General features: G+C 64.5%; 54 protein-coding genes and 1 tRNA gene (1 of these 55 running past the window's edge). 15 read left to right on the top strand and 40 right to left on the bottom strand.

What is annotated here, in order from left to right:
- Positions 1-429 carry the 3' portion of a 16S rRNA (uracil(1498)-N(3))-methyltransferase gene (locus HHA01_RS01580; RefSeq protein ID WP_141317350.1) on the top strand. It extends 285 nt beyond the left edge of the window, so 429 of the gene's 714 nt are visible here — the last part of the coding sequence; its start codon lies off the left edge, out of view; its stop codon occupies positions 427-429.
- A gap of 22 nt (positions 430-451) precedes the next feature.
- Here HHA01_RS01580 and HHA01_RS01575 read toward each other — a convergent pair whose 3' ends face one another.
- The 8 genes from HHA01_RS01575 to HHA01_RS01540 form a co-directional block, all read right to left on the bottom strand.
- Positions 452-1,717: a lytic murein transglycosylase gene (locus HHA01_RS01575; protein WP_141317349.1), complete on the bottom strand. Its 1,266-nt coding sequence runs from the start codon at positions 1,715-1,717 to the stop codon at positions 452-454.
- 62 nt (positions 1,718-1,779) lie between these two features.
- Complete coding sequence (mnhG, locus tag HHA01_RS01570) at positions 1,780-2,214, bottom strand: monovalent cation/H(+) antiporter subunit G (protein WP_141317348.1); 435 nt, start codon at positions 2,212-2,214, stop codon at positions 1,780-1,782.
- Complete coding sequence (locus tag HHA01_RS01565; protein ID WP_373862922.1) at positions 2,207-2,464, bottom strand: cation:proton antiporter; 258 nt, start codon at positions 2,462-2,464, stop codon at positions 2,207-2,209. Before HHA01_RS01565 ends, mnhG begins: the two co-directional genes overlap by 8 nt.
- A 61-nt stretch (positions 2,465-2,525) precedes the next feature.
- On the bottom strand, positions 2,526-2,999 hold the full coding sequence (locus tag HHA01_RS01560; RefSeq protein WP_141317346.1) for a Na+/H+ antiporter subunit E: 474 nt from the start codon (positions 2,997-2,999) through the stop codon (positions 2,526-2,528).
- On the bottom strand, positions 2,996-4,510 hold the full coding sequence (locus tag HHA01_RS01555; RefSeq protein ID WP_141317345.1) for a Na+/H+ antiporter subunit D: 1,515 nt from the start codon (positions 4,508-4,510) through the stop codon (positions 2,996-2,998). The genes HHA01_RS01560 and HHA01_RS01555 overlap by 4 nt, the downstream gene beginning before the upstream one ends.
- A complete protein-coding gene (locus HHA01_RS01550) occupies positions 4,507-4,854 on the bottom strand; it encodes a Na+/H+ antiporter subunit C (protein ID WP_141317344.1) in 348 nt (115 codons plus the stop codon). The genes HHA01_RS01555 and HHA01_RS01550 overlap by 4 nt, the downstream gene beginning before the upstream one ends.
- 9 nt (positions 4,855-4,863) lie before the next feature.
- Positions 4,864-5,301: a Na+/H+ antiporter subunit B gene (locus tag HHA01_RS01545; RefSeq protein ID WP_141317343.1), complete on the bottom strand. Its 438-nt coding sequence runs from the start codon at positions 5,299-5,301 to the stop codon at positions 4,864-4,866.
- Positions 5,294-7,627: a putative monovalent cation/H+ antiporter subunit A gene (locus HHA01_RS01540; protein ID WP_141317342.1), complete on the bottom strand. Its 2,334-nt coding sequence runs from the start codon at positions 7,625-7,627 to the stop codon at positions 5,294-5,296. The genes HHA01_RS01545 and HHA01_RS01540 overlap by 8 nt, the downstream gene beginning before the upstream one ends.
- A gap of 236 nt (positions 7,628-7,863) precedes the next feature.
- Here HHA01_RS01540 and HHA01_RS01535 point away from each other — a divergent pair, with 236 nt between their 5' ends.
- Genes HHA01_RS01535 through HHA01_RS01510 form a run of 6 tightly spaced genes read left to right on the top strand, consistent with a single transcriptional unit; the run spans position 7,864 to position 13,702 of the window.
- On the top strand, positions 7,864-10,680 hold the full coding sequence (locus tag HHA01_RS01535; protein WP_141317341.1) for a monovalent cation/H+ antiporter subunit A: 2,817 nt from the start codon (positions 7,864-7,866) through the stop codon (positions 10,678-10,680).
- The gene (locus tag HHA01_RS01530) at positions 10,680-11,027 is read left to right on the top strand and encodes a Na+/H+ antiporter subunit C (RefSeq protein WP_141317340.1); all 348 of its coding nucleotides are present in this window, start codon (positions 10,680-10,682) and stop codon (positions 11,025-11,027) included. The genes HHA01_RS01535 and HHA01_RS01530 overlap by 1 nt, the downstream gene beginning before the upstream one ends.
- The gene (locus tag HHA01_RS01525; RefSeq protein WP_141317339.1) at positions 11,024-12,535 is read left to right on the top strand and encodes a monovalent cation/H+ antiporter subunit D; all 1,512 of its coding nucleotides are present in this window, start codon (positions 11,024-11,026) and stop codon (positions 12,533-12,535) included. The genes HHA01_RS01530 and HHA01_RS01525 overlap by 4 nt, the downstream gene beginning before the upstream one ends.
- Positions 12,532-13,041, top strand: coding sequence for a Na+/H+ antiporter subunit E (locus tag HHA01_RS01520; protein ID WP_141317338.1), 510 nt, complete (start codon positions 12,532-12,534; stop codon positions 13,039-13,041). The genes HHA01_RS01525 and HHA01_RS01520 overlap by 4 nt, the downstream gene beginning before the upstream one ends.
- On the top strand, positions 13,023-13,292 hold the full coding sequence (locus HHA01_RS01515) for a K+/H+ antiporter subunit F (RefSeq protein WP_141317337.1): 270 nt from the start codon (positions 13,023-13,025) through the stop codon (positions 13,290-13,292). Before HHA01_RS01520 ends, HHA01_RS01515 begins: the two co-directional genes overlap by 19 nt.
- Before the next feature lie 14 nt (positions 13,293-13,306).
- The gene (locus HHA01_RS01510; protein ID WP_174787702.1) at positions 13,307-13,702 is read left to right on the top strand and encodes a Na+/H+ antiporter subunit G; all 396 of its coding nucleotides are present in this window, start codon (positions 13,307-13,309) and stop codon (positions 13,700-13,702) included.
- 99 nt (positions 13,703-13,801) lie between these two features.
- Here the strand turns inward: HHA01_RS01510 and hemH are convergent, their stop codons facing one another.
- The 14 genes from hemH to pgi form a co-directional block, all read right to left on the bottom strand.
- On the bottom strand, positions 13,802-14,872 hold the full coding sequence (hemH, locus tag HHA01_RS01505) for a ferrochelatase (protein WP_246053774.1): 1,071 nt from the start codon (positions 14,870-14,872) through the stop codon (positions 13,802-13,804).
- A 322-nt stretch (positions 14,873-15,194) separates the two neighbouring features.
- Positions 15,195-15,497 (bottom strand): DUF6482 family protein, encoded by a 303-nt coding sequence (locus HHA01_RS01500; protein ID WP_141317336.1) that lies wholly within the window; start codon positions 15,495-15,497, stop codon positions 15,195-15,197.
- A 117-nt stretch (positions 15,498-15,614) separates the two neighbouring features.
- Positions 15,615-15,908, bottom strand: a complete 294-nt coding sequence (locus HHA01_RS01495) for a hypothetical protein (protein WP_141317335.1) — start codon at positions 15,906-15,908, stop codon at positions 15,615-15,617.
- Positions 15,909-15,978: 70 nt separating this feature from the next.
- Positions 15,979-17,367, bottom strand: coding sequence for a replicative DNA helicase (gene dnaB / locus HHA01_RS01490; RefSeq protein ID WP_141317334.1), 1,389 nt, complete (start codon positions 17,365-17,367; stop codon positions 15,979-15,981).
- 177 nt (positions 17,368-17,544) lie between these two features.
- A complete protein-coding gene (rplI, locus tag HHA01_RS01485; RefSeq protein WP_141317333.1) occupies positions 17,545-17,991 on the bottom strand; it encodes a 50S ribosomal protein L9 in 447 nt (148 codons plus the stop codon).
- Between the two features lie 15 nt (positions 17,992-18,006).
- Positions 18,007-18,858 carry a hypothetical protein gene (locus tag HHA01_RS01480; RefSeq protein WP_141317332.1) on the bottom strand — a complete coding sequence of 284 codons (852 nt, stop codon included), beginning with the start codon at positions 18,856-18,858 and terminating at the stop codon, positions 18,007-18,009.
- A 12-nt stretch (positions 18,859-18,870) separates the two neighbouring features.
- Positions 18,871-19,098, bottom strand: coding sequence for a 30S ribosomal protein S18 (rpsR, locus tag HHA01_RS01475; RefSeq protein WP_141317331.1), 228 nt, complete (start codon positions 19,096-19,098; stop codon positions 18,871-18,873).
- A 33-nt stretch (positions 19,099-19,131) separates the two neighbouring features.
- On the bottom strand, positions 19,132-19,503 hold the full coding sequence (gene rpsF, locus HHA01_RS01470; RefSeq protein WP_141317330.1) for a 30S ribosomal protein S6: 372 nt from the start codon (positions 19,501-19,503) through the stop codon (positions 19,132-19,134).
- A 182-nt stretch (positions 19,504-19,685) separates the two neighbouring features.
- Positions 19,686-20,540, bottom strand: a complete 855-nt coding sequence (locus HHA01_RS01465) for an ion transporter (protein ID WP_141317329.1) — start codon at positions 20,538-20,540, stop codon at positions 19,686-19,688.
- The gene (gene serB / locus HHA01_RS01460) at positions 20,540-21,745 is read right to left on the bottom strand and encodes a phosphoserine phosphatase SerB (protein ID WP_141317328.1); all 1,206 of its coding nucleotides are present in this window, start codon (positions 21,743-21,745) and stop codon (positions 20,540-20,542) included. The genes HHA01_RS01465 and serB overlap by 1 nt, the downstream gene beginning before the upstream one ends.
- Positions 21,746-21,833: 88 nt before the next feature.
- Positions 21,834-24,092, bottom strand: coding sequence for a DNA topoisomerase IV subunit A (gene parC, locus HHA01_RS01455; protein ID WP_141317327.1), 2,259 nt, complete (start codon positions 24,090-24,092; stop codon positions 21,834-21,836).
- A gap of 125 nt (positions 24,093-24,217) precedes the next feature.
- The gene (gene parE / locus HHA01_RS01450) at positions 24,218-26,098 is read right to left on the bottom strand and encodes a DNA topoisomerase IV subunit B (RefSeq protein WP_141317326.1); all 1,881 of its coding nucleotides are present in this window, start codon (positions 26,096-26,098) and stop codon (positions 24,218-24,220) included.
- Between the two features lie 3 nt (positions 26,099-26,101).
- Positions 26,102-26,746 carry a YqiA/YcfP family alpha/beta fold hydrolase gene (locus tag HHA01_RS01445; RefSeq protein WP_246053773.1) on the bottom strand — a complete coding sequence of 215 codons (645 nt, stop codon included), beginning with the start codon at positions 26,744-26,746 and terminating at the stop codon, positions 26,102-26,104.
- A gap of 76 nt (positions 26,747-26,822) precedes the next feature.
- Positions 26,823-28,496: a glucose-6-phosphate isomerase gene (gene pgi / locus HHA01_RS01440; protein WP_141317324.1), complete on the bottom strand. Its 1,674-nt coding sequence runs from the start codon at positions 28,494-28,496 to the stop codon at positions 26,823-26,825.
- A gap of 85 nt (positions 28,497-28,581) precedes the next feature.
- On the opposite strand from pgi, the gene cmoA reads away from it, so the two are divergent.
- Both cmoA and cmoB read left to right on the top strand, forming a co-directional pair.
- Positions 28,582-29,325, top strand: a complete 744-nt coding sequence (gene cmoA / locus HHA01_RS01435) for a carboxy-S-adenosyl-L-methionine synthase CmoA (RefSeq protein ID WP_141317323.1) — start codon at positions 28,582-28,584, stop codon at positions 29,323-29,325.
- Positions 29,325-30,320: a tRNA 5-methoxyuridine(34)/uridine 5-oxyacetic acid(34) synthase CmoB gene (gene cmoB, locus HHA01_RS01430; RefSeq protein ID WP_141317322.1), complete on the top strand. Its 996-nt coding sequence runs from the start codon at positions 29,325-29,327 to the stop codon at positions 30,318-30,320. Before cmoA ends, cmoB begins: the two co-directional genes overlap by 1 nt.
- A gap of 16 nt (positions 30,321-30,336) precedes the next feature.
- Here cmoB and HHA01_RS01425 read toward each other — a convergent pair whose 3' ends face one another.
- The 4 genes from HHA01_RS01425 to HHA01_RS01410 all read right to left on the bottom strand — a co-directional run bounded on the left by HHA01_RS01425 (position 30,337) and on the right by HHA01_RS01410 (position 32,884).
- Complete coding sequence (locus HHA01_RS01425; protein ID WP_170214815.1) at positions 30,337-31,086, bottom strand: metallophosphoesterase; 750 nt, start codon at positions 31,084-31,086, stop codon at positions 30,337-30,339.
- The gene (locus HHA01_RS01420) at positions 31,086-31,532 is read right to left on the bottom strand and encodes a DUF1249 domain-containing protein (protein ID WP_141317320.1); all 447 of its coding nucleotides are present in this window, start codon (positions 31,530-31,532) and stop codon (positions 31,086-31,088) included. Before HHA01_RS01420 ends, HHA01_RS01425 begins: the two co-directional genes overlap by 1 nt.
- Position 31,533: 1 nt before the next feature.
- On the bottom strand, positions 31,534-32,172 hold the full coding sequence (locus HHA01_RS01415) for an NUDIX domain-containing protein (RefSeq protein ID WP_141317319.1): 639 nt from the start codon (positions 32,170-32,172) through the stop codon (positions 31,534-31,536).
- A gap of 79 nt (positions 32,173-32,251) precedes the next feature.
- Entirely contained in the window at positions 32,252-32,884 is a 633-nt protein-coding gene (locus HHA01_RS01410; protein ID WP_141317318.1) for a TRAP transporter TatT component family protein, read from the bottom strand.
- A 201-nt stretch (positions 32,885-33,085) separates the two neighbouring features.
- On the opposite strand from HHA01_RS01410, the gene greB reads away from it, so the two are divergent.
- Positions 33,086-33,631, top strand: coding sequence for a transcription elongation factor GreB (gene greB / locus HHA01_RS01405; RefSeq protein ID WP_141317317.1), 546 nt, complete (start codon positions 33,086-33,088; stop codon positions 33,629-33,631).
- Between the two features lie 71 nt (positions 33,632-33,702).
- Here the strand turns inward: greB and HHA01_RS01400 are convergent, their stop codons facing one another.
- Together HHA01_RS01400 and HHA01_RS01395 are read right to left on the bottom strand one after the other, a co-directional pair.
- Complete coding sequence (locus HHA01_RS01400; protein ID WP_141317316.1) at positions 33,703-34,701, bottom strand: methyltransferase; 999 nt, start codon at positions 34,699-34,701, stop codon at positions 33,703-33,705.
- Positions 34,698-35,501, bottom strand: a complete 804-nt coding sequence (locus HHA01_RS01395; protein ID WP_141317315.1) for a methyltransferase domain-containing protein — start codon at positions 35,499-35,501, stop codon at positions 34,698-34,700. Before HHA01_RS01395 ends, HHA01_RS01400 begins: the two co-directional genes overlap by 4 nt.
- Positions 35,502-35,647: 146 nt before the next feature.
- On the opposite strand from HHA01_RS01395, the gene HHA01_RS01390 reads away from it, so the two are divergent.
- Positions 35,648-35,724: transfer RNA gene (locus HHA01_RS01390), tRNA-Arg, on the top strand.
- Positions 35,725-35,734: 10 nt separating this feature from the next.
- On the opposite strand, the gene HHA01_RS01385 is transcribed toward HHA01_RS01390, so the two are convergent.
- The 9 genes from HHA01_RS01385 to HHA01_RS01345 form a co-directional block, all read right to left on the bottom strand.
- Positions 35,735-37,711, bottom strand: coding sequence for a sensor domain-containing diguanylate cyclase (locus HHA01_RS01385; RefSeq protein ID WP_141317314.1), 1,977 nt, complete (start codon positions 37,709-37,711; stop codon positions 35,735-35,737).
- Between the two features lie 153 nt (positions 37,712-37,864).
- Positions 37,865-38,890: a hypothetical protein gene (locus tag HHA01_RS01380; protein WP_246053772.1), complete on the bottom strand. Its 1,026-nt coding sequence runs from the start codon at positions 38,888-38,890 to the stop codon at positions 37,865-37,867.
- A gap of 102 nt (positions 38,891-38,992) precedes the next feature.
- Positions 38,993-40,093, bottom strand: a complete 1,101-nt coding sequence (locus HHA01_RS01375) for a porin (protein ID WP_141317313.1) — start codon at positions 40,091-40,093, stop codon at positions 38,993-38,995.
- A 389-nt stretch (positions 40,094-40,482) separates the two neighbouring features.
- On the bottom strand, positions 40,483-41,667 hold the full coding sequence (locus HHA01_RS01370) for a ProQ/FINO family protein (protein ID WP_246053771.1): 1,185 nt from the start codon (positions 41,665-41,667) through the stop codon (positions 40,483-40,485).
- A 63-nt stretch (positions 41,668-41,730) separates the two neighbouring features.
- Positions 41,731-42,270 (bottom strand): dihydrofolate reductase, encoded by a 540-nt coding sequence (locus HHA01_RS01365; protein WP_141317312.1) that lies wholly within the window; start codon positions 42,268-42,270, stop codon positions 41,731-41,733.
- A complete protein-coding gene (locus HHA01_RS01360) occupies positions 42,267-43,040 on the bottom strand; it encodes a thymidylate synthase (protein WP_246053775.1) in 774 nt (257 codons plus the stop codon). Before HHA01_RS01360 ends, HHA01_RS01365 begins: the two co-directional genes overlap by 4 nt.
- Before the next feature lie 235 nt (positions 43,041-43,275).
- Positions 43,276-44,055, bottom strand: coding sequence for a prolipoprotein diacylglyceryl transferase (gene lgt, locus HHA01_RS01355; RefSeq protein ID WP_141317310.1), 780 nt, complete (start codon positions 44,053-44,055; stop codon positions 43,276-43,278).
- 167 nt (positions 44,056-44,222) lie between these two features.
- Positions 44,223-45,017 (bottom strand): sulfite exporter TauE/SafE family protein, encoded by a 795-nt coding sequence (locus HHA01_RS01350; protein ID WP_141317309.1) that lies wholly within the window; start codon positions 45,015-45,017, stop codon positions 44,223-44,225.
- Positions 45,014-46,075, bottom strand: coding sequence for a response regulator (locus HHA01_RS01345; protein ID WP_170214814.1), 1,062 nt, complete (start codon positions 46,073-46,075; stop codon positions 45,014-45,016). Before HHA01_RS01345 ends, HHA01_RS01350 begins: the two co-directional genes overlap by 4 nt.
- Positions 46,076-46,276: 201 nt before the next feature.
- On the opposite strand from HHA01_RS01345, the gene HHA01_RS01340 reads away from it, so the two are divergent.
- The gene (locus HHA01_RS01340; RefSeq protein ID WP_141317307.1) at positions 46,277-47,044 is read left to right on the top strand and encodes an NRDE family protein; all 768 of its coding nucleotides are present in this window, start codon (positions 46,277-46,279) and stop codon (positions 47,042-47,044) included.
- Between the two features lie 23 nt (positions 47,045-47,067).
- Here HHA01_RS01340 and ptsP read toward each other — a convergent pair whose 3' ends face one another.
- The gene (gene ptsP, locus HHA01_RS01335; protein WP_141317357.1) at positions 47,068-49,329 is read right to left on the bottom strand and encodes a phosphoenolpyruvate--protein phosphotransferase; all 2,262 of its coding nucleotides are present in this window, start codon (positions 49,327-49,329) and stop codon (positions 47,068-47,070) included.
- Positions 49,330-49,408: 79 nt separating this feature from the next.
- The gene (locus HHA01_RS01330) at positions 49,409-49,903 is read right to left on the bottom strand and encodes an RNA pyrophosphohydrolase (protein WP_141317306.1); all 495 of its coding nucleotides are present in this window, start codon (positions 49,901-49,903) and stop codon (positions 49,409-49,411) included.
- 149 nt (positions 49,904-50,052) lie between these two features.
- Between HHA01_RS01330 and HHA01_RS01325 the strand changes: the two genes are divergently transcribed.
- Entirely contained in the window at positions 50,053-50,709 is a 657-nt protein-coding gene (locus HHA01_RS01325; protein WP_141317305.1) for a histidinol-phosphatase, read from the top strand.
- Between the two features lie 134 nt (positions 50,710-50,843).
- Here the strand turns inward: HHA01_RS01325 and HHA01_RS01320 are convergent, their stop codons facing one another.
- Positions 50,844-51,818 (bottom strand): malate dehydrogenase, encoded by a 975-nt coding sequence (locus tag HHA01_RS01320; protein ID WP_141317304.1) that lies wholly within the window; start codon positions 51,816-51,818, stop codon positions 50,844-50,846.
- 226 nt (positions 51,819-52,044) lie between these two features.
- On the opposite strand from HHA01_RS01320, the gene HHA01_RS01315 reads away from it, so the two are divergent.
- Both HHA01_RS01315 and HHA01_RS01310 read left to right on the top strand, forming a co-directional pair.
- Positions 52,045-53,154 carry an efflux RND transporter periplasmic adaptor subunit gene (locus HHA01_RS01315; RefSeq protein WP_141317303.1) on the top strand — a complete coding sequence of 370 codons (1,110 nt, stop codon included), beginning with the start codon at positions 52,045-52,047 and terminating at the stop codon, positions 53,152-53,154.
- Between the two features lie 2 nt (positions 53,155-53,156).
- Positions 53,157-56,219, top strand: coding sequence for an efflux RND transporter permease subunit (locus tag HHA01_RS01310; protein WP_141317302.1), 3,063 nt, complete (start codon positions 53,157-53,159; stop codon positions 56,217-56,219).
- Positions 56,220-56,309: the final 90 nt, after the last annotated feature.

Genomic DNA, 56,309 nt, shown 5'->3' with positions numbered 1-56,309 from the left:
GAGCACGCCACCGCGCTGGGCGTGAAGTCCCTGACGTTGCTCAACACCCGCCGGGTGGAAAAAAGCTACTGGCAGTCCCCCGAGCTCGACGCTGACAGGATCCATCGGCATCTCATACTGGGCCTCGAGCAGGCACGCGACACCCGGCTGCCCGAGGTACGCCTGGCCAAGGGCTTTCGCCCCTTCGTCGAGGATTACCTGCCGGGGTTGCTGGGCGACAGCCGCGGCCTGGTGGCACACCCCGGAATGCCGCATGAGTGTCCGCGTGGTGTGGAGGAACCGACCACCCTGGTGGTCGGCCCCGAGGGCGGTTTCATTGACTGGGAAGTCGAGCAGTTGCTGGCGGCAGGCTGTCAGGGCATTCACCTGGGGCCGCGCATCCTGCGCGTGGAAACCGCCGTGACCGCACTGCTCGCCTGTCTGTCATGAGCCAGGCCGGCGGCTGCCAACTTCAGGACCTCAGGCGTTCGAGCAGTGCCTGGGTGGCAAAGCCATCCGGTGTCACCCCGATATCACGCTGAAAGGCCCGCAGGCCGCGTCGTGTATTGGGGCCCAGGATGCCATCGACCGTACCGGCATTGTAGCCGCGCTCATTAAGCAGGTGCTGCATGTCGCGCACGTCGCTGCGCTTGAGAGGTGGCTGCTCGCGCGGCCAGTCACCCTGGATGCCCGGCCGGCCGGCGATGGCATCACTCAGCTTGGCCACCGCCAGGGCATAGCTGGTGGCATTGTTGTAGCGCAGGATGACACGGAAGTTGTGTCCGACCAGAAACGCCGGCCCCTGGGCGCCCGCCGGCGTGATCACGGCGGCCGAGTCGAAGCTCGGCAGACTGCCTCCGTCCAGGGCGCGCACGCCGGCGGCCTGCCACTCGGCGGTGGAGCGACGCGTATCGGGCTCGGTCAGCGAATAGTCGAAACCGGACGCCAGGCGCACCTCGGTTCCCCAGGGTTGCCCCTGACGCCAACCGGCCTCGTCCAGATAATGGGCCGTCGAGGCCATGACATCGGGTATGCTGCCCCAGATATCACGCCGGCCATCGCCGTCGCCGTCAACGGCATGGGCCAGGAAGCTCGAAGGAATGAACTGAGTGTGCCCCATGGCGCCCGCCCAGGAGCCCTTCATGCGTGCCGGCGGGATATCGCCGGCCTCGATGATGCGCAGTGCAGCCATCAACTCGCCGCGGGCGAAGTCGCTGCGGCGGCCATCATAAGCCAGGGTGGCGAGGGCCTCCAGGGTGGAAAAATCGCCCAGATAATCGCCATAGCTGCTTTCGATGCCCCAGATGGCCACCAGCACCTCACTGGGCACCCCATAGCGGGCTGCCATTCGCTCGGCGGTATCCCGATGCTCGGCCAGACGCTGGCGACCTTTGTCGATGCGCGTCGCTGATACGGCGCTGTCGAGGTATTCCCAGATCGGCCGGACAAACTCCGGCTGGGAGCCATCCAGCTCGATCACCCGAGGACGATAGCGCAGGCCCGTCAGGGCACGCTCCAGGGTCGGTTCGGCGATGCCCTCGTCACGAGCGTGACGGCGAAAGTCTGCCAGCCAGGCCGCAAAGGTCATCTCGCGGTCGGTCGTCGACTCGGCGGTGGCACCGGCCGCGTCTGCTGCTGCGCTGGTGGGCGACTCGGCCCGGGCATCACGGGGTTGCGCACCCTGGCAGCCGACCAGGGCGGCACACAGGATGGCAAGCGGAAAAAATCTCAAGGTCATGGCGTCGCGGTCCTTTGCGGTGTGGTCCGATGATCGCCGACATCGTCGCGGTACGCCAGCCCCTATTTCCCCGAGGCAGCGTCATCGGTGTCATCCCCCGACCCCGCCGACGACCCGTGCGGCGAACTCGCATCGGCATCGTCCAGGCCGCTGTGCAGTCGGTGGTTGAGCGGGTCATAGTGGGGTTTCAGCTCGTCCTTGAGGGTCCCGGACCACAGACGCGCACCAACGAAATATCCGGCGCGCCCGATGACATGCGCCGCCACCGGGGCGGTCATCATGATGAACAGAATGATCGCCAGGGCCCGCGCCACCACGGTCTCCACGGCGAAGTGCAGGCAGACCCCGAGCATGATCAGCGACACCCCCAGGGTTGCCGCCTTGGTGGTGGCATGCATGCGCGTCAACAGATCCGGCAGGCGCAGGATGCCAAGCGCCGCCAGACACATGAAGGCCGAGCCGGCCAGCACCAGCACGGCCACCAATCCATCAATCATCGCGCGGCCCCCCGCGTTCCAGAAAACGCGAGAACCCGATGGTCGCCATGAAGCCCATGAGAGCCACCACAATGGCCACATCGAGGAAGAAGGAAACCTCGGTGGCAATGGCGATGACACCCATCATGCCGACCAGGATCGAGGAAAAGAGCTCCATGGCAACCACGCGATCCGGCAGACTCGGACCACGAAACAGGCGGATGAACGTCAGGCACAACGCCAGCGACATCACCGCCAGACCGACAAGCATCACGATCGACACGACGACCTCCTCTCCATCGGTTGCCCACTCGCCGGCGGTCGTGCCCGGCCTAGCGAAACAGCGCCAGGGCCCGGCGTTCCAGCTCGGCCAGATTCTGCCTGAGTGCCGCTTCATCATCGAGAAACATGGCATGAATATACAGCACCCGGCGATCATCGGAGACATCCAGGCTCAGAGTCCCCGGCGTCAGGGAAATCAGGTTGGCCACGAAGGCAATCTCGAACTCCGTCCGGGCCTGGAGCGGCATGGCAATCACACCCGGCTTCATGTACCAGGGCGGCGTGACGATATCGTAGGAGACCTTGAAGTTGGCCATGACCAGCTCCTTGACGAAGAAGCCGGCGAAACGCACCAGCCGCGGCAGTCGCTGAGCATAGCCCGCCAGCGCCGGCACCTGGGGCTGGATCAGGGCCAGTACCAGATAGCTGAAGACCAGGCCTGCCAGTAGGTTGCCACCGCTGAAATCCCCGGTCAGCACCACCCAGGCGATTCCCAGCAACAGATGCCAGGCCGCACCGATCATGAGCCACCTCCCGTTTCACCGAGGACCGCCTCGATATAGTGCTCGGGTGCCAGCAACTGGGCTGCCGAGGCCTCGGCCAGTGCATGAATGGGACCGGCATTGAGGCCGATGAACAGGGTGCACAACGCCAGCCCCAGCGCGGGTGCGGCCATCAACCACAACTCGCGGCGGGCCGGCGGTTGGCGATCGTCACTTTCGCCTTCCTCGGGAAGCGGCTTCCAGAACACCTCGGACCAGATCTTGACCATCGAGTAGAGCGTCAGCAGCCCCACCAACAACGCAATGAAGGTCACTCCATAGGCCTCGGCCTCGATGCCGGCGCGAATCACGATGAACTTGGCAAAGAAGCCGGAGAGCGGCGGCATGCCGGCCAGCGACAGCGCCGGAATCAGGAACAGGATGGCCAGCCAGGGATGCTCGCGGTAGAGCCCGCCCAGCCGCTTCAACTGATAGCTGCCACGCAGTCGGTGCACGATGCCGCTCACCAGGAAGAGGTTCGTCTTCACAATGATATGGTGAATGATGTAGAAGACCCCGCCGATAATCGCCAAGGGCGTGAACAGCGCCAGCCCCAGCATCATGTAGCCAATCTGGCTGACGATGTGAAACGACAGAATACGCCGGAACTCATGTTGCGCCGCCGCTCCCAGAACGCCACACAGCATGGTCAGCCCCGCTCCCCACAGCAGAATCTCGTGGGTATAGCCGGGACTGTGGTGGAAGATCAGGGTGAAGACCCGGTACAGCGCATAGACCCCAACCTTGGTCAGCAGGCCGGCAAACAGCGCCGATACCGCCACCGGTGGCGTGTGATAGGAGGCCGGCAGCCAGAAGAACAACGGAAAGGCGGCCGCCTTGATACCGAAGGCGACCATGAACATCATCGCCAGGGCATCGACCAGTCGCCGGTCCTCGAGTCGAGTCAGGCGCTGGGCGATGTCCGCCATATTGAGCGAGCCCACCAGGCTGTACAGCAGGCCGACCGCCACCAGGAAGATCACCGACGACACCAGGTTGAGGGTAACGTATTTGATCGCGCCTTCCATCTGTGGCCTTTCACTGCCGAGAATCAGCAGCGCGAAGGACGCCACCAGCATCACCTCGAACCACACATAGAGGTTGAAGATATCACCGGTGAGAAAGGCACCCGCCACCCCGGCCAACAGCAGATGCATCAGCGGGAAATAACCGAAGGCCTCATGCCCCCGGCCGGTGGTCGCCAATGAGTAGATGGCCACCGCCAGCCCGATGATGCCGGTCAGCACCACCATGATGGCGCCCAGTACATCCGCCACCAGGCTGATGCCGAAGGGAGCCTGCCAGCCGCCCACCTGCAGCACCTGTATGCCGTCTCGACTCACCAGCCCCAGCAGTCGCACGCCACTGACCAGCAACGCCAGTGTGCCGAGCACGGCGATCAGACGCTGCATCCGCCGCGAGCGCCACAACACCAGCGACAGGGTGCCCGACAACAGCGGTAACACGATGGGCAGAACGAGAGCCGGGTTCACGTATCGGTATCCTTCATCCGGTTCAAGTCATCGGTTCGCACGATTTCCCAGGCGCGACGCACCAGCACCACGGCAAACGACAGCACACCAAAGGCGATGACGATGGCCGTCAACACCAGCGCCTGGGGCAGCGGGTCGGCCACCGGGCCCGCCGGCGCCGACATTCCCTCCGGCACCAGGGGCGGCGCGCCGCGCGTCAGCCCGGCCATGGTAAAGATCAGCAGGTTGGCGGCGTTGGACAGCAACATCAGACCGATCACCAGCTTGACGATGGAGCGGCGCAGCATCATGTAGATCGCCGCGGCGAAGAGCACGCCGATGGCTATGGCCAGAACGGCTTCCATGAGGCCTCCTCAGTCATTTGCACCCTGCGTCCGGGCGGTATCCGCCAGGGCCGTGATCGCCGTGAGGACAGCGCCCACCACGACCAGATAGACACCGATATCGAAGACCAGCGGGGTGGAGGCCTTGAAGCCGATGATGGGCAGCGTCCACCACTGTGCCGTGAAGAAGGCCTCGCCGAACCACCAGGCCGGCAGTGTCGACAGCACGCCCAGCAAGAGGCCGACGGCCACCAGGTCGCGCGGCGACACCTTGAGCATGGCGCTCAGCGCCTGCCGGCCATAGGCGAAGAAGTACAGGGCGAACGCCCCCGACGCCACCAGACCGGCGATAAAGCCACCACCCGGCGCATCATGCCCCCTCAGCAGCAGGAACAGGGAGAACAACAATTGCAGGGGCAGCAGCAGGCGTGCCGCCACGCTGAGAATCAGGGTTCCGGATCTAACCATGGGGGCGGTCTCCCCTCGTCGTCCGCTCGCTGCTCACCACGTCATTATCGGAGTGAAAGCGCAGCATCGCCTGCACGCCGATGGCCGCCAGCGCCAGCACGAACATTTCGCCAAGTGTATCCAGCGCCCGGAAGTCCACCAGGATGACATTGACGATGTTGTGCCCATGCCCCAGCGGCTGACTATTGGCTACCATGTAGTCGGAGATGCGCGGCAGGGCATCAGCCGTCAGCACCGACAGCATGAACAGGGCCATCAGCAGCCCGAAGCTGCCCGCCACGATCACATCCCGCCAACGCTCCACAGGCGTCGACAGCCGCGTGAAGCGCGGCAGGCGGAAGAGCACCAGCACCAGCAACACCACCGTCAGGGTTTCCACCAGCAACTGGGTGATCGCCAGATCAGGGGCACTGAACAGCACGAAGGTCAGGGCGATACAGAAGCCCATGATGCCCACCGCCGCCACGGCGGCCAGTCGCGAACGCATCAGACAGGCGGTCAGGGCACTCGCGGCCATCAAGCCCGCCACGACCACTTCATGAAAGTAGGCATCGACCGAGACATCGATCTCGAAGCGGTGACGCAGGAACAGCGCATGCCCCACCAGGCCCATCAGCACCAGCAGGGTCATGGCCAGGTAATGGCGCACATGTCCATTCTGCAGCCAGCGCGTCTGCCATTCCGCCAGCCTGACCAGGCCGGCCATGAGCCTCTCGTAGCCCCACTCGGGGCCATGCCGCATGACGGGCTCCAACCTTGCCAGTGCGAGTCGCACACGCCCCCAGTAACAGAACACCAGACTACCGAGCACCAGGCTCACCAGCGACAGACCCAGGGTCGGATTCAGGCCATGCCACAACGCCAGATGCACGCCGGGTTCCGCCACGCCCAGGCCACTGACGGTGACGGCGACCAGGCCGTCGAGCAGCCCGGGCAGCAGGCCGAACAGCAGCGACAGCCCGGCCAGCAAGGCCGGACCGACGAGCAGGCCGAGCGGCGCTTCATGCGGCGTCACCGGCATGTCACGCACGGGGCCGAAGAAGGGCCTCAGGGCGACAATGGCCGCCACGGCCAGCGTCAGGAAGGCGCCGAGGAAGGCCAGTGCCAGCACCAGCCCACTATAGGGCAAGGCGCCGAGCAGCGACGTCAGCATCAGTTCCTTGCCGACGAAGCCTAGCAAGGGTGGCAGCCCGGCCAGCGACAGGGCGGCCACACAGGCCACGGCGGCGGTCCGCGGCATGGCACCGCGCAAGCCCCCCATGGCGGTGACATCCCGGGTACCGGTGGCATGGTCGAGAATGCCGGCCACCATGAACAGCGCCCCCTTGTACAGGGAGTGGGCCAGCAGGAAGACCACGAAGGCCACCAGCGCATCCCGCGTGCCGATACCCAGCAACATGGTCAGGGTACCCAGGGCCATGACCGTCGAGTAGGCCAGCAGCTTCTTGACATGCGTCTCGCGAATGGCCAGCAGGGCTCCCGTCGCCATGGTCAGGGCGCCGACCAGCGAAAGCGTCATCTCCCACAGGAGGGTATCGCCGAGCGCCGGGTGCAGACGCGCCAGCAGGTAGACGCCGGCCTTGACCATGGTCGCCGAATGCAGGTACGCCGAGACCGGCGTAGGAGCGGCCATGGCATTGGGCAGCCAGAAGTGGAAGGGGAACTGCGCCGATTTGGTGAAGGCGCCGAGCAGCACGCAGAGCAGGATGGGGGTATAGAGCTCATGGCCGATGAGTTGTTCGCCGCGCTGACCGAGCACCGACAGCGACCAACTATCCCCTGCCTGGGCCAGCATGACAAAGCCGGCCAACAGCGCCAGACCGCCGCCCACGGTGACGAACAGCCCTTGCTGTGCCGACTTGCGCGCGGCGGGGTCATCATGATGAAACCCGATCAGCAGGTAGGATGTGATGCCGGTCAGTTCCCAGAAGACGAACAGGGTCACCAGGTTATCAGCCAGCACCAGCCCCAGCATCGAGGTCATGAAGGCGCTGATGATGACCAGAAAACGTGGCAGGTCGCGCTCGCCCTTCAGGTATTCCCCGGTATAGACCAGCACCAGGGCTCCTACCACGCTGATCAGCATGGCGAAGAGCCAGGCCAGGCCATCGAGGTAGAAATTCAGGGAAATGTCCAGGGCCGGTACCCAGGCCCACTCCAGCAGGAGAGGGTCCCCAGCCAGCACGACGGGCCACTGCAGGGCCAGCCAGCCGGCGATGGACATCGGCCACAACGCCATCATCAGCGGCGTGTACCGACCCAGCCACCGATGTAGCCAGGGCGCCATGAACGCCAGGCCAAACCCCGTCAGTATCGCCAGCTGCATGCAGTTCTCCCGGTCGAACGCTTGGGGTCGTCCGCATGCGTACGACTCTAGAGAGAGTGCGCAGCGAGACGCAAGTCAAGGGGACAAGACGCGTCCGTTTTGGTTAGAGTAGGACGCAAATGCCATTGATGGGCCTGTATTCCCACGTATGGACGCTCAGCACTAGCGCCACCGTTGATCGTTCACGTCGGGTGCAGCACCCTTGGCCTCACGCAAACGCGCAGGATGACCGATCGATGACATTGCTCTGGATAGCACTGCTGCCGCTTCTCGGTGTGCTGGTGCCGGCGCTCGGCGCTCGGCTCGAGCGCCGCTACTGTTCTCTGGCGACCGGACTCCTTCCGGCCATTGCCTTGCTGCTGACGCTCACCCAGCTTCCCTCCCTGGCCGATGGCGAGACGCTGCGCTTCGCGGTGGATTGGGTACCCTCACTGGGACTGGATCTGGCCTTCAGGCTGGATGGCTTGTCGGTGCTGTTCAACCTGCTGATCCTGGGCATCGGGCTGCTGATCGTGCTGTATGCCCATTACTACCTGGACGCTGACGAGCCGTACGGGCGTTTCTATGCCTACCTGATCCTGTTCATGGCCTCCATGGTGGGCATCGCCATGGCCGACAATCTGCTGTTGCTGTGGATGTTCTGGGAGCTGACCAGCCTGTCGTCCTTCCTGTTGATCGGCTACTGGTCCCATCGCAGCGATGCCCGCAAGGGGGCACGCATGGCCCTTGCAGTGACCGGTGCCGGTGGCCTGGCCCTGCTCGCCGGCCTGCTGCTGGTCGGCAACATGGTCGGCAGCTTCGACATGAACCGGGTACTGGCCAGCAGCGATGTCATCCTGGCCCATGAACACTATCCACTGGCACTGGGACTGATCTTGCTGGGCGCCTTCGCCAAGTCGGCGCAGTTCCCCTTCCACTTCTGGCTGCCACACGCCATGGCGGCGCCCACGCCGGTCTCGGCGTACCTGCACTCGGCCACCATGGTCAAGGCCGGTATCCTATTGATGGCTCGCCTCCATCCGGCCATTGCCGGCAGCGAGCTGTGGACACTGGTCGTCACCCTGGTGGGCATGACAACGCTGCTCTACGGCGCCTGGTTCGCCCTGATCAAGACCGACCTCAAGGGCATCCTGGCGTTCTCCACGGTCAGTCACCTGGGCCTGATCACCGCCCTGTTGGGCATCGGCACGCCCATGGCGGTACTGGCCGCGATGTTCCACATCCTCAACCACGCCACCTTCAAGGCGGCCCTGTTCATGACCGCCGGCATCATCGATCACGAGACCGGCACACGGGAGCTGTCCCGACTCGGCGGACTGCGCCGTGCCATGCCGGTCACGGCGCTGCTGACCTCGATCACCGGAGCCGCCATGGCCGGCGTGCCCTTGCTCAACGGCTTCATCTCCAAGGAGATGTTCTTCACCAGTGCCACCAAGGCCGACATGCTGGGCGGTATCAGTTGGCTCCTGCCGCTACTGGCCACCCTGGGGGGCATCCTCTCGGTGGCCTACTCGCTGCGCCTGGTGCATGCCGTCTTTTTCAAGCCGGCCCGCGAGGCGCCGCCCAGTTCACCTCACGAACCACCCCGCCTGATGCGTGCCCCGGTGGAACTGCTCGCGGTGCTGTGCATCCTGGTGGGGCTATTGCCCTCCCCGCTGGCCGGTGGGCTGATGGACCTGGCCACCCGGGCCGTGCTCGGCGAGCCCATGAATTTCCACCTGGCCATCTGGCACGGCTTCAACCTGCCCTTGCTGATGAGCGTGATCGCTCTGCTTGCCGGCATCGGCACCTACCTGGGTCATCGTCACCTGCGTCATTTTCTCAGGGGGTTCAAGCCGGTGGATGCGCGCCTGGTCTTCGAGGGCGCCGTTCAGTACACCGGGCGCCAGGCCGAGCGGCTTCTCGCCTGTTTCGACAATGGCTCTCTGCAGCGCTACATGAGCCTGCTGCTGGTGACGGCCTTGATACTGGCGGGCCTGGGCCTGTTCCGCATGCCCAGCCTGGCCGGCGACCAGCCCGGCAGCGAGCTCGATGGCGTCCTGATCACCGGTGCCGTGCTGCTGATGTTCAGCGGCATCGCCACGGTGATCACGCATCGCTATCGCCTGATTTCGCTGTTGATGCTGTCGATGGTGGGGCTGCTGGTGTCGCTGACCTTCGCGCGCTTCTCCGCGCCGGACCTGGCCCTGACCCAGCTATCGGTGGAAGTGGTGACCATGATCCTGCTGATGCTGGCACTCTTCTTCCTGCCCCAGAAGACGCCACGCGAGTCCTCGATGCCGCGTACTCTGCGCGACAGCGCCCTGGCCGCCGCCCTGGGCATGATCGTCGCCAGCCTCAACTACGCCGTCCTGACGCGCGACCACAACAGTATCTCGGACTTTTTCATCGAGAACAGCGTGCCCGGCGGCGGCGGCCACAACGTGGTCAATGTCATCCTGGTCGATTTCCGCGGCTTCGATACCCTGGGCGAGATTACCGTGCTGGCGATTGCCGGCCTGGCCATCTTCAAGCTGCTCAACCGCTTGCGCCTGTTCATGCCGCACAGTGACGTCGAGGGCCGGCTGTGGTCACCGGATCGCTATCCGATGATCCTCACCACCATCTCTCAGGCCCTGCTGCCCCTGGCATTGCTGGTCTCGGTGTTCATCTTCCTGCGCGGCCACAACCACCCGGGTGGCGGCTTCATTGCCGGCCTGATCACCGCCGTGGCACTGATCCTGTTGTACATGGCGCGCGGCGTGGAGTGGGCGCAATCGCGCCTCGACTTCCAGTACCAACCGGTGGCGATCGCCGGGGTAGGCATCGCTACCCTGACCGGGCTGGGCAGCTGGCTGTTTGGCTACCCCTTCCTGACGTCATCGTTCGGGCATTTCCACCTGCCGCTGATCGGTGACTTCGAGCTGGCCACGGCCATGATTTTCGACCTCGGCGTCTACCTGGCCGTGGTCGGCGCGACCCTGATGATCCTGGCCAACCTCGGCAAGCTGACCACGCCTCACCGGCCAAGCAAGCAAGGCGAATCCACGACCCCCAGCGAGGAGACGAGCTGATGGAAAGTCTGTATGCCATCACCACCGGCGTGCTCAGCGCCTGTGGTCTCTATCTGACGCTACGCGGCAGAACCTTTCCCGTGGTGGTCGGCCTGACCCTGCTGTCCTATGCGGTCAACCTCTTCCTGTTCTCCATGGGCGGGTTGACCACGGATGGGGCGGTGGTCATCAACGGCGAGGATGACTACGCCGACCCGCTGCCCCAGGCCCTGGTGCTCACCGCCATCGTCATCGGCTTCGCCATGACGGCCTTTGCCGTCATCCTGGCCATGCGGGCGCGTGGCGACATGGGCAATGACCATGTCGATGGCCGCACCAAAGAGGATTCAGAGGAGTCGCGTCGGTGATACAGCATCTGATTGTCCTGCCCGTCGTACTTCCGCTCGTCATGGGCGTCGTGCTGCTGTTGACGCGCTTCGGCAGCACCAGCCTCAAGCGTGGCGCCAGTGTTGGGGCCACCCTGTTGCTGGTGCTCATCGCCTTGGCATTGCTGATAAAGGCATCCAGCGGCGAGATTGACTACTATGCTCTGGGCGACTGGCAGCCACCCTTTGGCATCGTGCTGGTGCTGGATCGCCTGTCGGCGCTGATGATCATGCTGACCTCGGTGCTGGCCTTGGGCTGCGTGATCTTCGCCTGCGGCGGTGACGACGAGAAAGGCAGCAATTTCCACGGCCTCTTCCAATTTCAGCTGATGGGCATCAATGGCGCTTTCCTGACCGGCGACCTCTTCAACCTCTTCGTGTTCTTCGAGGTCCTGTTGCTGGCGTCCTATGCCTTGCTGCTGCATGGCGGCGGCAAGTCGCGGATTCAATCCGCGGTGCATTATGTGGTGCTCAATCTGGCCGGGTCCGCGCTCTTCCTCATCGCGGTCGGTGTGCTCTACGGCGCCACGGGAACCCTCAACATGGCCGACATGGCGGCTCGCCTGAGCGAGCTGCCGGCCGAGCGCAGCGGCCTGGTGACCGCCGGCGCCCTGCTGTTGCTGGTGGTCTTCGGCCTCAAGGCGGCCATCCTGCCGCTGTATTTCTGGCTGCCGCGTGCCTATGCCTCGGCACCGGCGCCCGTGGCTGCTCTCTTTGCCATCATGACCAAGGTCGGCGTCTACGCCATTCTGCGTGTCTATTCGCTGGTCTTCGGCCAGAATGCCGGCGAACTGACCTCGCTCGATCAACCCTGGGTCTGGTGGATGGCGCTGGGCACTCTGGCCGCGGCCACCGTGGGAGTCCTGGCAGCGCGTGACCTGCGCCTGCTGGTCGCCTATCTGGTACTGGTCTCGGCCGGCACCCTGCTGGCCGGTGTCGGCATGGACACGCCGGCCGCCACCGCCGGGCTGCTCTATTACCTGCTGCACACTACCCTGGTGACCGGCGGCCTCTTCCTGCTGGCCGACATGATCGGTCAGCAACGCGGCAAGGCCGGTACACGCATCGTCAAGGGGCGCCCGATGACCCAGGGCGGCACTCTGGCCGGCCTCTTCTTCATCGCGGCGGCGGCGGTCGCCGGCCTGCCGCCCCTGTCCGGCGCCATCGGCAAGGCGCTGCTGCTCGATGCCGCCGAGGCCGGACAGCGTATCTGGCTGTGGCCAATCCTGCTGATCAGCGGCCTGAGCGCCATCATCGCCCTGTCGCGCGCCGGCTCCACCCTCTTCTGGCGCAGCCAGAACGGTGAACGCGGCGGTACACGCCTGCCCCGCACCCAGTGGGCCGGTGTCGGGCTGTTGCTGGCCAGCTCGCCGCTGCTGGTGGCACTGGCCGGGCCGGTCAGCGATTATACCCGGGCCACCGCCGAACAGCTCGCCACCCCTGATGCCCTGATCAGTGCGCTGTTGTCCGATAACGGAGATGCCCCATGATCAAGTCCCGACGCTGGCTCCCCGTCCCACTGCTGTCGCTGTTGCTGCTCGCCGTCTGGCTGATGATGGTGCGCAGCCTGGCACCGGGCCATATTCTGCTGGGGAGCGTCCTCGCCGTGGTCATTCCGCTCGGCACCTACCGTTTCTGGGACGTGCAGCCGAACGTGCGTCGCCCCGGCCTGCTGGTTCGTTTCATCCTGCGCGTGCTGGGCGACATCATCACGGCCAACATCCAGGTGGCCTGGCTGATCGTGAATCCCTGGCGGCGTACTCGGCCGCACTTCGTGGAATATCCCTTGATGCTGCAGGAACGTTTCACCATCACCCTGCTGGCCAATACCATCAGCCTGACGCCCGGCACGGTATCGGCCAACCTGCGCATGGACGGCGAGACACTGCTGATTCACGCCCTGGACGTCGACGATGACGAGGCGCTCATCGAACAGATTCGCGAACGCTACGAGCGCCCACTCAAGGAGATCTACGAATGCTCGACATCGCGCTGAAGATCAGCCTGGCACTGGTGCTGGTTGCCATCGTGCTGAACACCTATCGTCTCTCGGTCGGTCCGGACATGCCGGACCGTATCCTGGCGCTGGACACCATGTACGTGAACTCCATCGCCCTGATCGTGCTGATGGGACTCTGGCTCAATACCAAGACCTACTTCGAAGCCGCGCTGCTGATCGCCATGCTCGGTTTCATCAGTACCGTGGCCGTATGCAAGTACCTGTTGCGCGGCGACATCATCGAATAGCGGGAGCAGCCACCATGTCGATCTACGTCATCCTCGAAGGCGTAATTTCCTTCTTCCTGATCGCCGGCGGTGCCTTCATCTTCATCGGCTCGCTGGGCATGACCCACCTGCGCGATTTCTACATGCGTCTTCATGGACCGACCAAGGCCACCACCATGGGCATCGGCTGCATCCTGACGGCCTCGATGCTGTACTTCGGCATCATCGACAGTTACCCGGTGATCCAGGAAATGCTGATTGCCCTCTTCCTCTTCATCACGGCACCGGTCAGTGCTCACCTGCTGGCCAAGACCGGCCTGCACCAGCAACTGCGGCGGGTGGAGAAGACCCGAGGGGAGCCCGCCGAGCTGCGCGACGAGGAAGTCGGCAAGAAGCCCGTGCCCCATCACTCGGATGCCGGCCACGACTGAACGCAGCATGCCAAGCAAAAGGCGGGGCGCCGAGCGCCCCGCCTTTTTTGTGCCGCCATGCGTGAGGCTCATCGACCGAGCCAAAGTTCTCACCCGCGACTACAGCCAGCCGGCGAGCTCCCGCTCGGCAATCCGCGCCAGCGCCTGGACGTGATCGTCACGGGCATTCAGGCAGGGTACATAGGTGAAGGTCTCGCCGCCGGCCTCCAGGAAGGCGCCACGGATTTCCTCCTCGATTTCCTCCAGGGTTTCCACACAGTCGGCAGCAAAGGCCGGCGACACCACGGCCAGGTGCTTGATGCCCTGGCGGGCCAGCTCGGCCACATGCTCCACGGTGGCCGGCCCGACCCATTCCTCGGGTCCGAACTTCGACTGGAAGGTCGTGATGATGGCCTCGTCATCCAGTGGCAGACCGTCCCGCTCCAGCTGCTCCTTGAGGAGCCGCGTGGTCTTGCGGCAATGGCAGTAATAGGGATCGCCTTCGTCGAGGAAGCGTTTGGGCACGCCATGATAGGAGGCCACCAGGGCCTGGGGTGGCGTCTCGGCCGCCGCATAGGCCTCACGCACCGAAGCACTCAGCGCCGCGAGATAGGCCGGATGCTCGAAATAGGCCGGCACGGTACGCAAGGCCGGCTGCCACTTGAGCTTCATCAGGGTCCGGAAAGCCTGATCATTGGCCGTGGCCGTGGTCGGTGAACCGTACTGAGGGTAAAGGGGGAAGAACAGAATCCGCTCGCAGCCCCTGGCATGCAGGTCTTTCAGCACACTCTCGGTCGAGGGATTGCCATAGCGCATGCAGAAGGCCACCTCGAGGCGCTCGCCATGCTCGCGCTTGAGTTCGGCCGCCAGCTTCTCGGTCTGCTCGCGGGTGATGGTCAGCAGCGGACTCTCGTCATTGTCGCGATTCCAGATGCCGCGATAGGCCTTGCCGGAGGCGAAGGGGCGGCGGCTAAGGATCACCAGCTGCAGCAGGGGCTGCCACAACCAGGGCGAATAATCGACGACCCGCCGGTCGGAGAGAAACTCGCTGAGATAACGCCGTACCGACCAGTAGTCCGTCGCATCCGGGGTGCCCAGGTTGGCCAGCACCAAACCGACCTTGCCGCCGGGTGACGGAGGGTGACCTTGCGGGAGATGTCCAGAAGAGGACGACGTGGAATCAGGCGCCATGACGCCTCCAATGCCTGAAAGAAGAGACATCAGGGTACCATCGGCGACACCAGGGCCATAATAGGTTGACACTACTTCTGACATCCAGCGTCTCTATGGCGCCGCACGCGACACCCCTTCCCCCGATCGGCGTGCAGGCCAGGGCAGGCTTCCAGGCAGAAATACTGTTGAAGGTTCAAGAGGCAGCGCCCTGAGTCAGCGACTCACCAGCGCCGGGAAGGCCGCCCACTGTGGGGATCCGGGCAGCTTGTCGTGGGGAGGAGAAATGCGTAGCAGAGCGCAGTTGGCTCGCCAGGACCGGTTCGGCCCGGCTGACAAGGCGTTACAGATTGACGGGGATCTTGGCACCCAGCGGCTCGTGATAACGGGTGGCCAGGCCGGTCGCTTCCTGTTCCGAGACCTGCTCGACCAGGTAGACCCGATGCACGTCGGCACGCTTGAGCTCCAGGTAGACATCATCCAGCGAACGGAACAGCACCGGCTTGCCGGCACGCGTCAGCATGTGGCGCTGGCCCTCGATGTCCTCGAGTTCGACCTGATAGGAACGATTGCCGGCGTGTCCGATGACGCGGATTTCGAAGTTGTCGTGTTCGGCCACGAAGGCCTTGAAGTCATTGAGGTCCATATGGCCCTCCCGGTGGTTCAGTGTCTTGGGCATCGGTAACAGACTGCCGACACGAGATGACAGCAGTGTGACCGATGCCCGCTGACCCTGAGACCGACCGTGGCGGGCCGGGTTCCGTCACTGATATTCCGACGGGTCGATGGCCTTGCCCAGTGATTTCTTGTCGACCCACCGACCGGCCTTGGTCTCCTTGTAACGCAGTACCACGCGATCCCCGACCGACACCGGCAGCTCGGAGTCCTCGGTCTGGTAGCTGTAGTGCTCGCCGTCCACCACCAGCTCGAAGCGGTACAGATCGGGCATGCCCAGCCACTCCTTGAAGGGCCCTTCGCGCTCCACCGATTGCAGTTCACCGCGTGCTTCGAGCTTGGGCGCACGGCGCTGATTGCCGCGTCGGAATCCGCCTGCCATGGTGCTTCTCCAGAATGCTGTTGGGGGGAGGGATTATACGGAGCTGAGGCGCGCGCTCAAGCGACACGCCTCACTCACCGAAGGCTTCGCCATAGCTGTCCGGGGCCAGGTCCTCGAAGCGCGTGTACTTGCCGATGAACGCCATGTGAACGGTCCCGATGGGCCCGTTACGCTGCTTGCCGATGATGACCTCGGCCAGCCCCTGGTTATCGGGGTTGTCCGGGTTGTAGACCTCGTCGCGATAGACGAAACCGATGATATCGGCATCCTGCTCGATGGCACCGGATTCGCGCAGGTCCGACATCACCGGGCGCTTGTTGGGGCGCTGCTCCAGCGAGCGATTGAGCTGGGACAACGCCACTACCGGGCAGCCGAATTCCTTGGCCAGCCCCTTCAGGGAGCGGGATATCTCGGAAATCTCGCCGGTGCGATTCTCGGAAAAGCCGGGAATCTGCATCAGTTGCAGATAGTCGATCATGATCAGCGACAGATTGCCGTGCTCGCGCACCACGCGGCGTACCCGCGAACGCATTTCGTTGGGTGACAGCGCGGCGGTGTCATCGATGAACAGCTGCTTGTCCTTGAGCAGATTGACCGCCGAGGTCAGGCGTGGCCAGTCCTCATCCTCCAACTGGCCGGTGCGCACCCGCGTCTGGTCGATACGCCCCAGCGAGGACAGCATGCGCAGCATCAGGGCCTCGGCGGGCATTTCCATGGAAAACACCATCACCGGCTTGTCACTGGAGATGACCGCATGCTCGACCAGGTTCATGGCGAAGGTGGTCTTGCCCATCGAGGGACGCCCGGCAACGATCACCAAGTCGGACGGCTGCAACCCCGACGTCATGTCATCCAGGTCGCGGAAACCGGTAGAGAGCCCGGTCATCTCGCCCTGCATGTTGAACAGCTCGTCGATGCGGTCCACGGCCTTGGTCAACAGGTCGCTCATGCCGATCGGCCCGCCCGACTTGGGCCTGTCCTCGCTGATCTGGAAGACCAGTCGCTCGGCCTCGTTGACAAGCTCCTCGGAGGGCCGCCCCTGGGGAGCGAAAGCGCTCTCGGCCACCTGGTTGGCCGCCTTGATGAGCTTGCGCAGGATCGCCCGCTCACGCACGATATCGGCGTAGGCGCGTATGTTGCTGGCCGAGGGCGTGTTGCGCGCCAGTTCCGCCAGATAGGCCAGGCCGCCGACGGTATCCAACTGATCCCGCCCCTCCAGTGCTTCCGACAGCGTGACCACATCCATGGGCCTCGCTTCCTCGGCGAGCTGGGCCATCACATTGAAGACCAGACGATGCTCGTAGCGATAGAAGTCATCCGCTACCAGCCGGTCGGCGACATTGTCCCAGGCGGAATTGTCGAGCATCAGCCCGCCCAGCACGGATTGCTCCGCCTCCAGCGAATGCGGCGGCACCTTGAGGGCGGCCGTTTCCTGATCCAGCGCTTGCGGTTCATTCATGGTGGAATTCCTGACGGGGTCGGCATCGATATTCTACCCGAAGGGAGGCACTGACCTCATGCAGCGAAAGACGCCGCACGGGCTGCCGTCCAGGCCAGCAAAAACTGCCGGGTAAAAAAAGGGCGCGAGGTTGAACCTCGCGCCCCTGGACATCAACGCGGACGTCGATCGTCGAGCTTACTCGCCCACAACCACGACGCGCACGGTGGCGCCGACTTCGGCATGCAGGTGCAGGTCGATGTCGTATTCACCGGTCTGGCGAATCGGGCCCAGTGGCATGCGCACTTCGCTCTTGGCCACCTCGATGCCGGCAGAGGCAATCGCATCTGCCAGGTCACGCGGACCAATGGAGCCGAACAGCTTGCCTTCGTCACCGCTCTTGGCGACCAGCGAAAGCTCGATATCGTTGAGTTGCGCAGCGCGCGCTTCAGCTTCTGCCTTGCGCTCGGCGGCTTCCGCCTCGAGCTGGGCACGCTGGGCTTCGAAAGCCGCGATGTTGTCCTTGGTGGCCGGCACGGCGAGGCCGTAAGGCACCAGGTAGTTACGGCCATAACCGGGCTTGACGTTGACCTGGTCACCCAGACCGCCCAGCTTGCCAATCTTGTCGAGCAGAATGACTTCCATCTCGTTAACCTCTTGTCAGTTGCCGCTGCCGAGTCGTGCGCGAATGTTCACGAACGAATCCAGCAGGGCCACGAGCAGCACGATGAGAATCATGGGCCAGGTAAAGATGAGCATCGCGTAGAAGACGCCCAGCCAGATCCCATGCATTCCCTTCAATCCAATAAAACCATGTACCAGGGCGATGCCGGCTATCAGCAGTGGTATCCAGATCAACATGCCGAGTCCCGGCATATCGAGCACGGCACCGGCAACACCGACACCGAGCAATACCAGCAATTCACGCGGCGACAGTCGCAGGGCATGAAACTCCTCGCGAAAGCCCCCCGGATTGTACAACCCGGCCTGCCAGGACCGGGCCAGCGCCAGACAGGCCACTGCCATCAGCAATACTACCAGCCCGGTCACACCACCCATCAGTAGATCGGCGAGTCGTTGGGTATCCACCCCCTGGCTGGCCAGATCATCGAGCATGGTGGCGATCTGGGGCGCTCCCTGATGCAGTTGCTCGAGTAGCGCCTCGGAACTGCCCGGCGGCGTGAAGCTACCTACCTGAATCATCAGGGCCCCGCCAAGGGCACCCACGATCAAGGCCTCGCTCCAGCGCATCCGGGCACGCAGCACCACGGCCATCAGGGTCACCAGCAGAATACTGGAGAGTGGTACAACATCCCCCTGGCTCCACCACCAGCCCGCCGGGACGGTGGCGGCAATGATCACCGGCAGCGCCGATGCCAGCCCCTTGCGCAGCGTCATCAAGGCCGCGATGGCGGCACCCAGCCAGAACAACCAGGGCACCAGCGTGCTGATTGCCGCCCCAAGCATCGCCTGGGGCAGGCCCTGCATCAGCCATCGTGCGACAGGCAGCATCGAGCCGGTAACTTACTGGTGACTATCGGTGTAAGGCAGCAGCGCCAGGTAGCGTGCCCGCTTGATCGCGGTGGACAGCTGACGCTGGTAGCGTGCCTTGGTACCCGTGATGCGGCTGGGAACGATCTTGCCGGTCTCGGTGACATAACCCTTGAGCGTGTCCAGATCCTTGTAGTCGATCTGCTTCACGCCTTCGGCGGTAAAACGGCAAAACTTACGGCGACGGAAAAAGCGTGCCATGTAAAGACTCCTTCAAACGTGCGACGGGTGGGCTCAGGCGGACTCGGCGGTGCGCTGCTTGTCGTCGCGGCGCGCGCGCTTGTCCTCGGCCGGCTTCATCATCGGTGAAGCTTCGGTGATGGCTTCCTTGCAGCGCACCACCAGGCTGCGAATGATGGCATCGTTGAAGCGGAAGATATTCTCGATTTCCTCGAGGGTCTCGCCGCTGCACTCGACGTTCATCAGCACGTAGTGAGCCTTGTGGATCTTGTTGATCGGGTAAGCCATGTGACGGCGCCCCCAATCCTCGAGACGGTGCACGGTGCCGCCGTTCTCGGTGACGAGGCCGGTATAGCGCTCGACCATCGCCGGGACCTGCTCGCTCTGGTCCGGATGGACCATGAAAACGATTTCGTAATGACGCATGGGTTCTCCTTGCGGTTTGGCAGCTTCCGGTGGAGGCAGCAGATGCACCCAGAGGAAGCAAGGAGGTGATTTTCGAAAAAAACACGGTTCCCGCTCGACAGGCGAACGGGCGCAAGTATTTTATAGACTCGGCAGGATGAGCGCAACCGCGGGCCTCTGGCGTTGCCGAGCGGCCCGCCCGGTCACCGGTGGTCGTCGTCCTGGCGCTGCAGTGAAGCCTCGAGGCGAGCGATCTGGCCACTCAACTGGCGCACATCGTGGCGCAGGTCCTGCAGTTCGGCTTCCTCGCCCTCGCCGTTTTCCCGGTCGATGGCGGCACTCTCCTTCTGCATCACGTCCAGCACGATGCCGATCATCATATTCAGGAAGATGAAGGCGGTCAGAAAGATGAAGGTCAGGTAATAGATCCAGCTCCAGGCATAAGCCTCCTGGGTGGCATACATGATGTCGGTCCAGTCCTCGAAGGTCGCGATCCGGAACAGGGTCAGCATCGCCGTGGCAATGTTGCCCCACAGATAGTCATCCACATCGACGAACAGAAAGCTTCCGATGGCGGCATAGATGTAGAAGATGATGAACATCAACAGCGCCACATAGCCCATGCGCGGGATCGACTTGATCAGGGCCGCCATCAGCATGCGCAGCTCCGGGATCATGGACACCAGACGCAATACCCGGAAGATGCGCAGCAGACGCGCCAGCAGCACCATATCGGACCCGCCCAGCGGCACCAGGCTGGCCGTGACGATCAGGAAGTCGAAGACGTTCCAGCCCTGCTTGAAGAAGTCGCGCAGCCGCTTTTCCGCCGCCATGCGGATCACGATCTCCACCAGGAAGAAGACCGTCACCGCCATGTCCATGGCCAGCAGCCAATAGTGGAAGCGACCGGTTTCCGGGTAGGTCTTGGCCCCGACCAACAGGGCCGACACGATGATGATGGCGATCACCAGCGTTTCGAAGATCTTGTTGGCGCGAATACGCTCGAAGCGGTCGCGCCAGGTCAGCGCAGAGGCGCGCGTGCCGAACCATCGTCTCATCAGCTTTCCAGGTCCACCTGTCGGTAGCCGATCAGGTACAGCACCGCATCGAGCCCCAGGGTCGAGATGCTCTGACGGGCCTGCAGCTGCACCATCGGCTTGGCACGAAAGGCAATGCCGAGACCGGCGGCGGCCAGCATCCTGAGGTCATTGGCACCATCGCCGACGGCGATGGTCTGTTCCATGGCAAGCCCTTCGCGCGCGGCGATCCCTTGCAGCAGCTCGGCCTTGCGCTCGGCATCGACGATCGGCTCCCGGACTTCACCGGTCAGCTTGCCGTTGTCGATGACCAGCTCATTGGCATGCACTTCATCGAAGCCCAGTCGTTTCTGCAGATATTCGGCAAAGTAGGTGAAGCCGCCGGAGAGAATCGCGGTGCGATAGCCCAGGCGCTTGAGGTGGTGCATGAGACGCTCGACGCCATCCATGAGCGGCAGGTTCTCGGCGATGTCGGCCAGTACCGACTCGTCCAGCCCCTCGAGCTTGGCCATGCGCTCGCGAAAGCTCTGCTGGAAGTCCAGCTCGCCGCGCATGGCGCGTTCGGTGACCGCGGCCACCTCATCGAAGACTCCATGCCGCCGCGCCAGTTCGTCGATGACTTCGGCCTGGATAAGCGTCGAGTCCATGTCGAAGCACACCAGGCGTCGATGGCGGCGCCAGATCGAGTCCTCCTGCAGGGCGATATCGATGCCATGCACGGCCCCCAGCGCCAGCGCCTTCTCGCGCAGGGCCTCGATATCCACCTCATCGCCGCGCAGCCAGCACTCGACACAGGCTCCATGGGGCGGCGTTTCGCCATCCAGGGGCTCGCGGCCGGAGAGCCGGTGGATCAACTCCACGGTCAGCCCCTGCTCGGCCGTCAGCAGGCCGACCTCGGCCAGGATGCCGGCCGGCAGACGCGGCGCCAGCAGGGTCATGATCAGACGCGGCTGGCCACTCTGCACGCTCCAGCGATGATAATCCTCGGCACTGACCTGCACCGCCTGGACATCGAGCCCCAGCTCGCTGCCCGCCGCCGTGAGCGCCCCCTCCAGATCGGCTTCGTGATCCAGGCCCACCAGCGCCTCCAGCGACAGCATGCCGAAGGTCACGCTCTGGTTGATATCCAGCAGCCGCGCCCCGCTACTCGCCAATGCCCGGCCCAACCCGGCCAGCTGGCCGGGGCGAGCGTTACCCGTCGCACGGATCAAGACTCGTCGTGTCATGTTACTCCTAGAAAGAAGAAGGAAGAGCGGCGCTACGCGCCTGGAAGAAGAAAGAAAGCACTATAACCCACCTCCTGTCTTCCCTCTTCTATCTTCCCTCTTCCGCCTCAAGTCGGTCGACCTTCTGCAGGCCTCTGGGCAACTTGCTGCCGCGGCGCCCGCGCTCACCTCGATAATAGTCCAGCTCGCTGGCCTTGAGGGTCAGCTTGCGCTTGCCGGCGTGCACCACCAGGGCCTGGCCGGGGCCGAGCAGCGCCAGGTCGCGCAGGAATTCCTCGCGCCGTGCCGCACGCGCGCCCGGAATATCGATCATCTTGTTGCCCTTGCCCTTGGCCATCTCGGGCAGTTGCTCCAGCGGGAAGACCAGCAGGCGGCCCTCGTTGGACACCGTGGCGACACTGATCCCCTCGCCTTCCGGCACCTGGATCGGTGGCAATACGTTACAGCCCTTGGGAACCGTCAATACGCCCTTGCCGGCCTTGTTCTTGCCGGTCAGCGATTCCAGCGCAGCGACGAAGCCGTAGCCGCCATCGGAGCACAGCACATACCGTGCTGTCGGCGGGGCCAGCATGACGCCGGCCATGTGCGCCCCGGCCGCCACATTGACCCGGCCGGTCACCGGCTCGCCCTGACTGCGCGCACTGGGCAGGTTATGGGCGGCCAGGGTGTAGGCGCGCCCGGTGTCGTCGAGCAGCACCAGCGGCTGGTTGGTCTTGCCGCGGGCCGCCAGCGCGAAGCGATCCCCCGCCTTGTAGGAAAGCCCCGACGGATCGATGTCGTGGCCCTTGGCACTGCGGATCCAGCCCTTCTCGGAGAGCACCACCGTGACAGGGTCGGCCCCGATCAGCTCGACCTCGGACAGTGCCCTGGCCTCCTGACGTTCGACCAGGGGCGCCCGACGCGCATCACCGTGCTGCTCGGCGGCTTCGCGCAGCTCGCGCTCGATCAGGTCGGTCAGCGCCGCCTCGTTGCCCAGCAGCTCCTTGAGGTGCTTGCGCTCTTCCTCGAGATCGTCCTGCTCGCCACGAATCTTCATCTCTTCGAGCTTGGCGAGGTGGCGCAGACGCAGCTCGAGAATGGCCTCGGCCTGACGCTCGCTCAGCCCGAAGGTCTGGATCAGAGCCGGCTTGGGCTCGTCTTCCTCGCGGATGATACGAATGACCTCATCGATATTGAGGTAGGCCGTCAGCAGGCCCTCGAGGATGTGCAGGCGGTCCTCGACCTTGCCCAGACGATGCTCGAGACGCCGGCGCACCGTGCTGCGCCGGAAGTCCAGCCACTCGCCGAGCATGCCGGCCAGCGACAGCACACGCGGCCGGCCATCCAGGCCGATCACGTTCATGTTGACGCGAATGTTCTTCTCGAGGTCCGTGGTGGCGAACAGATGCGCCATCAGGGATTCGATATCGACCCGGTTGGAACGCGGCTCGATGACCAGCCGCGTGGGCTCCTCATGGGTGGACTCGTCGCGCAGATCGGCGACCATGGGCAGCTTCTTGGCCTGCATCTGTCCGGCAATCTGCTCGAGCACCTTGGCGCCGCTGACCTGATAGGGCAGCGCGGTGATCACCACATTGCCTTCTTCACGCGCGTAACGTGCCCGGACCTTCACCGAGCCACGACCACTCTCGTAGGTCTTGCGCAGCTCCGCCGCCGGCGTGATGATCTCGGCCTCGGTGGGGAAGTCCGGCCCCGGCATGTGCGCCAGCAGGTCGACGGTGGTCGCCTCGGGCTGGCGCAGCAGATGACAGGTGGCCTCGACCACCTCGTGGACATTGTGCGGCGGAATATCCGTCGCCATGCCCACCGCGATGCCGGTCCCGCCATTCAGCAGCACATGCGGCAGGCGCGCCGGCAGCACCACGGGCTCGTTCATGGTGCCGTCGAAGTTGGGCGCCCAGTCCACGGTGCCCTGCCCCAGCTCGCTGAGCAGCACCTCGGAGAACTTCGACAACCGCGCCTCGGTATAGCGCATGGCGGCGAAGGACTTGGGATCGTCCGGGCTGCCCCAGTTGCCCTGGCCATCCACCAGCGGATAGCGGTAACTAAAGGACTGCGCCATCAGCACCATGGCCTCGTAGCAGGCGCTGTCACCGTGCGGGTGAAACTTGCCCAGCACATCGCCGACGGTCCGCGCCGACTTCTTGTACTTGGCGCTGGCACTCAGCGACAGCTCGCGCATGGCGTAGATGATGCGGCGCTGCACCGGCTTCATGCCATCGCCGATATGCGGCAAGGCGCGGTCGAGAATGACGTACATCGAATAATCGAGATACGCCTTCTCGGTATACTCGCGAAGGGACAGACGCTCGACGTCGCCCTCCGCCACCTGGATATCCATGGTCATGGGTTCTGGGCCCTATCTGCCATCAGGAGAAAAACACAGTCAGAACAGGGAAGATCGGCGCTTCGCGCCTTGAAGAAGGAAGAACCCCTAGACTCTCTTCCCTCTTACGTCTTCCTTCTTCTCTCTTACACCTCGATCTCCGCGAGGTTGCCGTAGTCTTCGAGCCAGCTCTTGCGGTCGGCGGCGCGTTTCCTGGCCAGCAGCATGTCCATCATCTCCAGGGTGCCGTCGTCGGCTTCGCGGGTCAGCTGCACCAGGCGCCGGGTCTCGGCGGCCATGGTGGTTTCGCGCAGCTGCAGCGGGCTCATTTCGCCGAGGCCCTTGAAGCGCTGGACATTGGGCGTGCCGCGCTTGCCTTCCAGGCGGCGCAGGATCGCGGCCTTCTCGCTTTCGTCCAGGGCATAGAAGACTTCCTTGCCGAGGTCGATGCGATACAGCGGCGGCATCGCCACATAGACATGGCCGGCATCCACCAGCGCCGGGAAATGGCGCACGAAGAGGGCACACAGCAGTGTGGCGATGTGCAGGCCGTCGGAGTCGGCATCGGCGAGGATGCAGATCTTGTGATAGCGCAGCTTGTCGCGGTTGTCACTGCCGGGCTCCATGCCGATGGCCACGGCGATGTCGTGCACTTCCTGGGAGCCATAGATATCCTGGCCTTCGACTTCCCAGGTATTGAGGATCTTGCCGCGCAACGGCAGGATCGCCTGGGTCTCGCGCTGACGCGCCTGCTTGGCACTGCCGCCGGCACTGTCGCCCTCGACCAGAAACAGCTCGCTGGCTGCCGGGTCCTGACCACTGCAATCGGCCAGTTTGCCGGGCAACGCCGGCCCGGAGGTGATTTTCTTGCGCGCCACCTTCTTGGCACTCTTCTGGCGGCGTTGAGCGGCGCTGATCACCAGCTCGGCCAGGGCCTCACCCTGATCGACGTGATGGTTGAGCCACAGCGAGAAGGCGTCCTTGACGACCCCGGAGACGAAGCCGGAAACCACGCGGGACGACAGGCGCTCCTTGGTCTGGCCGGCGAACTGTGGTTCCAGCATCTTCACCGAGAGCACATAGGAGACGCGCTCCCAGAGATCCTCGGCGGTCAGCTTGACGCCCCGCGGCAACAGGCTGCGGTATTCGCAGAACTCGCGCAGCGCCTCCAGCATCCCGGCCCTCAGGCCGTTCACGTGGGTCCCGCCGAGCGGTGTGGGGATCAGGTTGACGTAGCTCTCCAGCAAGGGTTCACCGCCCTCGGGGAGCCACTGAATGGCCCAGTCCACGGCCTGCTCGTCGTCGGCGAAATGCCCCACGAAGGGCGCGGCCGGCAGGACCTCGTAGCCATCGGTCGCCTGGGACAGGTAGTCACGCAGGCCGTCCTCGAACTGCCAGACACTCTCGGTACCATCGGCTTCGACCAGGGTCACCTTGAGCCCCGGGCAGAGCACCGCCTTGGCCCGCAGCAGGTGCTTGAGACGCGGCAGCGAGAGTTTCGGCGAATCGAAGTAGCTGACTTCCGGCCAGAAGCGCACCAGGGTGCCGGTCGATCGCTTGGCCACCGAGCCGATGACCGACAGCTCCGAGGCCTTCTCGCCATGCTCGAAGGCCATCTGGTGGCGGCTGCCATCCTTGAGCACCTCGATCTCGAGGCGCCGGGAAAGCGCATTGACCACCGAGACGCCGACACCGTGCAGGCCGCCGGAAAAGCGATAGCTGGAGGCCGAGAACTTGCCGCCGGCATGCAGCTTGGTCATGATCAGCTCGATACCCGAGACACCATGCTGCGGATGGATATCGATGGGCATGCCGCGGCCATCGTCGCTGACCTCGACCCCGCCATCCTCGAACAGGCGTACCGTGATCACCCCGGCATGGCCACCCAGCGCTTCATCGACACTGTTATCGATGACCTCCTGGATCAGGTGGTTGGGGCGCGACGTGTCGGTATACATGCCGGGGCGCTTGCGTACGGGCTCGAGCCCGGCGAGCACCTCGATGGAACTGGCACTGTACTGTGTCATGCATCACCCGGACTGGTTAGGGTCATTTGGTTCCTTCCTCAACGCTGTGGCCCGCTCCGCGGACAGGGCGTGACCGCCATGAGCCATGATGGCCGGCAGATAATCCGCCAGCGCACTGAAGCCGTGATCACCCCCGGGGTGCAGGATGGTGCGTGCGCCCCGGTACAGCTGCCAGGCATCCTGCGGCGCCAGCGTGGCGTCGGCGGTGCCCAGCAACAAAAGATAGCGCCAGGGCGAGACGGATGCCGGGGTCATGGCCGCCAGTGCTCGACGATGGGCGTCCTCCACCCGAAAGTGCTCGCCAGTGTAAGGGTTGACGTGGGGCCTGCCGACCCAGTCGGCCACCAGCCGCGCCGGTGCCACGGCCGGATTGATCAGCGCAGCCGTCAACTCATGGCGTTCGGCCAGCACGCTGGCCAGAAAGCCGCCCATGGAGCTGCCGACGACCATGGGCGCCGCCCCCAGCCCGGCCAGCTCGGCCTCGGACAGGGCCAGGGCCTGGTCGGGGCGGTGAGGCAGGTCCGGCGTCGCACACGGCAGTGACAGGCCTTCACAGGCCTCGCACACCAGGGCGGCCTTGGGTGAGGCACTGCCACTGTTGAAGCCGTGCAGGTAGAGCACACCACTGGCGGTCGGCAAAGCGGGCATGGCATTCAGCATACGCGAAAAACTGTATATATGGCCAGCATGAAAGATCCGCGCCGGAGGCCCCAGGCGACCGGGTTCACGACTCTGCCGCCCAGACGGCCTCGATCAATCCGCGGGTGGAATCATCCATGCCATCGATGCCGGCCTGGTGCTCCAGAATGCGGCGCGTTTCGCCGGCCAGGGTCTTGCCCAGCTCGACGCCCCACTGGTCGAAGGGATTGATATCCCAGATGGTCGCCTGCACGAAGACCTTGTGTTCGTAGAGCGCCACCAGGGCACCCAGGGTGCGCGGTGTCAGGCGGTCGAGCAGCAGGGTGCTGGAGGGCTGGTTGCCGGCATAACGCTTGTGGCCCGGGCGCGGCCCGTCCTCGTCGAGTGCCGCATCGCCCAGCATCAGGGCCCGCGACTGGGCGAAACAGTTGGCCAGGGTGAGACGATGCTGGCTCATCAGGTGGTCCCGGGTCGCCGGGTCGTCCACATCGTCATAGCGCACCCTCGGGGCGATGAAGTCGCACACTACCGACTGGGTGCCCTGATGCAACAGCTGATAGAAGGCGTGCTGGGCATTGGGACCGAGCTGCCCCCAGAGCACCGGGCAGGTCGAATAGTTGACCGGCTCGCCATCATGATTGACCGACTTGCCGTTGGACTCCATTTCCAGCTGCTCGAGGTAGGCCGCGAAGTATTCCAGCCGGCCGTCATAGGGCAGGATCGAATGGGCCCGGATATCCAGGAAGTTGACATTCCAGATACCCGCCAGCGCCAGCAGCACCGGCAGGTTGTCGCCCAGCTCGGCCTCGCTGAAGTGTCGGTCCATGTCGTGCGCGCCGGCGAGCAGCTCGCGGAAGTTGTCCATGCCGACGACCAGGGCGATGGGCAGTCCGATGCCACCCCAGAGGGAATAGCGCCCGCCGACCCACTCCCAGAACTCCAGCTGGTGCGCATCATCGATGCCCCACTCGCGCATCTTCTCGGGGCTCGCCGAGACACCGATGAAATGCTGACGCATCAACAGCGACTCGTCGACACCCTCCTCGCGGTCGCTGCCCAGCAGCCGCGCCTTCAGCCAGTCCCGCGCGGTCCGCGCATTGGTCAGGGTATCGATGGTCGTGAAGGACTTGGACGACAGCACGAAGAGCGTCGTCTCCGGGTTGAGGCGGCCCAGGTAGTCGGCGAGTTGCGAGCCGTCCATGGTCGAGGCGAAATGCACATCGATGTGGTAATGCCCCTGCGGGCGGTAGTCCGCCAGTGCATGCGTGACCATCAGCGGACCGAGGTCGGAACCGCCGACGCCCAGGTTGACCACATCGCGGATCGGCTTGCCGGTGGCGCCGCGCCATTGACCGGCGTGGAAGCGTTCGACCATGCGCTCCATGCGCGCCAGGGTGTCATGCACCGAGGCCACCAGGTCCTCGCCTTCCACCTCGAGCCTGGCGTCCGCCGGCAGGCGCAGGGCCGTGTGCAGGGCGGGCCGATTCTCGCTCAGGTTGAGGCGCTCGCCGGCCAGCAGGCCGCGGATCGAGTCCTCGACACCGGCCTCCCTGGCCAGGTTCAACAACAGCTCCAGGGTCCGGCTGTCCCAGCGCTGCTTGGACAGATCCAGCGTCAGGCCGGCCGCCTCGCGGCTGAAATCGGCAAAGCGTGCCTGATGGCCGGCGAACAGCTCGCGCAGGTGACGCTGCCCCATGCCCTCGGCATGCTCGGCCAGCGCTCGCCAGGCCTCCCTGTGTTCCACGGGGCATTGGCTCATCAATCCACTCCTGATCGTCCTGTGTGCAGCCTGCGGCAGGGAAGCGTAGAATGACGGGCTTCCAGCCCAACGCTTCGACCTTCCCATGAGTAATGCATCTTACCGTGACGGCATCTTTTCGACACCCCTGGACAGAGTCGCACGCTTTTCCTTCGATGAACGCGTGGTCGCCTGCTTCCCGGACATGATCCGTCGCTCCGTGCCCGGTTACGGGCAGATCCTGGCCATGCTGGGGCCGCTGGCCCGGCGACATCTGCGTCATGGCGGCCACGTCCATGACCTGGGCTGCTCACTGGGCGCCGCCGGCCTGGCCCTGGCCGGCCAGCTGCCGCCCGATGCCTTCCGCTATACCGGCATCGACCTGTCGCCGGCCATGGTCGAGCGTGCCAGCCAGACCCTGCGCGAGGAATGCCCCGCCCATGACATGACGGTGATCGAGGACGATATCCGCCGGCATGCCTTCGAGGCCTCGGGCATGATCCTGCTCAACTTCACCCTGCAGTTTCTCGCCCCCGAGGATCGCAACAGCGTCATCGCGCGCCTCTACGAGGCACTCGAGCCCGGCGGCGTGCTGATCCTGTCCGAAAAGATCGTCGCCGATGATGAACAGGACAATGCCTGGCTGGTCGAGCGCTACCACGACTTCAAGCGCGCCAATGGCTACAGCGACCTGGAAATCAGCCAGAAGCGCACCGCCCTGGAAAACGTCCTGGTGCCGGACACCCTGGCGGCCCATCATGCCCGACTCGCGGACGCCGGCTTCAGCCGTTCGTTGACCTGGTTCCAGTACCTGAACTTCGCCGCTGTGATCGCCTTCAAGGAGGCCTGATGTCGACCCGCCACGACGTGCACCGTCCGCTGTACCAGGCCTTGCTCGATCAGCGACTCGACCGCTGGCTGGCCAGACTGCCCGAACAGCTCGACCAAGCCCTCGACCCCAAACGCTATGGCGACCTGCCGGCCTGGGAAAAGGCCGTGGCCAAACTGCCGGCACTGCCCGAGCCGCGGCATGTGGCGCTCGATGCCGACAGCGTGACGGTGGACTGCGAGCTCGATGCCAGCCGGCAGCGCCAGTGCGAGAATCTGTTGCGCGCCTTGGCGCCCTGGCGCAAGGGCCCCTACCGACTCGGTGGCGTCAGCATCGACAGCGAATGGCGCTCGGACTGGAAGTGGCAACGCCTGGCGCCTCACCTGGCACCGCTGCGTGGGCGTCGAGTACTCGATGTCGGTGGTGGCAATGGCTATCACGCCTGGCGCATGACCGGTGCCGGTGCCGCCTTCACGCTGGTCATCGACCCCTCACCACGTTTTTTCTGGCAGTTCCAGGCGGTACGCCATTTCATCGGCGAGGCGGACCAGGGGCGCACCCACTTCCTTCCGGTGGGTATCGAGGCGGTACCGGAGAACCTGGCGGCGTTCGATACCGTCTTCTCCATGGGCGTGCTCTATCACCGCCCCTCGCCCCTGGAACACCTGCTCCAGCTCAAGGCGGCCCTGCGACCGGGCGGCGAGCTGGTGCTGGAAACCCTGGTGGTGCGCGGCGACGCCACCACAGTGCTGCTGCCGGGCGAGCGTTACGCCGCCATGCCGAACGTCTACTTCCTGCCGTCCTCCGCCGCGCTGACGGGCTGGCTGGAACGCTGCGGCTTCGAGAATGTCCGCGTCGTCGACGAGGCCGACACCCGGCTCGACGAGCAGCGCGCCACCGACTGGATGACCTTCCAGTCCCTGGCCGACTTCCTCGACCCGAGGGATCCGAGCCTGACCCGGGAGGGCTATCCGGCGCCACGCCGCGCCGTCATCATCGCCAACCGTCCCGGCTAGGCAGTGCTGCGGCGGCTCAAGGCAGAGGGACGCGCACCACCCGGGTCGACACGGCTCCATTGTCGGCAGATGGCGGCAGGTCGATGATGCGAAAGCCCGGAAGGGCTTCACTGTCGACGGCAAAGGCCCGGGAGCCGGGCAGGAACTGGTCCGAGGTCGACGGGCAGGCATGCACCGGCACCTCTCCCCGGGGTAGCGCCTGTCGCGTATCAAAGGCCTGGTGCACATGACCGCAGAAGATCGCCTCGACCGGCTCATGCGCGGCCAGCACTTGCCAGAACTCGGCCGCATCGACGAGCCCCAGGGCATCGATCCAGGCCGAGCCGACCGCCAGCGGCGGATGATGCATGGCCAGCAGAGGGGCTCGCTGGCTCCTGCTCAATTCGGCATCCAGGGCGGCAAGCCGTTCGGGGCCCAGCTTGCCGTGCGCCTCGCCGATGACCTGGGTATTCAACAGCAGCATGTCGACCGAGCCCAGGTCGACCCGGGTCGTCGGCGCCTGAAACTGCTGCATAAGGGCGGGCACATCATGATTGCCGGGCAGCCAGTACCAGGGGCATTCCAGACGCGCCAGTTCGCGCTCCGCCAGCACATAGGAAGCCTGGCTGTCGTCCTGGCTGATATCGCCCGTGACCAGCAACATGTCCGGCTGATAACGGGCCACCTCATCGAGGACTCGACACCATTGGCGGTAGGGGTTGCCGGTTCTGGAGCGTGCCGCCGGGTCGGCGTGCAGGTGGCAGTCGCTGACCTGGATCAGGCGCATCAGGGTAATTCGGGAATATCGATGGCATGACCATGCGCCAGGCCGTGATCCAGCCATTCACCGAGAAACCGGTTGAGCTGGAGCTTTTCGTCGGGCTGATGCATGCGTGCATTGGGATAGCGATAACGGCCATCGAAGTGCCGCTGGCGCTGGAAGTCGTTGACCTCGGCCATGCGCACATCGTGGTAGAGGTGCACCCGCATGCGCGGCGTTTCCAGTAGCGAATCCAGCACACCGCGCTGGGAGACACGCACGATGCTGGTATAGGGCGCGCGTTCCAGGAGCTCCAGGCACAGGATGCCCAGGCGCCTGCCCTGGCCGAACAGCTCGTACTCGCGGGTCTCGCCGGCCTCCATGTCGCCCAGCAGGCGCATCAGGCGCACGAAGTTGGCCGTGCACTCTCCCTGGAGGTCCTTCAGATCGGTCACATAGGCACTCTTCGACACGCTATCTCCTTGCTCTGAGTGAGGCTCGTCGCGCGGCCAGCCAGTGAAAGCCGATCAGGCACATGGCATTATCGAGCCGCCCCGCCTGGAGCAGTTCCCAGCAACGCGGGAATGATAGCACATGCACGCGAATATCCTCGTGCTCCTCGGCCAGGCCGTGCACACCGCCCAGGCCACGGCTGTCGATCAGTCCGCAGAACAGGGTCACCTGCTCATCGCAGGCACCGGGGCTGGGATAGTAGGTGTGCACTTCATGCAGCTCGCCGACGCTGCAGCCGGCTTCCTCCATGGCCTCGCGACGCGCCACCTCGGCGGCCGTCTCGCCCGGCTCCACCAGGCCGGCGACGCACTCGAGCTTCCAGGGCGAGACGGGGTCATCGATGGCCCCGGCACGGAACTGCTCGACCAGCACCACGGCGTCACGCTCGGCATCATAGAGCAGCACGCCCACCGCATCATGGCGATGATGCACCTCGCGGGTCATGGTCGCGCTCCAGCCCCCTTCGAAGAGGCGGTGGCGCAACCTCAGGGCATCCAGACGAAAGAACCCCTGGTAGAGATAGCGCCGCTCGAGGAGGTCGACATCATCGGCGCCGAACGCCGCACTGGCCGATGCATGATCCTCATCCGCTGCCGACATGGAGCCTCCGATTGTGGCAAAAGGGCCATTATCGGGACCATGTCAGGGCTTCGGCAAGCAGAAGGCGACACTGGCCCGGTTATTTCAGCTCATCGACCAGCACAGCCGCCCTCTCGCGCAGGGTCTCATCCCAGGCCGTCACACTGGCGCGCGCCTCGCCCTCCCGGGCCTGCCGCGCATGCTCGAGCGCCTGCGCATCACGCCCCTCGTCTGCGAGGAAGACCGCGTAATAGTAATGGGCCGCGATGCCGTGAGGCTGCAGCTCCAGGGCGCGCTGGAACATGGCCTCGGCCGTCTCGTCATCGCCGAAGGCCACCGGCCAGCCAGGCGCCCGAGCATAGAGTGCTCCCAGGGTGACATGCGCCGAGCCCTGTCGACCCTGCGGATCCAGCTCGATGGCACGTTCCAGCACACGCCTCGCCTGCTTGGCAGGGCCCAGCGCATCGAGCCCGCCGGTTTCGCGCGCCAGCGAGGCCAGAATGATGCCCTGATTGATCAGTACCTCGCTGACATCCGGGTTGGCCTGTGCCAGCGCCGCTGCCTCTTCTGACAGGGCCGACAGGGCGTCGGCACGACGCGATGCCGCCATGCTGGTGGAAATATTCTCCCAGCGCCGCGTCTGCGCAAAGACCTCCTCCTGCCAGGCATGGGCCAGGGACGACATCCCCAGACAAAAACAGATTGCGACGGCAGGCCACAGGCGTTGGCGCATGATGAGCTCCTCGAGAAGGGTTGGAGAGATATTGTTGGCAAGACCTTTAGAATGAAATGTAACGAACGTTTGAATTATTCGCCAGTCGCCGCTTCTCTGTTACTGCCGTCATGACGTGGCCCCTGACCCGGCGGCGCATGAATTGCCTGGCGTCCACGCATGACGTATGTTGCGGGGGCCACCCTGCACGAGGCGCGATCCATGAAAGGCCGCAACATGACCCGCTGGCGCGACCCCGCCAAGGACCCGCGCCAGGAACCCAAGAGCAACCTGATCACCGCCGAGGGCGCTCAACGCCTGCGCGGCATTCTCGACCACCTGTCCCGCGTCAAGCGCCCCGCCCTCTCCACCAAGGTAGGCGAGGCCGCCGCGCTCGGCGACCGTAGCGAGAACGCCGATTACACCTACAACAAGAAAGAGCTCAACCGGGTCATCGCCCGCATCCGCTATCTGACCAAACGGCTCGACGAGCTTCAGGTGGTAGACCGCCTGCCGGCCGACACCCGGCGCATCTTCTTCGGCGCCTTCGTGACGCTGGAGGATGAAGAAGGCGAAACCATGCAGCTACGCATCGTCGGCCATGACGAAACCGATACCGACAAGCACTGGATCAGCGTCGATGCCCCGCTCTCCAGGGCGCTGCTGGGCAAGGGGCTGGATGACGAAGCCACCGTCGCCGCCCCCGGCGGGGAAACCACCTACCTGATCACCGCCATCGAGTATCGCGACCCGCAGGCGGGTAGCTGAAAGCCGTAAGCCAGCAGGCCTCTTCGAAAAGCTCGGTATCAAGGTATTACTTATCGCTTACAGCTTATAGCTTACAGCTCCGGGCGCTTCACGGCGCGATAGACGCGGAAGCGCTGGTCATCCGCCAGGATCTCGAAACCGCCGAAGGCCCGCTCGAGCAGGTCCGGATATGGCAGGAAGGCATTGGCGACCATCAGCAACTGACCACCGGGTTCCAGATGCTCCGGGGCCTCGGCAATCAGGCGGCCGGCCGGGCCATGGTCCACGGCACGTTCCTGGTGAAAGGGAGGATTGCTGACGATGGCCTGGAAGCGTCGATCCCCGAGACCCGCATACAGATCGGCATGGCACACTTCACCCACCAGGTCGTTGGCGGCCAGTGTGCGTCGTGTGGCCTCGACCGCGAAGCCATTGACGTCCACTGCCGTGACCGTCAGCCCACGACGCGCCAGCCAGGCCGCCAGAATGCCATCCCCGCATCCCATGTCGAGGACCGCCCCCTGTTCGGGGAGGCAGGCATCAAGCTGTGACAGCAGCAGACGAGTGCCGTCATCCAGCTTGCCGTGCCCGAAGACCCCGGGGTGGCTGACCAGGTCAAGGCCCGCCGCCTCGAACTGCTGCCAGGCGGCATCCGGGTCGATCCCCACGCGATCCAGCTGAGACGCAAACAGGCTGCAGCGCCGCGCACTGTCGAGCTTGCGACAGCCCAGGCCAAGCGCCGCCAGTACCTTCAAGACGCGCTTGATACCACCCTGATGCTCGCCCACCACCTGCAGTGGCGTGCCCGGCTCGAGCCGGGCACACAGCCACAGCAGCCACCACTCACCGAGGGCATGCGCCTTGGGCCAGAACAGCACCACGCCGGCAGGCGCGGGCAGATCCTCGGCAAAGGGGCCACTGGCCACCCCGCCCTGCGTCTGCCAGTCGTGCAACCGCACCCGGTCGGCCGACAGCAGGTGCCCGCCGGCACTCCCGAGCCAGCTGTCTCCGGGCGGGCCGACCCATAACCAGTCACGGTAATCCGTCGACTGACGCTGGAGAAGCTGGCAGACAGGGGTTTCGGCCTTCATCGATCATCGTCCTCGTCACGGGCGGGAACCAGGGTGTACAACAGATAGCGTCCCAGACGCCAGTAGGGTTCGTCACGGCAGTAACGCCATTCCAGCTCGAGCAGTCGCTCGTCCATCCCGGCAGTCTCGACGGGCTGTTGCAGATAGTCGTCGAAGACCCGGATGCCGGCATGGTGTGTCACCCTGAGCCCGCTCTCCTCGGCCCAGCGCATCACCTCCGCGTGACGCACCGGCGAGATGGGCGTCAACCGCTTGCCCTTGCCCAGGCCGGCGAGCCGGTCATCCATGACACGCTCCAGATTGCCCTTGAGCACATTCGAGAAACGCAGTGCATCATGATTGAAGACCATCAGCGACAACTGGCCATCCGGGGCGAGCAGGCCGGCCAGGGTCGCCAGGGCAGCTCGCGGATCGGCCATCCACTCGAGCACGGCATGACAAGTCACCAGCGGCCAGGGGCCCGGCGCCTGCTCCGGCAGGGCCTGAAGCGGCAGGGCCCGCAACGCGACATCCGTATCGGCGAGCGCCGCGCCAGCCCGTTCGAGCATGTCCCGGGCCGGTTCGCAGAGCGTAACCGGGTGACCACGCCGGGCCAGCCAGCCGGATAGCTGGCCGAGACCGCCGCCGACATCCAGCGCCGGCTGCGACCGCAGTGCCAACATCTCTGGTAGCAGGCGCTCCAGCAATGCCAGACGCAGGGCCCCTCGACGCTTGGCATAGAGGCTATTGGCAAACTTGTCGGCCATGCCATCGAAATGGCGATCACCGTGGGCTGAGAAGGTCGGCTCGATGACGGTCATGCTCGACGGATAAGTGTGGCGGCATTCTAACCTGAAAACCTCCGCGACACTCAGGGGGTGTTTACAAACGACGGTGCTCGGCCAGGGCTATCGGGTTTATCTCGGCGCATCGGCCGCTTATACTACGCACCGGCTCATCAACCCCCGCCCTCTTAGCTCAGCAGGATAGAGCAGCCGCCTCCTAAGCGGCAGGTCACTGGTTCGAATCCAGTAGAGGGCGCCATCTATCTACCTCACCCCCGGATGACGACCCCATCTCGCCCTGCTCGCTTGGCTTCATAGCATGCCTCATCGGCGCGCTGCATGATGCTGCTGATGCGCTGGTCCGGGCCCGCGAAGCATGTCACGCCAACACTCAGGGTCACACTGAATGCCTGCCCCTGGTGATAGACCCTCAACTGACGGATGGCCTCACGCAGTGAGTCGGCAATGCGCCGGGCCTGCTCGACGGTGCAGCTCGGCAACAGCACGGCGAACTCGTCGCCGCCCTGACGCGCCGCATGATCGCTGCGCCGGATGGACCGCTTCAGCTCCCGGGCCACCCGGCACAGCATGTCATCCCCCAGGGCATGGCCGCCGATATCATTGATGGGCTTGAAACGGTCCATGTCGAATACCATCAGCACCGAGGGCGTCCCCATCTTGCGCCAGTCGGCCAGCGCCTCCTCGAGGCGGCGCTCGAGGCCGCGCCGATTGAGCAGTCCGGTCAGCGGGTCATGCTCAGCTTCCCACTGGCGCAGCGCCTCTTCCTCGCGACGCTGGGTAATATCCTTGACTGTGCCGACGAAGCCAAGATGGCCATCCTCGGTCGATACCCGCCTGGCATGCACTTCGAGCCACAGCACCTCACCCTTGCGGTGCCAGTAACGATACTGCTGCAGGAAGTCCTCGCCGCTAAGCAGGCTATGCTGCCACAGGTCCTGCATGGCCTGACGGTCATCCGCGTGTACGCGATTCAGCCATGCCATGGGGTTGGTCGCGATCTCCTGGTATCCGGTCAGCTCCACCAGCGCCGGATTGACATAGGAAATGGCACCATCGGGCTCGGTCACGAAAATCCCGACCGGGGAAGACGACAGGATGGCATCGAGAAACGCCTGACGTTCGCGGGAGCGCGCCAGGGCCTGCCCACGCTCGACCTCGACGCGATTGAAAGTGGTGGCGACACGCTGCAGCTCCTGCATGCGCGTGGCCAGGGCCACCTGGGTACGCTTGCCGGCCCCGATCTCGCCGATCTGCCTCTCCAGCCGATAGAGGGGACGCAGGGACAACCATACCAGCCAGCCCATGACAGGCATCATCAACCCCGCCACCAGCAGAGCCCACCAGCCGAGCCGGCCGACTCTCTCCAGAAGGGGGGAAAGCACCTGATCGCGAGGCAGGACCACGCTGACGACCCAATCGGCCGGCCATATCTGACGATAGGCCTGATAGCCCAGCTCACCGTTGGGCAGCTCACCGAGCACCTCCCCTTCCCAGCCGAACAGTGACAGGTGGGCCCAGGAGTTGGCCCGAGCATCGGGCACTTCGGAGAGGATCCGCGAGCGATCCGGGTGGTAGAGGACCTGACCCGAGGACGTCATGACACTAGCGAATCCCTCGAGGCCCAGGCGAATGCGTGACAGGCGGTTGAAGAGGCCACCATCGCGGATATTGACGATACCACCGACCATGCCCTGGAAGTTGCCGGCAACGTCCAGGCGCGGCACGACGAAGACGATCAGCGACTCCTGGCTTGCTCGCCCGCGGAAGGGATCGCTGACATAGGGGGTCTTGAACGCCTCGAGGTGCTGAAAGTACTCGCGACCCGAGACATCCAGCCCGACACGACCCTCGACATTGGGCCAGTCGGCCAGTACCTGGCCCTCGCCATCGACGACGAAGAGCCCCTCGAACCACTCGAGCAAGGCGTCACTGTCCCGCAGCACATCGCGATACTGACTTGCCGAAGCCTGTACCGGCACTCGCCCCGCCAGGCGCTGCAGTGCCGACAGCCGGGAATCCACCTGCTGAGTGAGTTCGTCGGCTATCAAGCGGGCTTCATAACGCAAATGCATGCGACTCGAGTCACCCGCCAGCGTCTCGGCCGAGCGCCAGCCGAAGCCCAGCAACAGGGCCAGCACGACCGCCCAGGTGACGAACAGCCCGAGCAGTAAACGTCCCTTGAGGGACAGGGCACCATGCAGATAGCGGGCGAAGGGTGCTGACACTTGGGCTCCTCGCGTACCGGCACTGGCGGCTCTCGCAGCGCCTGAGCGGCCACGATGCAGCTTCAGTTGACGAAGGGATTAGCGATGAAGATATTAGCCGAGCACGTGACAATGCAAGCTGCCACGTGCTCATCGGCTCACCCGGCCACGCCCTCAGCGTCGATTCAACTGCTCGACCTTGAGCTCATAGTTGTTGGGCCCGGTGTGGGCCGAACCAAACTTCTGACCGTGTACATTGATGGTATAGCGCCCCGGCTGCAGCACGGTTTCCATGTCGACATCGCCATCGAAACCTTCCCCGGCCCCTTCGGCCACGACATTACCGGATTCGTCGAGCACTTCCAGCTCGATGCGATAGGTGTCTTCGGCACCCGGCGGATAGGTGGATGTCTCGATGGAGATCGTGCCGGCCTCGGCCACGTCGAAGGTCAGCGTCTTGCCACTGGCACGGATCTTGACGTCGGTGACGATGGTCTCGAAGCCCTCCTCCTCGGTCTCAGCAGCGGATGCACTCTGATCTCCGGCGGAGGCCGTGGCTGCCGCCGAGCCGTTCGCTTGGGCCCCGGCAGTCGACGCTTCGCCGGCAGTCGCGCTATCCCCGCTGCGCAGCGTTGCTACGGCATCATCGCCGCGCACGAATACGGATTTGCCGCCGGAGCGATTCTCGCCAACAAATTGAATGTTGCCGCCATCATCCACGGCTTCGTCAATCCGTTGACCCTGTTCGTTCAGACCCGCGACATCGATGGAATAGGCATCCCCGGCCTTGCCCCGGGTACCGAAGCGGTGGGCTTCCACGCGCAGTGTATAGTCACCGGGCTCGAGCTCGGCCTGCATTTCAAGGCCACCATTCTGCCCCAGTGCCTGCGAACGCGTGATCTCCTGGCCCTGATCATTCAGCAGCACGGCGGCAATGCGATAGTCATCGGCATAGCCGGCGGTCACATCGCTGGTAAAGGCATAGGTGCCGGCTTGCTCGACCGTAAAATCATGCTCGTTGACGCCGCCGAACAGGAAGCTGCGGCTATAGGCATCGGTCTCCGGCTGCAGATAGCCGGTCAAGTCCATCTGCTTGCCTTCTTCCCGGAAACGGTCCTGCATCTCGCTGGCCCAGGTCGGTGCCGCGACCAGGCTCAGCCCCAGGGTAAGCAAACCCGCGGTTAGGATCGGCTGTTTCATGGAACCTCGCTTGCCTCATTCTCGCCCAATGAAAAAAAGCCGACCCCGGGGGATCGGCTTTCGTTGTTCAACCCTTCGGGCAGGTCTCCCTGCAAGAGGGGTTTAGAACATGTAGGTCACGCCCACACCAACGCCGTCGTCTTCGTCGTTCTCTTTGTCATAGAACGCGGCTTCGGCCCAGGTGTACATGGCATCAGAGATGTTGTAGGTCGCGCCAACGATGATCTGGTTGTAGGTCTCGTCGCGCTCCTGCTCGTCCTGCAGGGACTCACCCAGTTCGTTGGTGAAGTCTTCCGCGCCCACGTCGACATACTGATAGGCACCATAGATGTCGCCCTGGCCATAGCCATAGCGGGCACCCAGACCATAGAAGTTGGTGGAATCGACACCATCAACATCGGATTCGAAGCGCTCGAGTTTCAGGGCCACACGCAGGCTGTCCATGGTGTACTGACCAGTGATGCCATAACGGTCGCCGAATTCCTGACCGGCATTGATAGCATCCTGGGTGCGAACCTCGTAGTTGTCGAGGTTGTCGTACATGGCGGCCACGGAGAAGTTGCCGGCCGTGTACTTGGCACCACCGAAGACGGAAGCATTGCTGTCACCAGACAGGTTTTCACCGCCAACAAACTGTCCAGGATCATTGTCAGAGGTGATCCCTTCACCATCACCCTTGAACTGGGTACCGATGGCCAGTTCCAGGCCGCTGAAGGACGGCGAGACATAGGTCAGCTGGTCGGTCTGAATGGCGCCGCCCAGGCCAGCATAGCTGGTGGAGTCGCTGACATCGAAGCCTTCGTTGTTGGTGACGGGATCCTGGATCCAGTCATCGAAGAGGTCATCATAGGAACCCAGCTTGACGTCACCGAAGTTGCCTTTCAGGCCGATGTAGGCGGTGTCACCACCATCCTGACGCGGGCCAGTGGCCATTTCGTCGGCGTTGATGTCGTCAAACTCGAGTTTCATGTAGCCGGTCAAGCCATCATAGATGACATGCTCGGCGGCGAAGCCGAAGGTGGTGCCGTTATCGGTCAGCTGAGAATCAGACTCGCCGTTGGCCTTCGTGGTGCTATAAACGGCCAGCTGGATGTTGCCGTAGACGTCGAGCTTGGTGCCATCCTGGTTGTAGACGGTGGCTGCCTGGGCGCCGGAGGCAACCATGGCACCGGCGATGGCAGTCGCTAACAGTGTCTTTTTCATTGCAGTATTCCTTATGACTAGCTTGCTGTTTCGATCGATGCTGCGTTGTGCAGCCGGCTTGCCTGTCAGGTGCCGGTTCTCGTTGCTGCATGAATCCTCATGGAGGGCAGCATGCGAGCCGGACCACGGCCAAGCCTTGTTATATTCCAATGCTCGCAGGGACAACTTTATACCGGGATCAGCGAGAGCGCAACAAGAAAAAAACACTGTTTTCTTTCTCTGCACAAAAAATCCCGCATTTCTCCCTGCGAAACTGGCCGGACGCCATCCCGGCGGGCCTGCCGTCACACATCGGCAAGAACCCGGAGTTCCTATGTCGATGCGGCACAGGGTGCATCATGCATGGCCGAGATGACGCTTTCAAGTCACCCAGACGACCGGAGCGTCATTCAGCGGCTCGTGCCGTCCGCGTTGTGGCGAGCCATCAACTCGCCGAGCTTGCGCTGCATGCGGCTATCGGCGGGCTCATCGGCCTGGGCGGATGACCCGCCGGATGACATCGCCTGGCTCGACGTGTCCGCAGACGACTTCTTGGGATCCGCTTCCCTGGCCTGGTGACTCGCCCCACCCTGATGGCCGGCATTGCTGGCCTCTTGTGGGCCGCGGGAGCCCCGTTGCTGCCCCTTCCCGCCACCGGCGCCTCGGCGCGGAGTCGAACGCCGCGAGGTCTTGCCACTGCTGCGCCGGGCGGACTGCAGACGCTCGAGCTTCTTGCGGGCATGCTCGGCGGCACCGCCATCGACTTGCCCTCCAGGCGCGCCATCCAGATCGATACGCTCGGCGCCTTCGCGCACCGACTTGAGATAGCGCGGCAGGTTGACGTAGCAGGCAAGGGCACGCCGCACCAGCTTTTCCGGCCAGGCCTCGCGTGCTGCCAGGGCTTCATGAATGCCCACCTGCAGCGGGCGCGTGTGCCCCTTGAAGAAGGCCTCGGGATAGCGCTGATACCATTGCTCGAGCAACGCCTGGGGAGACGGCGCCTCATCGACGCTGGGCAGCGTTACCTGCTGGTCCTGTTCCGACGGCCCCTCGACGACTGCGGAAGGCTCATCGGAAGCCTCCGCCACTTGATCCCTGCTCGCCGCCGGCTCGGGGTCGGCATTGCCAGCCTCCTGAAACGGCTTGTGTCGCTGCCCCATCAGGGCCGAGAACCCCTGGGCGCGACGGCCAGGCCGTTGAAAGAAGGAGCTGCCCTCATGCTCTCCGGGGCCATCGCGTTCGGCACGCAACTGCCGATTGTGGGATTCGAGCTCGCGGTTCTGCTCGTCCAGCTCGCGATTTTCCTCGAGCAACTCCATCCCCGAGGCTTCGGCATCGGCCAGGCGATCCTGCAGCTCGGTCAATTGTCGTGTCAGCGTATCGCGCTCATCGGCCCGCTCCCTGGCCTCGGCGATCAGTTCAGCGTTACGCGCTTCAAGTGCCTGTCGCTGATGCTCCAGTTCATCGAGCCGCGCCGCCATGGTCGCACGCTGACTGCGCGCCTCATGCAGTGCTTCCAGCAGGGCCTCGGCGCGCCCTTCCAGCGCCACCATCAAGCGCGTTGAACGTTCCTCGATCAATTCCTGATCCTCCAAGTGCGCCTTCCTGAACACGCCGCGGGCTTCTCCAGCGCCCCGGCGCCACACTGACAGTCTGTGTCAGGCGTCGGTCTCTGGCAAACCGCGACGCTGATACGACACAAAATCATAGGCCGGCTGCCCTTCGTCAGGGTTGCCGGGCACACGCTGCTGCTCTTGCCACTGGGTCATGTCGAGCGGCGGGAAATGCGCGTCGCCCTGCACCTCGACGGCCACCTCGGTCAGATACAACCGGCTGGCCAGCGGCAGGGCCTGAGCATAGATCTGGGCGCCTCCCATGACCATGATCTCGTCGACACCATCGATGGTGGCCTGCTGATCGGCCAGCGTCAGTGCCGCCGCCAGGTCATGGCAGACCCGGACACCCTCGGGCTGAAAGTTCGTATCCCGCGTGATCACGATATTCAGGCGGCCGGGCAAGGGCCTGCCGATCGAGGCGAAGGTCTTGCGCCCCATCACCAGCGGCTTGGCCTGGGTCATGAACTTGAAGAACCTGAGGTCCTCGGGCAGGTACCAGGGAAGCTTGTTATCGACGCCGATCACGCCATTGCTCGACATGGCCGCGATCATGGCGACGGGTACCAGGGTGCTATCCGTCATACGGCGACCTCCGCCTTGATGTGCGGGTGCGGTGCATAGCCCTCGATGGCGATATGTTCGAAACGAAACGCGAAGAGGTCATCCACGCCGGGCTCGAGCACCAGACGAGGCGCCTCGGTCGGCTGGCGGGTCAACTGCAGCTCGGCCTGCTCGAGATGATTGAGATAGAGGTGCGCATCGCCCAGGGTATGCACGAAATCCCCCGGCTCGAGCCCGGCCACCTGGGCAATCATGCGAGTCAGCAGGGCATAGCTGGCGATATTGAAGGGCACCCCGAGGAAGATGTCGGCACTGCGCTGATAGAGCTGGCAGGACAGTCGCCCATCGGCCACGTAGAACTGGAACAGGCAGTGACACGGCGGCAGGGCCATGTCATCGACCAGCGCCGGGTTCCAGGCCGAGACGATCAAACGCCGCGACTGCGGGTTGTACTTCAACTGCTCGAGCAAGCCGGCGATCTGGTCCACATGACCGCCGCGCGGATCCGGCCAGCTGCGCCACTGGTAACCATAGACCGGCCCCAGATCACCGTTCGCGTCGGCCCACTCGTCCCAGATCCTGACGCCGTTCTCCCGGAGATAGGCGATATTGGTATCACCGGCCAGAAACCACAGCAGCTCGTGAATGATCGAACGCAGATGCAGCTTCTTGGTGGTGATGAGTGGGAACCCGCGCGACAGATCGAAGCGCATCTGATGGCCGAACAGCGAGCGCGTACCCACGCCGGTACGGTCACCGCGCTCGACGCCATGCTCCAGCACCGCACGCATCAGGTCGAGATAAGGCTGTTCCAGAGGAGGTAGAGTCTCGGCTTTCACGGCAAAATCACAGCTGGGAAATTGAGTGGTTATTCTACACAGAGGCTACAGCTGCCGTAAGCCATCAGCTCCAAGTCGGAAGAAGGATAGAGGGAAGAAAAACACGAGCCGCGCTATACTCTTCCCTCTTCCAGGAGCGAAGCGACGCACTTCCCTCTTCAAGACGCCGCGCAGCGGCGTCTTCCCGTCAGGGCGTCGGCTGGCGTCGCGACCAGACCACCAACCCCGCCCCGGCGAGGATCATCGGCAGTGACAGCAGCATGCCCATGGTCAGCCAGTCGAAGGCGATGAACCCGAGCTGCGGGTCCGGACGCCGCACGAATTCCACCGCGAACCGGAAGATGCCGTAGAGCACCAGGAAGAGCCCCGAGATAAATCCACGACGACGCGGCTTCGCCGAGACCCACCAGAGCACGGCGAACAACACCAGGCCTTCCAGCACGGCCTCGTACAGCGAGGACGGATGACGCGGCTCCGGCCCCACACCGGGAAACGGCATGCCCCAGGGCAGATCCGTCACCCGCCCCGGCAGCTCGTGGTTGATGAAGTTGCCGATACGCCCGGCCCCCAGGCCGATGGGTACCAGGGGCGCGACGAAGTCCGTCAGGGTGAAGAACGCCAGCCGCTTGCGGCGAGCGAACCACCAGGCAGCCAGCAGCACCCCCAGCAGGCCGCCATGAAAGCTCATGCCGCCCTCCCAGACACGCAGCACCCAGAGCGGATCCGCCAGCCACTGGTCCATGCCATAGAAGAGCGCATACCCCAGGCGACCGCCCAGGACCACACCGAGTGCACCATAGAACAGCAGATCGCCAACGTCATCGCGGGTCAGGCCGATGCGCTCGGCACGCCGGCGCCCCAGCCACCAGGCAGCGAGGAAACCGATCACGTACATCAGGCCGTACCAATGCACCTGGAAAGGCCCGATCGAGATAGCAACCGGGTCGATGGAGGGATAAGTCAGCATGGGGTCCTCAAGAAGAAGTAAGAGATAAGAAGTAAGAGGTAAGAAGAAGTAAGAAGGAAGACGCCAAACGAAACATTTCAGCAAAGCCGCCAAGGGTTTTCTTCCCTCTTCCAGCGGCGAAGCCGCGCTCTTCCCTCTTCAAGACGCATAGCACCGCTCTATCACTCTCAAAGCAGAAACCTCACCCCGACCCCTGCGAGCAGCAGGGCGAAGGCGATGCCGAGCTGTCGGGCCGGTAGCCGGTGGGCGAGCCAGACGCCCAGGCGGGCACAGGGCACACTGGTCAGCACGATGCCGAAGAAGGCAGGCCACATGACATAGCCCAGCGCGCCCGGCGGCAGACCGGGCTCCTGCCAGCCGACCAGGATGAAGGTGGCGGCTCCCAGCAAAGCGATCGGCAGACCGCATGCCGAGGACGTGCCGACTGCCTGCGTCATGGTTGCCCCGCTACGTGACAGCCAGGGGACACTCAGGGTTCCCCCGCCGATGCCGAACAGCGCCGAGACGCCGCCGATCATGGCGCCGGCCAGCATCATCACGCCGTTCCCGGGTTCCTGGCGGCGCGCTGCCGGCCGCAGGCCGAGCAGCATCTTGACCGCCACCAACAGCAGGAAGATACCGAACAGCATGCCCAACCATTCGCTCGACAGGCGATCCGCCACCAGCCCACCGCCAATGGCGCCGATCATCAAACCCGGCAGCAAGGCCAACAGCCAGGGCTCATGGACACTGCCACGACGATAGTGACCAAGCGCCGAGGAGGCGCCGGTCACCACGATCGTCGCCAGCGAGGTGCCCACGGCAAGGTGCATCACCACCTCCGGCGCGACCTGCTGTAGCTCGAAGGCAAACACCAGCGCCGGCACGATGATCAGGCCGCCGCCGATACCGAAGAGCCCGGCCAGAGTCCCCGCCACACTACCCAGCGCCAGGTAGCCGAGCCACAACGAGGCCTCACTCATGAAGGCTCCTTGCCATCCTGGAGCACACCCGGCAACCAGTGACGCACGGTTTCCAGGATGTCCTGGGGGCGGTATGGCTTGGCCAGATAGTCATCCATCCCGGCTTCCTCGAAACGGCGTCGATCCGCCTCACCGGCATTGGCGGTCAGGGCGATCACCACATTGCGTCCTGCGCCGGACCCGGCCGATTCACGTTCCCGCCAGATGCGGCAGGTTTCGACACCGTCCATGTCGGCCATGAAGATATCCATGAACACCAGATCGATCGGCCACTCGGATAGACGCTCCAGCGCCTCGCTGCCGCAGGAAGCGGTGACTACTTGCAACCCCTCGCGCTCGAGCACTTGTCGGGCCAGCATCAGGTTGACGGGGCCATCGTCCACGATCAGCACACAGGCACTGGGGTCCTGTGCCACATCCGGTGACTCGTCGAGGGTGTCCAGCAGTGATCTGGCATCCGCCAGCTGGCTGCGTAACTTGCCCACCAGCTCAGGACATGACGTCTCGGCCGGAACCTGTCGTTCGAGCGCCTCGAGCGAAGGCATCAGGGTCTGCTGGAGATGAGCCAGATAATGCGACTTGAGCCGGGCAGACTCACGGGCTCGCTCGCGTTCGGTCTTCAGGCGGCCCACGCGACTCTGCAGTGACTCCAGCTCATCGCTCAAACGCTGCTCAGCCTGTCGTGTCCGGGCCAGTTCATCCTGTTCCCGAGACGCCGCCCCCCCCAGCCGGGTCACCAGGTGGTCGATCCGGTCCTGAGGCGAGCGCGTGGCCACCCGCTGGTCCTCTGTAAGCTCTACCGCCTGGTCAAGCGCCCGATCCAGGCTGTCGAGACGCGCCGCGAGTTCCTGCGTATGTCGATACAGGCGCTGCCTGAGCAGCATCAGGAAGATGGCCACATTCAGGCTGCTGCCGACCAGCAGCGTCAGCAGCAGCCAGAAGGTGAGGCTCCAGGAGGCCTCTGCCGGCATCAGCCACCAGCAGATCAGGGTGATGGCGACACCCAGCACGACCAGCAACATCTGGGCCAACAACACCGGCCACAGGATAGGGCTCACTACCTGTGTCCAGAGGGGCTCCTTGGGCAATCCGACTCGCATGTTCATCCTTGTAACGGGTCGATGATAAACAAAGTTTACGCCGGGAAACCCGGACTGTCATGAGAGGGTGCCGATAAATTACCGCCGTCCTTCGTGACGTTTGCCCGGGGCTTGCAAGTGGACTTTGCAAGGCCGTTAAAGCCGGTTAGGCTCAGCGGAATGTGCCTGATCGCCTTCGATTTCCGCCCCGACGACGCCATCCGACTGCGCCTGATGGCCAATCGTGACGAGTTTCATTCCCGCCCCACGGCCGGCCTCGGCGCCTGGGAAGATGCCCCGGCCATCATCGGCGGACGTGACCTGCAAGGTGGCGGCGGCTGGATGGCCATGCACCGCCACGGACGCTTCGCCGCGGTGACCAATGTTCGCGATCCGGGTCTCGAGGTGCCGGTCTCGTCCCCCAGCCGCGGCGCACTGGTCAGAGACGCTCTCGAGTGCGATGACCTGGCGCAATGGTTGAGGCAGCTCGCGCAGGGCGAGGCGCGACGCTACGCCGGCTTCAACCTGCTGGCCGGGGATGGCCAGCGGCTCTGGCACCTGCACCGCGGCCGGGCAGCGCTGAGCCTCACGGCCGTTCCGCCCGGCATTCATGGCCTATCCAATGCCAGCCTCGACACCCCTTGGCCCAAGCTGCTGAACGCCTGTCAGGGCCTGGCGGACAGTCGGCAGGCCGGCTGGCCGGAGACAGCACTGGCGCGCTTCGCCGACACCCGTCAGGCCGACGACGAGCGGCTTCCCGATACCGGTGTCGAGCCGGAGCTCGAACGCCGGCTCTCCGCCGCCTTCATCCTGGGCGACGCATACGGCACACGCTCAACGAGCTGGCTGGAATGGCAGGTCAGCGGGCACTTCAGGATGCACGAGCGGCGTTTCGGCCCCGGCGGAACCCGGCTCGACGACCACCACATCGACACCCGACAGGCCTGAAGCGCCACCGACAGTGACGGCCATCAATCCCGTGGCGGCAGCAGGTGGCTCAATTGCCACTCGGCCATGCGCTGGTCGAGGTGCTTGCGCACCGCGGCCGGCGAGTCGAATTTCAGTGTCTCGTCGACCAGTTGCTGTGCCGCCTGCAGGGAAACACGCCTGACCGCCGCCCGCACCTTGGGCAGGCTGGGCGCGTTCATGGACAGCGAACTGAAGCCCATGCCCATCAGCAGCAGGGCGCCGGCCGGATCCCCGGCCAGTTCACCGCACACCGATGCCGGCACCTGCAGGTCGCGCGACTCCGCGGCCAGCCGGGCCAGCGCCGACAGCACGGCCGGATGACAGGCATCGTAGAGTTCGGCGACGCGTGGATTGTTGCGATCCACGGCCAGCAGATACTGGGTCAGATCGTTGCTGCCCACCGAAAAGAAGTCGACGCGCTTGGCCAGTGCGCCGAGCTGATAGAGCGTGGCCGGCACCTCGATCATCACCCCGACCCTGGGCCTGGCCACCACGATGCCGTCTTCTCCGAGTTCGGAAATGGCACGCTCCAGCAACCTCAGGGCATCGTCGACCTCGTCGACATTGGTGACCATCGGCAGCAATACCTGCAGATTGTCGAGCCCCTGGGAGGCACGCAACATCGCCCGGAGCTGGACCATCAGGACTTCCGGATGGTCCAGGGTGACGCGAATGCCCCGCCAGCCCAGGAAGGGGTTGGCCTCTTCGATGGGAAAGTAGGGAAGGTCCTTGTCGCCGCCGATATCCAGGGTGCGCATGACCACCGGCAGGGGCGCGAACCCCTCCAGCTGCTCGCGGTACAGGCGCGTCTGCTCCTGCTCGCCGGGGAAGCGCTCGGTGATCATGAACGGCACTTCGGTGCGATACAGCCCGACGCCGCCGATGCGTGCCTTCAGGGAAGACACGGCATCCACCGCCAGGCCGGTATTGACCATCAGCGGTATGTCATGACCATCCGTGGTGCGACTCGGCAGATCCTGTTCGTGTTCGAGAACTTCGCTGAGCTCGCGCTCCTCGTCGATCATGCTCTGATAGCGACGCTCGAGTTCCTCGTTGGGGCGCACGAAGAGGCGGCCGCGGTGACCATCCAGGACCACCGGCGTGCCGTTGAGACGCGGCAGCGGCAGATCGACCATGCCGAGCACCGTGGGAATGCCCATGGCGCGAGCCAGAATCGCCACATGCGAGGTGCTGGAACCCTGGACCGAGACCAGGCCGGCCAGGCGGTCGCGGGGCACCTCGCCCAGCATGGAAACGCTGATCTCGTCGCCGACCAGAATGGTGTTCTCGGGATAGACATCCGGCGTGGCACTGGTGCCTTCCTGGAGATGCGCCAGCACGCGCCGCCCCAGATCGCGCACATCCGCGGCACGCTCGCGCAGGTAATCATCGTCGACGCGCTCGAGATACTGCACGTGACGACGCACCACATCGGCCAGAGCCCCCGGCGCCCACTGGCCTTCGCGGATACGCTTGACCACCTCCTGGGACAGCGCCGCCTCGCCCAGCATCTGCTGATAGACATCGAACAGCGCCAGCTCCTGGGTCGAAATACGATTCGCCAACCGCTCGCCGGCCGAACGGATCTCGTCGCGCACCTTGCCGATGGCATCGCGCAGGCGCTCGATCTCGTAGTCTTCATCGGTGGGAATGAGATCCGGCACACTGTTCAGGTCGGCCGGCGGCGCGATCACCACGGCCTGGCCGATGGCCATCCCCGGCGAGGCCGCGACACCCACGAAGGTCGCCTGCCCGCCCGGCAGGGCCGGGCGGGTCAGACTGCCGGTGGCCAGGGCATGCGCCAGCACCCCGGCCAGCTGAGCGGCCATGGTCACCAGGAAGGCTTCATCGGCCTCATCGTAGCGACGCTTCTCTGACTGCTGAACGACCAGCACGCCGAGCATGCGGCGCTGGTGGATGATCGGCACGCCCAGGAAGCTCGAATAGCGCTCTTCCCCGGTGGCCTCGAAATAGCGAAAGTGCGCATGGGCACGCGCATCCTCGAGGTTGAGCGGCTCCTCGCGCTTGGCCACCAGGCCCACGAGGCCCTCGCCCACGGGCAGGGTGACCTGCCCCACCGCCTGGCTGCGCAGCCCGATCGTCTCCATCAGCACCAGCCGATCGAGATCGGGGTCGAAGAGATAGAAGGAACACACGTCGGTACGCATGGCCTTGCGGATGCGCCGCACCATGGTGGAAAGGGCCGCGTCCAGGTTGCGAGCCCCGTTGACCTCCAGAATGATGCGCCGCAGCACTTCGAGCATCGGCGTCCTGCTGTCCATTGTACGGGTCTCTCGCCTCCGGAGTATGATGCCGGGAGTCGCCCCGGCGCGTGTCGGGCAATCAGCTCCGATCGAGAGCCAGACGCTGTGCTCGCGGCGACAGCTCACGCAGCGCGCGTCGATAGACCTCGCGCTTGAAGGGCACGACCTGCCCCAGCGGATACCAGTAGCTCACCCATCGCCAGCCATCGAATTCCGGCTTGGCCGGACCGCTGTCCATGCAGATCCGGTTTTCCCGGCAGCGAATCCGCAACAGAAACCACTTCTGTTTCTGGCCGATGCATACCGGGTGGCAATGCGTTCGCACCATGCGTCGCGGCAGGCGGTAACGCAGCCATCCCCTGGTGCAGCCAAGCACTTCGACATCATCGGCCGTCAGACCGATTTCCTCGTACAACTCACGGAACAGTGCCTGTTGCGGTGTCTCGTCAGCCTTGATGCCTCCCTGGGGAAACTGCCACGCATTCTGCCCAACCCGACGCGCCCAAAGCAGCTGCCCTCTGTCGTTGGTAATGATAATACCAACGTTGGGGCGAAAGCCGTCTGCGTCGATCACGGGCTTCACCTTATCAATAAAATATTGGGATCATTCTTCCACAAGCGCGTGAAAGGGTTCAATAAGGCAATCGTCCATGCTCGAATCGGCGCCGGACCTCTGACATAATCCCCGCTCCCCGATCATCGCCGACCCTCGAGAGGAATGCCGTGAGCCTCGCCATCTTCGACCTCGACAAGACCCTCCTGGCCATCGACAGCGACCATGCCTGGGGCGAGTTCCTGCTGGAACAGGGCGCGGTGGACCCGGTCGCCTACAGGCAAGCCAACGACCGCTTCATGGCCGACTACGAGGCCGGCACCCTGGACATGCGAGCCTTCCTCGAAGTCGCCCTCAAGCCACTGGCCGACAACAGCCCGGAACAGCTGGCGGCCTGGCACCAACAGTTCATGGCCAGCAAGATCGAGCCGGCCATCCTGCAGCGCGGTGAAGAGCTGGTGGCCCGCCACCGCAGTCGCGGCGACACCCTGCTGATCATCACCGCCACCAACCGCTTCATCACCCAGCCGATCGCCGACCGCCTGGGCATCGACGAGCTGATCGCCGTGGAACCCGAGATGGTCGATGGCCACTATACCGGCCGAGTCACCGGCATCCCGAGTTACCAGGAGGGCAAGGTCACCCGCCTGATGGAATGGCTGGAGGATCGCGACGACACCCTCGACGGCGCCTGGTTCTACAGCGACTCGCACAACGACCTGCCGCTGCTCGAGACCGTCGACCACCCCGTCGCCGTCGACCCCGACCCGACCCTGCGCGACATCGCCACACAACGCGACTGGCGGATTATCAGTCTGAGGGACTGACCCCCCAGCTGCGAGGGAAGTTGGAAGAACGGCGCTTCGCGCCTTGAAGAGGGAAGAAGGCAGCCCCAACAAGAAAACCCCGATCGCCTGAGCGTCCGGGGTTTTCTTACGACTTACTTCTTCATTCTTTCTTCTTACCCGAGCAAATGCTCCACGGCGTTGCGTTCTTCGCGCAGTTCCTGCTCGGTGGCGCTCATGCGCTCGCGGCTGAAGTCGCTGACGTCCAGGCCCTGCACGATGGTGTACTGACCGTTCTGGCAGGTCACCGGGTAGGAGTACATGATGCCGGGTTCGACGCCATAGCTGCCGTCGGCGGGGATACCCATGCTGACGATGCCGTCGCTGCCCAGCGCCCAGTCACGCATGTGGTCGATGGCGGCGGAAGCAGCGGAAGCGGCGGAGGAAGCGCCGCGAGCCTTGATGATGGCGGCGCCACGCTGCTGGACGCCGGGAATGAAGTCGTTCTCGTACCAGTCCTGATCGACGAGATCGAGCGCCGGCTTGCCATCCACCTTGCAATGGGCAAGGTCCGGATACTGGGTGGCGCTGTGGTTGCCCCACACGATCATCGACTCGACATCCGTGGAGTGCTTGCCGGTCTTCTGCGCCAGCTGGGTGGTGGCACGGTTGTGGTCCAGACGCATCATGGCGGTGAACTGGCCCGTGTCGAGATCCGGCGCATTGCAGGAGGCGATCAGCGCATTGGTATTGGCCGGGTTGCCGACCACCAGTACACGCACATCGCGGCTGGCATGATCGTTGAGTGCCTTGCCCTGAACCGAGAAGATGGCCGCATTGGCTTCCAGCAGGTCCTTGCGCTCCATGCCCGGGCCACGCGGACGCGCGCCGACCAGCAGGGCAAAGTCCGCGTCCTTGAAGGCGACATTGGGGTCATCTGAGGCGACGATGTCGTGCAGCAGCGGGAAGGCACAGTCGTTGAGTTCCATCACCACGCCGTTGAGGGCATCCATGGCAGGCGGAATCTCGAGCAACTGGAGGATGACCGGCTGGTCCTTGCCCAGCATGTCGCCGGCGGCGATGCGGAACGCCAGTGAGTAGCTGATCTGACCTGCGGCACCGGTAATGGCTATACGGACGGGATCTTTCATCGTGGCTCCTTCGGTTGTCGCCGTGAGAGTGAGCCAGGCAGGCAGGTGATGACCCGCCCAGGCCGGGCATGCAACGCCTGAAATGGTATGCCGGCATTGCGCAAAACTCAATTCACGCGGTGACCTCCCACCCGCTGCCGTCATCCGAAGAACCGGGCGCCTTCCCTACCCGCCCGGATGCTGCGATGATTCCCCGGTCAACCGGTAGCCACCATGGAAGGCCCGAATGCCACGTCAACGCCCCGCCTTTTCTGTCCTGCTGGCCATTGCCCTGGGGCTTGCCCTGCTGCTGTGGCTGGCCTTCGGCGATATCTCGAGCTTTCGCGACTCGGCACCCGACGCCGCTCCTTCCGACGAGGCCGCGGCCCCGCCGCGGGTCGAGGTCGAACGACGTCAGGCCTCATTGTATGCGCCGCGACTGATTGCTCAGGGTGAGCTGGAAGCCCATCGCACCCTGGAGCTTCGGGCCCGCCAGAGCGGACGCGTCGAGGCCATGCCGGTCAAGCTGGGCAGCCGTGTGGCATCCGGTGAGCTGTTGCTCAGCCTCGATCAGGGAGCCCTGCCCGAACGGCTGCAGCAGGCCGAGGCCGAACTCGCCCTGGCACGTGCCGAGCTTTCCGGGGCCCGCAACCTGCGAGATCGCGAGCTGATTTCGAACCCCGAGTTGCTGCGCCGTCAGAGTGCGCTGAGTGCCGCCGCCGCACAAGTCGCCGAGCTGCGCCAGCAACTTGACGATACCCGCCTCGAGGCCCCCTTCCCCGGTGTCCTCGACCGCCTCGACGTGGACCCTGGCGAGCTGGTGCAGGCCGGTGAAACCTGGGGCCGGCTGGTCGACGACTCACGACTCACCGCCCGCGCCTGGGTACCGCAACGCAAGGTGCTGGGCCTGGAGACCGGCCTGCCGGCCCGGGTACGCCTGCTCGACGGCTCGACCCTGGAGGGTGAGCTGACCCACATCACCAGTCGCGCCGACGAACAGACCCGTAGCTTCGCCATCGAGGTCGCACTGGACAACCCCGAGCATCGCCGACTGGCCGGCGCCAGCGCCACCCTAGAACTGACCCTGCCGCCGCGCGAGGTGCACCGCATGTCGCCTGCCCTGCTCGAGCTCGATGAACAGGGTCAACTGGCGGTCAAGCATATAGATGCCCAGAACCGGGTGGTACGCGACAACGTCGAGCTGGTCAGCAGTGACGATGAAGTGGCCCGGGTGGCCGGGCTGCCGGACCGCATCAGGCTGATCACCCTGGGCGGGGGCTTCGTCGACCCCGGCGACAGGGTCACGCCGGTCGCCGCCGACACAGCGTCCAGCGCGACGCAAGAGGAGTCCGACTGATCATGCTCACGCTGATCTCGGCGGCGCTGGACCGCTCGCGCACGACCCTGATGCTGTTGCTGGCCCTGCTGCTGGCAGGACTGGCCGCCTGGCAGGCCGTGCCCAAGGAAGCCAACCCGGACATCGCCATTCCGGTCATCTATGTCTCGATGAGCCTGGAAGGGGTCAGCCCGGAGGATGCCGAACGCCTGCTGGTCCGCCCCATGGAACAGGAACTGAGCAGCATCGAGGGGCTGCGCAAGTTGACCGCACAGGCCAGCGAGGGCCACGCCTCGCTGAACCTCGAATTCGATCCCGGCTTCGACCCCGACCAGGCCCTGACCGACGTGCGCGAGAAGGTCGATATCGCCAAGGCCGAGCTGCCCGATGAAGCCGATGAGCCCCGGGTCGTGGAGGTCAATGTGGGACTCTTCCCGGTGCTTTCCATCGGCCTTTCCGGCCCCGTCGAGGAGAGCCGCCGCGTCAGCATCGCGCGACGCCTTCAGGAACGCATCGAGGCCATCCCCCAGGTGCTGGAAGTCGATATCGGCGGCGACCGGGAGAACCTGCTGGAAATCATCGTCGATCCCCAGGTGCTGCACAGCTATGGCGTGGATTTCCAGACGCTGTTCAACAGTGTCAGCCGCAACAACCGGCTGGTCGCGGCGGGCAGCCTGGACACCGGCGCCGGACGCCTGGCGCTCAAGGTCCCGGGCGTCATATCGCAGCTCGAGGACATCATGAAGATGCCGGTCAAGGTGGAGGGTGACCGGGTGGTGACCTTCGACGACGTGGCCCGCCTGAACCCGACCTTCAAGGACCCCCAGGGCTTCGCGCGCATCGACGGCCAGCCAGCCATGGTGCTGGAAGTCGCCAAGCGTGCCGGCGCCAACATCATCGCCACCATCGACTCGGTGGAAGCCCTGCTCGAGGAAGCCAGGGGCCTGATGCCCGATGACCTCGAGGTGACAACCATCATGGATCAGTCGGAGCAGGTCGAGTCGATGCTCTCCGAGCTGCTCAACAACGTGCTGACCGCGGTACTGCTGGTCCTCATCGTCATTCTCGCCGCCATGGGCCTGCGCCCGGCCCTGATGGTCGGCCTGACCATTCCCGGGGCCTTTCTCACCGGCATCCTGCTGATCTGGGCCCTGGGCATGACGCTCAACATGGTGGTGCTCTTCGCCCTGATTCTGGTGGCCGGCATGCTGGTCGACGGCGCCATCGTGGTCAGTGAACTGGCCGATCGCCACCTGCGCCAGGGGCAGCCACCCGGCGAGGCCTGGCTCAATGCTGCCAGCCGCATGAGCTGGCCGGTCATCGCCTCCACCGCTACCACCCTGGCCGTCTTCGTGCCGCTGCTGTTCTGGCCGGGCGTGGTCGGCGAGTTCATGAAATACCTGCCGGCCACGGTGATTCTGTGCCTGCTGGCGTCATTGGCCATGGCCCTGGTGTTCCTGCCGACACTCGGCGCTGTCTTCGGTGCTCGCGGTGGCCGTTCGCTGAGTGACGAGGAACTGGTGACCACGGGTGGACGCCTGTATCGCCGGATACTGGGGCGCCTGCTGGCCCGCCCGGGGCTGACGCTGCTGGTCGCCCTGCTGTTGATGGCACTCACCTACACGGCTTACGCGCGCTTCAATCACGGCGTGGAGTTCTTCCCCAGCGTGGAGCCCGACAGTGCCCAGGTGCTGGTGCACTCCCGGGGCAATTTCTCGGCACGCGAGAATGACGCCATCGTCCAGCGCGTCGAGTCCCGGCTGACCGACATGAGCGAGATCCAGGCCCTCTATGCGCGTTCCTTCGCCACCTCGGACCAGCAACTCGGTGCCGATGTAATCGGCGTGCTGCAATTCCAGTTGATCGACTGGCACCAGCGGCGTCCGGCCCGGCAGATCCTGGCCGACATGCAGGAGCGTACCGCCGATATTCCCGGAGTCCAGCTCGAATTCCGCGAACAGGAACAGGGGCCGGCCGCGGGCAAGCCGATCGTGCTGGAAGTCAGCGGCCGCGACAACGCCCAGACCGAAGCGGCCGTGGACAGCCTGCGACAGGCCATGAAATCGCTGGGCGGTTTCCGCGCTATCGAGGACAACCGCAGCCTGCCCGGCGTGGAGTGGCGTATCCAGGTGGATCGCGAGGCAGCCGCCCGCTTCGGTACCGATGTCGCGACCATCGGCAATGCCGTGCAGCTGCTGACCACCGGCCTGCAGGTCGCCAGCTACCGGCCATCCGGCGTGGATGATGAGGTGGACATTCGGGTGCGCCTGCCCGAAGACTCGCGTTCGCTGGACCAGCTCGACCGACTCACCGTCAATACCACCCGCGGCCAGGTGCCGATCTCCAACTTCGTGAGCATCGAACCGGCCCCCAAGGTCAGCACCCTGCACCGCATCGATGGTCGGCGCGCCATCACCCTGGAAGCCGATGTCGAGGACGGAGCTCGCCCCGATGAGCGTCTCCAGGCGCTGCGCGATGCCATGCAATCGCTGCCCGAGGGCGTCTCTGTCGAAGTGGCCGGAGAGCAGGAGGATCAGCAACAAGCCATGCGCTTTCTGGTCACGGCCTTCGTGGTGGCCATCTTCCTGATGGCGCTGATCCTGGTGACCCAGTTCAACAGCCTCTACCAGGCACTGCTGGTGCTGTCCGCCATCGTCTTCTCGACCGCCGGCGTACTGCTGGGGCTGCTGGTCAATGCCCAGCCCTTCGGCATCGTCATGGTCGGCATGGGCATCATCGCCCTGGCGGGCATCGTGGTGAACAACAACATCGTGCTGATCGACACCTTCAACCAGCTGCGCGGCGACGGCCTCTCCCCCCATGACGCCGCCCTGCAGGCCGGCGGCCTGCGCCTGCGCCCCGTACTGCTCACCGCCATCACCACCATCCTCGGCCTGATGCCAATGGTGCTGGAAGTCAACGTGGACCTGTTCGCCGGCTCACTCGGCCTGGGCGCCCCCTCGACCCAATGGTGGACCCAGCTCTCCAGCGCCATCGCCGGCGGCCTGACCTTCGCCACCGCCCTGACCCTGCTGCTGACACCCTGCATGCTGGTGCTGGGGCCGGGGAAGAGGGTTAGGGGTTAGAAGGAAGAAGGAAGAAGGAAGAAGGAAGAAGGAAGAAGGAAGAAGGAAGAAGGAAGAAGGAAGAAGGAAGAAGGAAGAAGGAAGAAGGAA

This window comes from Halomonas halmophila, from assembly GCF_006540005.1.
GTDB classification, from domain to species: domain Bacteria; phylum Pseudomonadota; class Gammaproteobacteria; order Pseudomonadales; family Halomonadaceae; genus Halomonas; species Halomonas halmophila.
Note: the sequence above shows the minus strand (reverse complement) of the source record. Positions and strands in the feature narration are given on the sequence as shown.

Bases quoted from the DNA above. Each gene is read 5' to 3' on its own strand.
- HHA01_RS01575 (WP_141317349.1), bottom strand. From the start codon at position 1,717: ATGACCTTGAGATTTTTTCCGCTTGCCATCCTGTGTGCCGCCCTGGTC.
- mnhG (WP_141317348.1), bottom strand. From the start codon at position 2,214: ATGATTGATGGATTGGTGGCCGTGCTGGTGCTGGCCGGCTCGGCCTTC.
- HHA01_RS01565 (WP_373862922.1), bottom strand. From the start codon at position 2,464: ATGCTTGTCGGTCTGGCGGTGATGTCGCTGGCGTTGTGCCTGACGTTC.
- HHA01_RS01560 (WP_141317346.1), bottom strand. From the start codon at position 2,999: ATGATCGGTGCGGCCTGGCATCTGTTGCTGGGAATCGCCTGGGTGGTG.
- HHA01_RS01550 (WP_141317344.1), bottom strand. From the start codon at position 4,854: ATGGAAGCCGTTCTGGCCATAGCCATCGGCGTGCTCTTCGCCGCGGCG.
- HHA01_RS01545 (WP_141317343.1), bottom strand. From the start codon at position 5,301: ATGGTTAGATCCGGAACCCTGATTCTCAGCGTGGCGGCACGCCTGCTG.
- HHA01_RS01540 (WP_141317342.1), bottom strand. From the start codon at position 7,627: ATGCAGCTGGCGATACTGACGGGGTTTGGCCTGGCGTTCATGGCGCCC.
- HHA01_RS01535 (WP_141317341.1), top strand. From the start codon at position 7,864: ATGACATTGCTCTGGATAGCACTGCTGCCGCTTCTCGGTGTGCTGGTG.
- HHA01_RS01530 (WP_141317340.1), top strand. From the start codon at position 10,680: ATGGAAAGTCTGTATGCCATCACCACCGGCGTGCTCAGCGCCTGTGGT.
- HHA01_RS01520 (WP_141317338.1), top strand. From the start codon at position 12,532: ATGATCAAGTCCCGACGCTGGCTCCCCGTCCCACTGCTGTCGCTGTTG.
- HHA01_RS01515 (WP_141317337.1), top strand. From the start codon at position 13,023: ATGCTCGACATCGCGCTGAAGATCAGCCTGGCACTGGTGCTGGTTGCC.
- HHA01_RS01510 (WP_174787702.1), top strand. From the start codon at position 13,307: ATGTCGATCTACGTCATCCTCGAAGGCGTAATTTCCTTCTTCCTGATC.
- hemH (WP_246053774.1), bottom strand. From the start codon at position 14,872: ATGGCGCCTGATTCCACGTCGTCCTCTTCTGGACATCTCCCGCAAGGT.
- HHA01_RS01500 (WP_141317336.1), bottom strand. From the start codon at position 15,497: ATGGACCTCAATGACTTCAAGGCCTTCGTGGCCGAACACGACAACTTC.
- HHA01_RS01495 (WP_141317335.1), bottom strand. From the start codon at position 15,908: ATGGCAGGCGGATTCCGACGCGGCAATCAGCGCCGTGCGCCCAAGCTC.
- dnaB (WP_141317334.1), bottom strand. From the start codon at position 17,367: ATGAATGAACCGCAAGCGCTGGATCAGGAAACGGCCGCCCTCAAGGTG.
- rplI (WP_141317333.1), bottom strand. From the start codon at position 17,991: ATGGAAGTCATTCTGCTCGACAAGATTGGCAAGCTGGGCGGTCTGGGT.
- HHA01_RS01480 (WP_141317332.1), bottom strand. From the start codon at position 18,858: ATGCTGCCTGTCGCACGATGGCTGATGCAGGGCCTGCCCCAGGCGATG.
- rpsR (WP_141317331.1), bottom strand. From the start codon at position 19,098: ATGGCACGCTTTTTCCGTCGCCGTAAGTTTTGCCGTTTTACCGCCGAA.
- rpsF (WP_141317330.1), bottom strand. From the start codon at position 19,503: ATGCGTCATTACGAAATCGTTTTCATGGTCCATCCGGACCAGAGCGAG.
- HHA01_RS01465 (WP_141317329.1), bottom strand. From the start codon at position 20,540: ATGAGACGATGGTTCGGCACGCGCGCCTCTGCGCTGACCTGGCGCGAC.
- serB (WP_141317328.1), bottom strand. From the start codon at position 21,745: ATGACACGACGAGTCTTGATCCGTGCGACGGGTAACGCTCGCCCCGGC.
- parC (WP_141317327.1), bottom strand. From the start codon at position 24,092: ATGACCATGGATATCCAGGTGGCGGAGGGCGACGTCGAGCGTCTGTCC.
- parE (WP_141317326.1), bottom strand. From the start codon at position 26,098: ATGACACAGTACAGTGCCAGTTCCATCGAGGTGCTCGCCGGGCTCGAG.
- HHA01_RS01445 (WP_246053773.1), bottom strand. From the start codon at position 26,746: ATGCCCGCTTTGCCGACCGCCAGTGGTGTGCTCTACCTGCACGGCTTC.
- pgi (WP_141317324.1), bottom strand. From the start codon at position 28,496: ATGAGCCAATGCCCCGTGGAACACAGGGAGGCCTGGCGAGCGCTGGCC.
- cmoA (WP_141317323.1), top strand. From the start codon at position 28,582: ATGAGTAATGCATCTTACCGTGACGGCATCTTTTCGACACCCCTGGAC.
- cmoB (WP_141317322.1), top strand. From the start codon at position 29,325: ATGTCGACCCGCCACGACGTGCACCGTCCGCTGTACCAGGCCTTGCTC.
- HHA01_RS01425 (WP_170214815.1), bottom strand. From the start codon at position 31,086: ATGCGCCTGATCCAGGTCAGCGACTGCCACCTGCACGCCGACCCGGCG.
- HHA01_RS01415 (WP_141317319.1), bottom strand. From the start codon at position 32,172: ATGTCGGCAGCGGATGAGGATCATGCATCGGCCAGTGCGGCGTTCGGC.
- HHA01_RS01410 (WP_141317318.1), bottom strand. From the start codon at position 32,884: ATGCGCCAACGCCTGTGGCCTGCCGTCGCAATCTGTTTTTGTCTGGGG.
- greB (WP_141317317.1), top strand. From the start codon at position 33,086: ATGAAAGGCCGCAACATGACCCGCTGGCGCGACCCCGCCAAGGACCCG.
- HHA01_RS01400 (WP_141317316.1), bottom strand. From the start codon at position 34,701: ATGAAGGCCGAAACCCCTGTCTGCCAGCTTCTCCAGCGTCAGTCGACG.
- HHA01_RS01395 (WP_141317315.1), bottom strand. From the start codon at position 35,501: ATGACCGTCATCGAGCCGACCTTCTCAGCCCACGGTGATCGCCATTTC.
- HHA01_RS01380 (WP_246053772.1), bottom strand. From the start codon at position 38,890: ATGAAACAGCCGATCCTAACCGCGGGTTTGCTTACCCTGGGGCTGAGC.
- HHA01_RS01375 (WP_141317313.1), bottom strand. From the start codon at position 40,093: ATGAAAAAGACACTGTTAGCGACTGCCATCGCCGGTGCCATGGTTGCC.
- HHA01_RS01365 (WP_141317312.1), bottom strand. From the start codon at position 42,270: ATGACGGATAGCACCCTGGTACCCGTCGCCATGATCGCGGCCATGTCG.
- HHA01_RS01360 (WP_246053775.1), bottom strand. From the start codon at position 43,040: ATGCGTGCGGTGCTGGAGCATGGCGTCGAGCGCGGTGACCGTACCGGC.
- lgt (WP_141317310.1), bottom strand. From the start codon at position 44,055: ATGCTGACTTATCCCTCCATCGACCCGGTTGCTATCTCGATCGGGCCT.
- HHA01_RS01350 (WP_141317309.1), bottom strand. From the start codon at position 45,017: ATGAGTGAGGCCTCGTTGTGGCTCGGCTACCTGGCGCTGGGTAGTGTG.
- HHA01_RS01340 (WP_141317307.1), top strand. From the start codon at position 46,277: ATGTGCCTGATCGCCTTCGATTTCCGCCCCGACGACGCCATCCGACTG.
- ptsP (WP_141317357.1), bottom strand. From the start codon at position 49,329: ATGCTCGAAGTGCTGCGGCGCATCATTCTGGAGGTCAACGGGGCTCGC.
- HHA01_RS01320 (WP_141317304.1), bottom strand. From the start codon at position 51,818: ATGAAAGATCCCGTCCGTATAGCCATTACCGGTGCCGCAGGTCAGATC.
- HHA01_RS01315 (WP_141317303.1), top strand. From the start codon at position 52,045: ATGCCACGTCAACGCCCCGCCTTTTCTGTCCTGCTGGCCATTGCCCTG.
- HHA01_RS01310 (WP_141317302.1), top strand. From the start codon at position 53,157: ATGCTCACGCTGATCTCGGCGGCGCTGGACCGCTCGCGCACGACCCTG.